This window comes from Pseudomonas sp. (assembly GCF_041601375.1).
Taxonomy (GTDB): domain Bacteria; phylum Pseudomonadota; class Gammaproteobacteria; order Pseudomonadales; family Pseudomonadaceae; genus Aquipseudomonas.
Window position 1 is genome coordinate 1 of record NZ_JBFIIG010000014.1, and the last position, 42,367, is coordinate 42,367.

The 42,367-nt window shown below is 65.4% G+C and carries 38 protein-coding genes and 1 pseudogene; 17 read left to right on the forward strand and 22 right to left on the reverse strand.

Annotation, left to right across the window (positions count from 1 at the left end; genetic code table 11):
• The first annotated feature begins 102 nt into the window (after positions 1-102).
• A complete protein-coding gene (locus ABZE94_RS03765; protein ID WP_372874188.1) occupies positions 103-1,065 on the forward strand; it encodes a GTP-binding protein in 963 nt (320 codons plus the stop codon).
• Between the two features lie 8 nt (positions 1,066-1,073).
• Here the strand turns inward: ABZE94_RS03765 and ABZE94_RS03770 are convergent, their stop codons facing one another.
• Complete coding sequence (locus ABZE94_RS03770; protein WP_372874189.1) at positions 1,074-1,931, reverse strand: plasmid partitioning protein; 858 nt, start codon at positions 1,929-1,931, stop codon at positions 1,074-1,076.
• Between the two features lie 349 nt (positions 1,932-2,280).
• Between ABZE94_RS03770 and ABZE94_RS03775 the strand changes: the two genes are divergently transcribed.
• Positions 2,281-3,162 (forward strand): alpha/beta fold hydrolase, encoded by an 882-nt coding sequence (locus tag ABZE94_RS03775; RefSeq protein WP_372874190.1) that lies wholly within the window; start codon positions 2,281-2,283, stop codon positions 3,160-3,162.
• Positions 3,163-3,172: 10 nt separating this feature from the next.
• Here the strand turns inward: ABZE94_RS03775 and ABZE94_RS03780 are convergent, their stop codons facing one another.
• The 3 genes from ABZE94_RS03780 to ABZE94_RS03790 all read right to left on the reverse strand — a co-directional run bounded on the left by ABZE94_RS03780 (position 3,173) and on the right by ABZE94_RS03790 (position 5,170).
• Positions 3,173-3,562 (reverse strand): DUF3301 domain-containing protein, encoded by a 390-nt coding sequence (locus tag ABZE94_RS03780; protein WP_372874191.1) that lies wholly within the window; start codon positions 3,560-3,562, stop codon positions 3,173-3,175.
• 95 nt (positions 3,563-3,657) lie between these two features.
• Positions 3,658-4,140, reverse strand: a complete 483-nt coding sequence (locus ABZE94_RS03785; RefSeq protein ID WP_372874192.1) for an acyl-CoA thioesterase — start codon at positions 4,138-4,140, stop codon at positions 3,658-3,660.
• A 64-nt stretch (positions 4,141-4,204) separates the two neighbouring features.
• Positions 4,205-5,170: an AraC family transcriptional regulator ligand-binding domain-containing protein gene (locus ABZE94_RS03790; protein ID WP_372874193.1), complete on the reverse strand. Its 966-nt coding sequence runs from the start codon at positions 5,168-5,170 to the stop codon at positions 4,205-4,207.
• Positions 5,171-5,242: 72 nt separating this feature from the next.
• On the opposite strand from ABZE94_RS03790, the gene ABZE94_RS03795 reads away from it, so the two are divergent.
• Both ABZE94_RS03795 and ABZE94_RS03800 read left to right on the forward strand, forming a co-directional pair.
• The gene (locus ABZE94_RS03795; protein WP_372874194.1) at positions 5,243-6,106 is read left to right on the forward strand and encodes a sterol desaturase family protein; all 864 of its coding nucleotides are present in this window, start codon (positions 5,243-5,245) and stop codon (positions 6,104-6,106) included.
• Positions 6,103-6,696 (forward strand): NADPH-dependent FMN reductase, encoded by a 594-nt coding sequence (locus ABZE94_RS03800; RefSeq protein WP_372874195.1) that lies wholly within the window; start codon positions 6,103-6,105, stop codon positions 6,694-6,696. Before ABZE94_RS03795 ends, ABZE94_RS03800 begins: the two co-directional genes overlap by 4 nt.
• Before the next feature lie 7 nt (positions 6,697-6,703).
• On the opposite strand, the gene ABZE94_RS03805 is transcribed toward ABZE94_RS03800, so the two are convergent.
• The 3 genes from ABZE94_RS03805 to ABZE94_RS03815 all read right to left on the reverse strand — a co-directional run bounded on the left by ABZE94_RS03805 (position 6,704) and on the right by ABZE94_RS03815 (position 10,405).
• Positions 6,704-7,462: an SDR family NAD(P)-dependent oxidoreductase gene (locus ABZE94_RS03805; protein ID WP_372874196.1), complete on the reverse strand. Its 759-nt coding sequence runs from the start codon at positions 7,460-7,462 to the stop codon at positions 6,704-6,706.
• Positions 7,463-7,515: 53 nt separating this feature from the next.
• Entirely contained in the window at positions 7,516-8,895 is a 1,380-nt protein-coding gene (locus ABZE94_RS03810; RefSeq protein WP_372874197.1) for a glutamine synthetase family protein, read from the reverse strand.
• A gap of 118 nt (positions 8,896-9,013) precedes the next feature.
• On the reverse strand, positions 9,014-10,405 hold the full coding sequence (locus ABZE94_RS03815; protein ID WP_372874198.1) for an aspartate aminotransferase family protein: 1,392 nt from the start codon (positions 10,403-10,405) through the stop codon (positions 9,014-9,016).
• 131 nt (positions 10,406-10,536) lie between these two features.
• Here ABZE94_RS03815 and ABZE94_RS03820 point away from each other — a divergent pair, with 131 nt between their 5' ends.
• Positions 10,537-11,298, forward strand: coding sequence for an SDR family NAD(P)-dependent oxidoreductase (locus tag ABZE94_RS03820; protein ID WP_372874226.1), 762 nt, complete (start codon positions 10,537-10,539; stop codon positions 11,296-11,298).
• A gap of 204 nt (positions 11,299-11,502) precedes the next feature.
• The gene (locus ABZE94_RS03825; protein ID WP_372874199.1) at positions 11,503-12,168 is read left to right on the forward strand and encodes a GntR family transcriptional regulator; all 666 of its coding nucleotides are present in this window, start codon (positions 11,503-11,505) and stop codon (positions 12,166-12,168) included.
• A 27-nt stretch (positions 12,169-12,195) separates the two neighbouring features.
• Here the strand turns inward: ABZE94_RS03825 and ABZE94_RS03830 are convergent, their stop codons facing one another.
• Positions 12,196-12,606 (reverse strand): SMI1/KNR4 family protein, encoded by a 411-nt coding sequence (locus tag ABZE94_RS03830; RefSeq protein ID WP_372874200.1) that lies wholly within the window; start codon positions 12,604-12,606, stop codon positions 12,196-12,198.
• A 254-nt stretch (positions 12,607-12,860) separates the two neighbouring features.
• On the opposite strand from ABZE94_RS03830, the gene ABZE94_RS03835 reads away from it, so the two are divergent.
• A complete protein-coding gene (locus ABZE94_RS03835) occupies positions 12,861-13,334 on the forward strand; it encodes an aminoacyl-tRNA deacylase (RefSeq protein ID WP_372874201.1) in 474 nt (157 codons plus the stop codon).
• Between the two features lie 232 nt (positions 13,335-13,566).
• On the opposite strand, the gene ABZE94_RS03840 is transcribed toward ABZE94_RS03835, so the two are convergent.
• The 4 genes from ABZE94_RS03840 to uvrD all read right to left on the reverse strand — a co-directional run bounded on the left by ABZE94_RS03840 (position 13,567) and on the right by uvrD (position 18,638).
• Complete coding sequence (locus tag ABZE94_RS03840; RefSeq protein WP_372874202.1) at positions 13,567-14,412, reverse strand: Tim44 domain-containing protein; 846 nt, start codon at positions 14,410-14,412, stop codon at positions 13,567-13,569.
• Between the two features lie 129 nt (positions 14,413-14,541).
• Positions 14,542-15,120, reverse strand: coding sequence for a TetR/AcrR family transcriptional regulator (locus tag ABZE94_RS03845; protein ID WP_372874203.1), 579 nt, complete (start codon positions 15,118-15,120; stop codon positions 14,542-14,544).
• A gap of 148 nt (positions 15,121-15,268) precedes the next feature.
• On the reverse strand, positions 15,269-16,363 hold the full coding sequence (locus tag ABZE94_RS03850; RefSeq protein WP_372874204.1) for a TRAP transporter substrate-binding protein: 1,095 nt from the start codon (positions 16,361-16,363) through the stop codon (positions 15,269-15,271).
• A 73-nt stretch (positions 16,364-16,436) separates the two neighbouring features.
• Positions 16,437-18,638: a DNA helicase II gene (uvrD, locus tag ABZE94_RS03855; RefSeq protein WP_372874205.1), complete on the reverse strand. Its 2,202-nt coding sequence runs from the start codon at positions 18,636-18,638 to the stop codon at positions 16,437-16,439.
• Between the two features lie 232 nt (positions 18,639-18,870).
• Here uvrD and ABZE94_RS03860 point away from each other — a divergent pair, with 232 nt between their 5' ends.
• On the forward strand, positions 18,871-21,747 hold the full coding sequence (locus ABZE94_RS03860) for a putative bifunctional diguanylate cyclase/phosphodiesterase (RefSeq protein WP_372874206.1): 2,877 nt from the start codon (positions 18,871-18,873) through the stop codon (positions 21,745-21,747).
• 207 nt (positions 21,748-21,954) lie between these two features.
• Here ABZE94_RS03860 and ABZE94_RS03865 read toward each other — a convergent pair whose 3' ends face one another.
• The 5 genes from ABZE94_RS03865 to ectA all read right to left on the reverse strand — a co-directional run bounded on the left by ABZE94_RS03865 (position 21,955) and on the right by ectA (position 26,687).
• Entirely contained in the window at positions 21,955-23,385 is a 1,431-nt protein-coding gene (locus ABZE94_RS03865) for an aspartate kinase (RefSeq protein ID WP_372874207.1), read from the reverse strand.
• Positions 23,386-23,474: 89 nt separating this feature from the next.
• Positions 23,475-24,392, reverse strand: a complete 918-nt coding sequence (gene thpD, locus ABZE94_RS03870; protein ID WP_372874208.1) for an ectoine hydroxylase — start codon at positions 24,390-24,392, stop codon at positions 23,475-23,477.
• Positions 24,393-24,419: 27 nt separating this feature from the next.
• Positions 24,420-24,815, reverse strand: a complete 396-nt coding sequence (locus tag ABZE94_RS03875; protein WP_372874209.1) for an ectoine synthase — start codon at positions 24,813-24,815, stop codon at positions 24,420-24,422.
• Between the two features lie 10 nt (positions 24,816-24,825).
• A complete protein-coding gene (gene ectB, locus ABZE94_RS03880; protein ID WP_372874210.1) occupies positions 24,826-26,112 on the reverse strand; it encodes a diaminobutyrate--2-oxoglutarate transaminase in 1,287 nt (428 codons plus the stop codon).
• Positions 26,109-26,687, reverse strand: a complete 579-nt coding sequence (ectA, locus tag ABZE94_RS03885) for a diaminobutyrate acetyltransferase (protein ID WP_372874211.1) — start codon at positions 26,685-26,687, stop codon at positions 26,109-26,111. Before ectA ends, ectB begins: the two co-directional genes overlap by 4 nt.
• 765 nt (positions 26,688-27,452) lie before the next feature.
• Between ectA and ABZE94_RS03890 the strand changes: the two genes are divergently transcribed.
• On the forward strand, positions 27,453-27,785 hold the full coding sequence (locus ABZE94_RS03890) for a cytochrome c family protein (RefSeq protein ID WP_372874212.1): 333 nt from the start codon (positions 27,453-27,455) through the stop codon (positions 27,783-27,785).
• Positions 27,786-27,830: 45 nt separating this feature from the next.
• On the opposite strand, the gene zwf is transcribed toward ABZE94_RS03890, so the two are convergent.
• A complete protein-coding gene (gene zwf, locus ABZE94_RS03895) occupies positions 27,831-29,318 on the reverse strand; it encodes a glucose-6-phosphate dehydrogenase (RefSeq protein WP_372874213.1) in 1,488 nt (495 codons plus the stop codon).
• A gap of 108 nt (positions 29,319-29,426) precedes the next feature.
• Between zwf and hexR the strand changes: the two genes are divergently transcribed.
• The 3 genes from hexR to ABZE94_RS03910 all read left to right on the forward strand — a co-directional run bounded on the left by hexR (position 29,427) and on the right by ABZE94_RS03910 (position 32,261).
• A complete protein-coding gene (gene hexR, locus ABZE94_RS03900; protein WP_372874214.1) occupies positions 29,427-30,293 on the forward strand; it encodes a transcriptional regulator HexR in 867 nt (288 codons plus the stop codon).
• Positions 30,294-30,524: 231 nt separating this feature from the next.
• Positions 30,525-30,749, forward strand: a complete 225-nt coding sequence (locus ABZE94_RS03905; protein WP_372874215.1) for a PA3496 family putative envelope integrity protein — start codon at positions 30,525-30,527, stop codon at positions 30,747-30,749.
• 582 nt (positions 30,750-31,331) lie between these two features.
• Positions 31,332-32,261, forward strand: a complete 930-nt coding sequence (locus ABZE94_RS03910) for a malate dehydrogenase (RefSeq protein WP_372874216.1) — start codon at positions 31,332-31,334, stop codon at positions 32,259-32,261.
• Positions 32,262-32,736: 475 nt separating this feature from the next.
• Here the strand turns inward: ABZE94_RS03910 and ABZE94_RS03915 are convergent, their stop codons facing one another.
• Positions 32,737-33,684: a LysR family transcriptional regulator gene (locus ABZE94_RS03915; RefSeq protein ID WP_372874217.1), complete on the reverse strand. Its 948-nt coding sequence runs from the start codon at positions 33,682-33,684 to the stop codon at positions 32,737-32,739.
• Positions 33,685-33,896: 212 nt separating this feature from the next.
• Between ABZE94_RS03915 and ABZE94_RS03920 the strand changes: the two genes are divergently transcribed.
• The 4 genes from ABZE94_RS03920 (at position 33,897) to ABZE94_RS03935 (ending at position 38,619) form a co-directional block, all read left to right on the forward strand.
• Positions 33,897-35,312, forward strand: a complete 1,416-nt coding sequence (locus ABZE94_RS03920; RefSeq protein WP_372874218.1) for an acetyl-CoA carboxylase biotin carboxylase subunit — start codon at positions 33,897-33,899, stop codon at positions 35,310-35,312.
• An 11-nt stretch (positions 35,313-35,323) separates the two neighbouring features.
• The gene (oadA, locus tag ABZE94_RS03925; RefSeq protein ID WP_372874219.1) at positions 35,324-37,129 is read left to right on the forward strand and encodes a sodium-extruding oxaloacetate decarboxylase subunit alpha; all 1,806 of its coding nucleotides are present in this window, start codon (positions 35,324-35,326) and stop codon (positions 37,127-37,129) included.
• A 244-nt stretch (positions 37,130-37,373) separates the two neighbouring features.
• Positions 37,374-38,315, forward strand: a complete 942-nt coding sequence (locus ABZE94_RS03930) for a sodium-dependent bicarbonate transport family permease (RefSeq protein WP_372874220.1) — start codon at positions 37,374-37,376, stop codon at positions 38,313-38,315.
• Between the two features lies 1 nt (position 38,316).
• The gene (locus ABZE94_RS03935; protein WP_372874221.1) at positions 38,317-38,619 is read left to right on the forward strand and encodes a P-II family nitrogen regulator; all 303 of its coding nucleotides are present in this window, start codon (positions 38,317-38,319) and stop codon (positions 38,617-38,619) included.
• 291 nt (positions 38,620-38,910) lie between these two features.
• Here the strand turns inward: ABZE94_RS03935 and ABZE94_RS03940 are convergent, their stop codons facing one another.
• The 3 genes and pseudogenes from ABZE94_RS03940 to ABZE94_RS03950 all read right to left on the reverse strand — a co-directional run bounded on the left by ABZE94_RS03940 (position 38,911) and on the right by ABZE94_RS03950 (position 40,773).
• Positions 38,911-39,591, reverse strand: coding sequence for a GNAT family N-acetyltransferase (locus tag ABZE94_RS03940; RefSeq protein ID WP_372874223.1), 681 nt, complete (start codon positions 39,589-39,591; stop codon positions 38,911-38,913).
• A 16-nt stretch (positions 39,592-39,607) separates the two neighbouring features.
• Positions 39,608-40,067, reverse strand: a pseudogene (locus ABZE94_RS03945) (N-acetyltransferase family protein).
• Positions 40,068-40,140: 73 nt separating this feature from the next.
• On the reverse strand, positions 40,141-40,773 hold the full coding sequence (locus ABZE94_RS03950; protein WP_372874224.1) for an FMN-binding negative transcriptional regulator: 633 nt from the start codon (positions 40,771-40,773) through the stop codon (positions 40,141-40,143).
• A gap of 120 nt (positions 40,774-40,893) precedes the next feature.
• Here ABZE94_RS03950 and ABZE94_RS03955 point away from each other — a divergent pair, with 120 nt between their 5' ends.
• The gene (locus tag ABZE94_RS03955) at positions 40,894-42,348 is read left to right on the forward strand and encodes a PLP-dependent aminotransferase family protein (protein WP_372874225.1); all 1,455 of its coding nucleotides are present in this window, start codon (positions 40,894-40,896) and stop codon (positions 42,346-42,348) included.
• Positions 42,349-42,367: the final 19 nt, after the last annotated feature.

Consider the following 42,367-nt stretch of genomic DNA (forward strand, 5'->3'; position numbering starts at 1 on the left):
AGCGATCGCGGACAAGCCCGCTCCCACAGATCGTTGCCCCGTTGCAGATCGCTCCGCACACAAACCCTTCCCCTTCCGCTCGAACAACCGCAGCATAGGCCCATGCTCAAGAATATCCCCACCCACCTGATCGCCGGCCCCCTGGGCGCCGGCAAGACCAGCCTGATCCGCAACCTGCTGGCTCAGCGTCCGGCCGCCGAGCGCTGGGCGGTGCTGATCAACGAGTTCGGCCTGATCGGCCTGGACGCTGCCCTGCTCGACAGCGACGCCGACGGCGTGGCCATGGGCGAGGTGGCCGGCGGCTGCCTGTGCTGCGTCAACGGCGTGCCCTTCCAGGTCGGCCTGAGCCGGCTGTTGCGCAAGGCCCGGCCGGATCGTCTGCTGATCGAGCCCTCCGGCCTGGGGCATCCGCTGCAACTATTGGCGCAACTGGGCGAGCCACCCTGGGCCGGGGTGCTGGCCGTGCAGGCGCCGGTGCTGGTGCTGGATGCCGCCGCCCTGGCTGCCGGCGTTGGCTTGCCCGACAGCCAGCAGGCCAGCTTGAGCAGCGCCGGCTTGCTGCTGCTGAACAAGGCCGAGAATCTGGACGAGGCGACCAGGGCACGGATCCAGGCGCAACTGCCGGCGCGCCCACTCCTGTGGACGAGCCAAGCGGCTTTGCCCTTGAGCCAGCTGCCCGGCTTCGCCGCCCGGGCCGAAGCGGGCACGGGGCTGGACGGCCTGCCCGGTGGTGCCGCCGCCGTGCCGCAGATCTGGCGCACGCTCGCCGAGCCGATCTGCCAGGTTCAGGCGCAAGCCGAGGCTTGGAGCATCGGCTGGCGCTGGCACCCGAGCCAGCGTTTCGAGCTGATGCGGGTGCAGCAGTGGCTGCAAGCACTGTCCTGGCGCCGCGCCAAGCTGGTGTTGCAGACCAATGCCGGCTGGCTCTCGGCCAATGCCCTGGACGGTCAGGCGTTGCACTGGCAAAACAGCGAATGGCGCAAGGACTCGCGGCTGGAACTGATCTTCGATCAGCCCCAGGAGGTCGAGACGTTGCGGCGGGGCATGGAGGCCTGCCGGATCTAGCCGCTTGCTCAGGGGTGGGCGTTGAACCAGGCGAGCACCTTGCCCGGCGAGGCGTCGAACCATTCGTGGTTCCCCAGGGGCTCGGTATAACGGCCGGTAGGGATGCCCTGATAGAGCAGGCGGTCGTAGTAGATGTCCATGCTCCACCAGGGCACTACTGTGTCGACGAAGCCATGGATGAAGAAAGTCGGCGGATGGTCGGCCGGCAGGCTGTCCGGCACCGCGCAGAGCGGCCCACTGCAGGTGGCGTAGGAGCCGGAATGCACCACCAGGGCCCTGAACTGGCCAGGGAAGGACACCGCCATGCGGCTGCTGTTGTAACCGCCGCTGGAAATCCCGGTGGCGTATTTGCGCTGGCCGTTGAGCGGGCCGAAGTGACCGTCATCGATGGCCTGGAACAGGTTGCTCAGAAAGGTGAAGTCCGTGCCGGTCGGGTACAGCTCTCCCGACAGCCCGGGGACATTGGTCTGCCAGAACAGGTCGGCCGGGGCGCTGGGGGCGATCACCGCATAGCCGTGGTCCAGCAGGGTCTTGATCGTCCGACCCTCGTTGTACAGCTTGCCCAGCCACTCGTTGCTGTAATAGACGAAGTCGTCCATGGCAAAGAACGAGCCCTGATAGAGGATGGCCACCGGCCAACCGCCGGCAGGCGGGGTGCCGGCCGGCGTCTGGTAGATCACCTGGCGGCTGCTCAGCGCGCCTGAGGCAATCCAGGTCGACTGATGACTGCAGCTGATCTTGCCGGGCAGGAACCAGGTTTTCTTGCGCTCGCTGCAGGGCGAGTCGGCCCAGCTCGGGCTCGCGAACAGGCAGGTCAGCAGGGCGATCAAGCCCAGCCGGCGGATACTCGGGTTGACAGTAGACATGGCAGTGCTCCGTCTTCTTGTTGGTTTTTTCCGTGTCGCCCTCCTGAACCTGGAGGGGTTTCCCTGGCGGGACGAACTGAAGTGAAACCCGGATTCCGATTCCGTCAAGCGCCGAACGCCCCCGCCTCGCCATGCCGAGCGGCCGGTGGTGACCGATTCGGGGCATGCCACGCCGCTGGACCAGCCCGAGCGGTTGAACGCCTTGCTGGAGCGCTTTATCCGCGCGCAGCGGTAATCAGAGAGTTGAGCGTGGAGTTGGGGGCGCCTAGGGGCGCCCTCTTTTTTGTTTGTGCGGCGCCAGGCCGCCACTGGCAGTAAACTGGCCGGCCAGCCGACAGTGAGCCGCCGCATGTACCTCGAATCCTGGTCCCACGCCTGTTCCGCCGGGTTCACCCTGCGCGGCTGGCATTCGCCGCCTTCGGGCAAGCCGTTGCTGCATTTTCTGCATGGCAACGGCTATTGCGGACGCGTCTACGAGCCGCTGCTGGCCTGTCTGGCCGCGGATTTCGACCTCTGGCTGTGCGATGCCCAGGGCCATGGCGACAGCGATCACGGCGGTCGTTTCCATGGCTGGAACCGCAGCGCCGAGTTGGCCCTGGAGGCGTTCGCCGTGGGCCGCAAGCACTTTACCGAGGTGCCGTTGTTTGCCGTCGGCCACAGTTTTGGCGGGGTCTTGACCAGCCTGATGCTGGCCCAGCAGCCGCAGCTGTTTCAGCGTGCGGTGCTGCTCGACCCGGTGCTGTTCACCCCGGCGATGATCGGGGTCATGGCGCTTTCCGACGTGGTCGGTCTGAGCCAGCGCAATACCCTGGCGAGCAAGGCGCGCAAGCGCCGCCGCGAGTGGCCGGATCGCGCGGCGGCGCATGCCGCGCTGCATGGCCGCGGGATGTTCCGTGGTTGGCACGAGGACGCCTTCTACGCCTATATCAATCACGCCTTGAAGGACACCGAAGAGGGTGTCGAGTTGAAGTGCCGGCCGAGCCGCGAGGCGGAAATCTTCGGCTCCTTCCCCAAGCGCTTGTGGCCGTCGCTGGCCAAGGTGACGACGCCGACCCAGGTGTTATACGGCCAGCACAGCTACCCCTTCGTCGCCAAGTCGGTGGCGCGCTGGTGCGCCAGCAATCCGCACATTCATGCCCAGGTGGTGGATGGCGGGCACTGCTTCATGCAGGAGCAGCCCGAGGAGGCCGCCATCCGCGTGCGCGATTTCTGCCTGCCGCAATATGCCTGAAGTCAGCCTCTCAGTCCTCGGGTGGCCGATGCTCGCGCCGCCACTTGTGCAGTTCGATCACCTGCGGATTTTCCGCCGGTGGCGTTCTGAACGGATGGGGCGCCAGTTCGATGCGGCCGACCTGCTGGCCGAACATGACGATGCTGCCGACATGACGTTGTTCGCCGGTGACGGTGAATTCGAAGCCATACACCCGCGCCAGGCGCTTGCGCCCGCGGGCATCGGCCAGCAGGGTGATCTTGCGCAGCGCGACGTTGCCGTCGAGCAGTTCGACATCGGCTTTCGCGCAGTGCTGTTTGACCTGTGCCAGTGCGCGCTCGCGCAAGCCGTGGGCATGCCACAGCCAGCCGCCGGCCGTGGCCAGCAGCATCAGGACGAAAATATTACCGAGGGTCAGCATTGCGGATTCCAGGAGGGCTTGGTCAGAGCGCAGGTTGGCGCGAGGTGGCTCAGGCCATTCTGCCAGTCCCGCTGCGGGCTGTCTTGCCCGAGCCCTCAGCCGTCGTGTTTGAGGTCGCGGTAGCGCTGTTCCAGCTCCTGGCGAATCGCCCGGCGTTGCTGGCCCTGGGTGAAGCGCCGCTGTTCTTCGGAAGTCTGCGGTTGGCGAGTCGGTACCATTGCCGGTTTGCCCTGGTCGTCGACCGCGACCATGGTGAAGAAGCAGCTGTTGGTGTGGCGCACCGAGCGCTGGCGGATGTTTTCGGTGACCACCTTGATGCCGATCTCCATCGAGCTGCGCCCGGTGTAGTTGACCGAGGCGAGGAAAGTCACCAGTTCGCCGACGTGGATCGGCTGGCGGAAGGTCACCTGATCCACCGACAGGGTCACCACGTAGCAGCCGGCGTAGCGGCTGGCACAGGCATAGGCCACCTCGTCGAGGTATTTGAGCAGGGTGCCGCCGTGGACATTTCCGGAGAAATTGGCCATATCCGGGGTCATCAACACGGTCATCGTCAGTTGGGCGTTTCCGGCTTCCATAGGGCTCTCTTGCAGTTGAGGTGAGTGGATCCGGGCATTGTGACGCCCTCTCTATCAGAACGATTCAGCTGACCGGCGGGTCACGCCAGCGTTTGCGTGCATGCAGGTAGGCGGCGCTGTCGTTGTAGCCGAGCAGCTCGCCGATCTGCGCGCGGCTGCAGCCCTGCAGCTGGTAGTGCTGCTCCAGTTCGGCGCGCAGCAGGTCGAGTACCTGGCGAAAGCTCAGGTTCTGTTCCTCCAGGCGCCGGCGCAGGGTGCGCGGGCTCTGGTGCAGGGCTTCGGCGATGCTTTCCAGGCTCGGTGTCAAACCCTGTTCCAGCGCCTGGCGCGCGCTCGTGGCGACCTTGTCGGCCCAGCCGCCGAGCTGACGGCGCCGGGCCAGACGGCGCTCCAGCTCCTGGCAAAGCAGTTCGACCATGCCGGCATGCCGATTGAGCATCGGCTGGGCCTGGGTGGCAGGGGCGAACAGCAGACGGTTGTGTTCGGCATTGAACTCGACCCGCTCGCCGAACCAGGGCCGGTAGTGCTCATGGTAGGCCGGACGGGCATGGCGAAAGCGCGCGCACACCGGCGACAGCGGCTGGCCGGTACCGCGGCGCATCTGGGTCACCGCCATCACCATGTAGTGCTCGACCAGGTAGCGGGCCAGTTGCGGCGGGGCGTCGATCTGCAGTTCAACGCCGCTGCCCTCGGCCTCCTCGACCAGCCGCAACTGGTCGCTGTCGGCGGCCAGGCTGGCATAGCGCGCCCAGCAGCGGCTGGCCTCGGCGACGTCGGCGCAGAACAGACAGAGGTGCGCCAGCACGTGCCAGTCCTGGGGGCTGAACTGGCCGAACAGATGCAGGCCGATGGCCGGATCGTGTTCGGCGGCTGCCAGCCACAGCTGTTCCAGCGCGACCAGGCTGAAATCGGCCGAAGCGCTGGCACGGCTCTGCAGAAAGCGTTCGAGGACCCGGCCGAGGGGGCCGTGGTGGAAGCGCCGGGCCGGCAACTTGGCCCGTTCTCGGGTGTTTTTGTCCAGTTCGCGCATGTCGTCTCGGGCCTGCTTGGCTTCTTATGGGGCTGTCGCCCGGTGCGTCTGCCGGGCCCAGTCGAGGTTGCCATGAATCCAACAACAATCGCCAACAATCCCGCGCTCGTGGTCGGCGCGATCTTTCTCGGCTTCATCCTGCTGGAACTGGCCTGTGGCTGTTTCCGCCAGGCCAAGGGCCAGTGGCGCGATGTCGCCATCGAGGTGATCGGTTCGAGCCTGTTGCTCGGCCTGACCTTCCCACTGGTGTTCTTCCTCTGCGATGCACTGCTCGAGCACTGGGCGCCGCAGGCGCGCGGCGCCCTGAGCGGCGTGCCCTGGTTGGCCGGTTTCGGCCTGTTGCTGCTGGGCGACGACCTGACCCAGTATTGGTGGCATCGCCTGTCGCACCGGGTGCCCTGGCTGTACGCCCTGCACCGCGCGCACCACTCGGCGCCGTACATGAGCATCCGCATCGTCTACCGCAACAACAGCTTCTACTACCTGCTGATGCCCGGTATCTGGCTGTCCGCCGTGCTGGTCTATCTGGGCCTGGCCGAAGTCTATTATGTCTATCTGATCATCAAGATGACGGTGATCTTCGGCGCCCACAGCAGCCTGCCCTGGGACGACAGGCTCTACCGCATCCGCGCCCTGCGCCCGCTGATGTGGCTGCTGGAGCGGACCATCTCGACCCCGGCGACCCATTCCGCCCACCACGGCCAGAACGCCGCCGACGGGGTAACCCATTACAAGGGCAACTTTGGCAACCTGCTGTTCTTCTGGGACGTGCTGTTCGGCACGGCCAAGATCACCCGGCGCCGGCCCCAGGCCTTCGGCGTGGAGAACCTGCGCCCGGTGAGCTGGCAGCACGAGCTGTTCTGGCCCTTGGTGCGCCGCCGCCAGCCGGCCAAGGTCGTGGCGCCCGGGGCACTGGGCGATGGAGGTGGCCAATGAGCCTGAAACTGGTGCTGCTGGCCGGTTCCAGTCAGCCGTCCAGCCAGTCGGCCAAGGTCGCCGCCTACCTGCGCCGGCGCCTGCTGGAGCTGGGTCACTGCGCGGCGGCGGACCTCGGCCTGATCGACCTCGGCACCAGCCCGCTGCCGCTGTGGCCGGCCGAAGACCCTGGCGGCGCTTGGGCCGACTGCGCGGCGCTGCTGCGCGAGGCGGACGGGCTGGTGCTGGTCAGCCCGGAATGGCACGGCATGGCCAGCCCGGCGCTGAAGAACTTCTTCGTCTATGCCGGGCGCCGCGAACTGGGGCACAAGCCGGGGCTGCTGGTCGGTGTCTCGGCTGGCCAGGGCGGCGCCTACCCGCTGAGCGAGCTGCGCGCCTCCAGCTACAAGAACTGCCGGCTGTGCTACCTGCCCGAGCAACTGATCGTGCGTCAGGTCGAAACGGTGCTCAACGGCGAGCTGCCAGCCGACGAAGACGATGCGCGGATCCGCGCCCGCGCCGATTGGGCGCTCGGGGTGCTGGTGCAGTATGCGCGGGCCATGCGCCTGCTGCGCACGACCATCGAGCCGGCCTTCGCCAACGGCATGTGAGCCGGCCTTACCTGCCGGCCGACAGGCCGAAGTCGATCGCCAGGTCGGCGCCGGTGATCGCCTCGGCCTGCGGCTGGCACAGGTACCAGACCAGTTCGGCGACCTCCTCGGGACGCAGGAAGCGTGCCTCGCGGCCCTGGGGGTAGAGGCTCAGCAGCTCGCGCTTGTAGCCGGTCGGGTTGCCCTTGCCGTAGCGTTCGGCCTGGTAGTCGAGCATCGGCGTGGCGATGTCGCCGGGCGACACCGCGTTGACCCGCACGCCGTGCCCGGCCAGCTCCAGAGCCAGGGTCTTGCTCAGCATCACCAGCGCGGCCTTGCTCGCGCAGTAGGCCGCCGAGCCGCGGTAGGCCTGGCGGCCGGCGTCGCTGGCGATATTGACGATGCAGCCGCGGCTCTCCTTGAGGTGGGGGATGGCCGCCTGGCTGATGTAGAAGGCCGCCTTCAGGTTGACGCCCATGACCAGGTCGAAGTCCTCCTCGCCGAAGCTCTCCACCGGCCCCTCGCGCCAGACCCCGGCGGCGTTGACCACGGCATCCAGGCGGCCGGTGGCGACCAGGGTCTCGGCGATCAGCTCATGGCAGTTGCTGGCGCTGCGCAGGTCGGCGGTGGCGCTGAAGTCCAGCGGCACCACGGTATTGAGCGCATGCAGACCGGCCTTGTCGACATCGCTGGCGGTGACCCGCCAGCGGCTCTGGGAGAAGCGTTTGGCGATAGCGCGGCCGAGGCCGCCGGCGGCGCCGGTGATCAGGATGACGGGCGTGCTCATGAAGTTCTCCTCGTGGCTGGTTCAATCAGTGTAGGTAAGGCTGGAGGGTTGGCTCAGGCGTGGCTCAGGTACCAGCGCCAGTCCTGCTCGCCGACTTCGCCCATGAACTGGCGGAACTCGGCCCATTTGATCGCCAGGAACACCTTGAGGAAGTCCTCGCCCAGTGCTTCCCTGGCCCAGTTGGAGTGTTCCAGCGCGCGCAGGGCGGTCAGCCAGTCGGTCGGCAGGGTCTCGCACGCCTGCTGGTAGCCGTTGCCGACGATGGCCGGGCCCGGATCGAGTTGCTGCTGGATGCCGGTGTGAATGCCGGCAAGGATCGCCGCGGCGGCGAGATAGGGGTTGGCGTCGGCGCCGCAGATGCGGTGCTCGATGTGGCGGCTGTTGGCCGGGCCGCCCGGCACGCGCAGCGACACCGTGCGGTTGTTCACCCCCCAGTTCTTGGTCAGCGGCGCGTAGCTGTTGGCCTGGAAGCGCCGGTAGGAGTTGGCGTTGGGGCAGAAGATCGCCAGGGCGTCGTTGAGCGTGGCCATCATGCCGCCGATGGCATGGCGCAGCAGCGTGCCCTGCCCGCCTTCAAGGTCGGAAAGCTCGCTGGCCATCAGGTTGTTGCCCTCGGCATCGGCCAGGCTGACGTGCAGGTGCATACCGCTGCCGGCCAGGTCGCCGAATGGTTTGGCCATGAAACAGGCCTGCAAGCCATGCTTGTTGGCCACGCCCTTGACCAGGCGCTTGTAGCGCACGCCTTCGTCGATCGCCTGCAGCGCGTCGAAGCGGTGCTCCAGGGTCAGCTCCAGCTGGCCCGGGGCGTACTCGGAGATCGCCGTGCGCACCGGCAAGCCCTGCACTTCGCAGGCGGCGTAGAGGTCATCGAGAAACGGCTGCATTTGCTCCAGCTCGTAGACGCCGTACACCTGCGGTGCCTGTGGGCGTACGCCGTTCATCTGCAGCGCCGGTTGCGGGCGGCCGTTGGCGTCGCGGGTCTTGTCCAGCAGATAGAACTCCAGTTCCACCGCCATCACCGGGTGGTAGCCGTCGGCCTTGAGCCGGTCGATGGCGCGCACCAGCACATGCCGTGGGTCGGCCGGGCTGGCGGGCAGGCCCTGGGTCGGGTGCATGCTCACCTGCAATTGGCCGGTGGGCGTGGTGCGCCAGGGTTGCAGCGTCAGGCTGCCGGGCAGTGGGTAGGTCCAGCAGTCGGCATCGGCGACTTCCCAGACCAGGCCGCTTTCTTCCACGTCCTCGCCCTGGATGGTCAGCGCCAGGATCGAGCTGGGTAGCGGCCGGCCATTGGCATAGATGGCCAAAAGTTCGTCGCGGTGCAGCAGCTTGCCGCGCGGAATACCGTTGGCGTCGATCAGCATCAGCTCGATGCTGCGTACTTCGGGGTGGCGGGCGAGGAAGTCATGGGCTTCCTGGATATCGGCGAATTGCATGGTCGGTGTCCTGGGTAGGATGGGTTAGCCGCGTGCCGGCGTAACCCATCGATGCGATCTGATGGGTATCGCGGTGCTCAACCAGCGCGGCCCGACCCATCCTACGAAATTGCCGGCGTTATTCGCGGGCGCCGGGGATGGCCAGCAGCTCGGTGAAGGCCGCATCGAGCATGGTGATCAGCTGGTCCACATCCTCTACCGTGGTGCTCGGGCAGCACAGGGTCATGTTGTGGAACGGCGTGATCAGGATGCCGCGGTTGATCAGGTACAGGTGGATGGCCATCTGCAGCTCGTCGTGGAAGGCCGCTTCGGCCTCGGCGCCGGTCTTCGGCGAGACCGGGCAGAACTGAAACTCACTGCGCGCGCCCAGCTCGGTCACCGACCACTTGAGGTCGTACTTGCCGATCAGGCGGCGGAAGCCGTCGGCCAGGCGCTTGGCCAGCGGCAGCATGTGGTCGTAGGCAGCCGGGGTCATCACCTGTTCCAGGTTGGCGCGCATGCAGTGCATGGCCAGGGCGTTGGCCGACAGGGTGGTGCCCATGCCGCTGTGACCGTGGCCGTGGCTGTTCTCGCTGGCGCGCTGGCCGGCGGCGGTCATGGCCTCGGCCATCGCCGCGCTGCAGCCGAAGATGCCACAGGGTACGCCGCCGGCGATCGGCTTGCCGACCACGAAGAAGTCCGGCTCGAGGTTCCACAGCTTGGTGCAGCCGCCGATGTCGGTGGAAATGGTGTGGGTCTCGTCGATGATCAGCAGCGCGCCGTATTTCTTGGTCAGCTCGCGGCACTGCTGCATGAAGCCCGGCTCGGGCAGGACCATGCCGATGTTGGTCATCGCCGGCTCGCAGAGCAGGGCGCAGACGTCACCCTTCGCCAGCGCGGCCTCCAGGGCGGCGACATCGTTGAACGGGATGGCGCGGCTGTACTGGGTCAGGTCATAGGCCTGGCCGACCAGGCCAGAGCGCGGCACGGTCTCGCCGTCGCGGTAGCGCACCATCACGTCGTCGACGGTGCCGTGGTAGCAGCCGTCGAATACCAGCAGGGTCTTGCGCTGGGTGATTTCGCGGGCCCAGCGCAGCACGTAGCGGTTCGAATCCGTGGCGGTGGCGGTGACCTGCCAGAACGGCAGGCCGAAGCGTGCGGCCAGCAGTTCGCCGCAGACCACCGCATCTTCGCCCGGCAGCATGGTGGTCAGGCCGTTGTTGCCCTGATCACTGATGGCCTTGGCGATCGGGTCCGGCGAGTGGCCGAACATGCAGCCGGTGTCGCCCAGGCAGAAGTCGATGTAGGCGTGGCCGTCGACGTCATAGAAGCGTGCGCCCTTGGCGCGTTCGACGAACAGCGGCACCGGGGTCGACCAGTCGGCCATCCAGTGCATCGGCACGCCGCCATATAACGAATTGCGCGCGCGTTCGGCCAGGGCCACGGACTGGGGGTTGCGCTCGATAAAGCGCTGGCGCTCGCGCTGGGCGAAGGCTTCTACGGCGGATGGGCTGATACCACTGGCAGTCATGTTGAACACCTCGTTCGAATTTCCGAACATGATCTTTTGTGATCACAAATAAGTCAATAGATGCCTTACAAGCGGTATTCAGGTAGATTAATCTTAATTTTGTGATCACAGGTTGGATGTAAATGAAAAATATGCAGCAGGTGGCCCTGGTCAGCGGGGCGGGTAGCGACAGCGGTATCGGCCTGGCCATCGCCCGCCGCCTCGGTAAGCAGGGCGTGCGCGTACTGCTCACGGCCAGCAGCGCACGGGTCGAACAGCGTGCTGCCGAGCTGTGCGCTGAAGGTATTCAAGCGCGTGCCCGCGCCGCCGACCTAACCGATGAGCAGCAGGTGGCCGAACTGGTCGAATGGGCCCTGGCGCAGTGGGGGCAGATTGACATCCTGGTGAACAACGCCGGCATGGCCATGCAGGGCAGCCCGGAGCCGTTCGCCGAGCTGGCCGAGATGGACCTGGCTACCTGGAACCTGTCGCTCAACCGTAATCTGACCACCACCTTTCTGCTTACCCGTGGCGTGTTGCCGGGTATGCGCGAGCGTGGCTACGGGCGCATCGTCAATATCAGCTCGACCACCGGCACCCGCGGCAGCAACCCCGGTGAATCCGCCTACAGCGCGGCCAAGGCCGGCATGCTCGGCCTGTCCATGGGCCTGGCGCTGGAAGTGGCCAAGCAGGGCATCACGGTCAACAGCGTGGCGCCCGGTTGGATCGCCACCGGATCGAGCACCGACGAGGAGCGCCACGCCGCGGGCTACACGCCGATGGGCCGGGCCGGCCGTCCGCAGGAGATCGCCGCTGCCGTGGCCTTTCTCGCCTCGCCCGAAGCCAGCTACATTACCGGCGAGGTGCTGGTTGTGGACGGCGGCAACTGCCTGATCGAAAACAAGGCCCCCTGAGCGTTTCTGCGTCGGTCAGGCGTTGTTGCAGGGGGGCTCGAAAATGCTCATTGACTGCAGTCAACTCCGCTTTTCAAGCACCCCTGCGCCTAGCCTGCCGCTAGCAGAAGCGCTCAGCTTTCGTTGAATACATTGGAGAACAGCATGCGCAATTGCCTACTGACCCTTTCCCAGCTCCCCGCACCGCCACAGGGGCGCTGAAGCATGGCCGACAACCTGCAGGAACAGCTCTACCAGAATATCCGTGGTGCCTTGCTGGCCGGGCGTTTCCAGCCCGGCGAGCGCCTGAAGATTCGTGACCTGGCGGCCGAGTGGGGCACCAGCCCGATGCCGGTGCGCGCCGCCTTGCAGCGGCTGGTCGCCGAGGGCGCCCTGGAGGGCGAGCCGCAACGTTCGCTGCGGGTGCCAGCGATGACCCGCGAGCGCTACCAGCAGCTGCTGCCGGTGCGCATCAGCCTAGAGGGCCTGGCGGTGGAGCTGGCCGCCGCGCGGATCGGTCCGGCCGAACTGGCGGCGCTGCAGGCGTGCATCGCGCGCATGGAAAGCGCCCTCGAGCGGCGCGACGTGCAGGCCTACCTCAGCGACAACAGCCAGTTTCACCTGAGCCTGTACCAGGCCTGCGGTAATCCGGTGCTGCTGCGCCTGATCGAGTCGCTGTGGCTGCAGGTCGGGCCCTTCTTCAATCGCCTGTTCACCGAGGCCGACCTGTCACTGCGCCTCAACGATTTCCACGAGGATGTGTTCCGGGCCCTGCGCGCCGGCGACGGCAAGGCGGCGCGGGCGGCGATGGAGCAGGACCTGAGCTTCTTCGGCCAGTTCCTGCTCAATCTGCTGGGGCTGGAGCAGGGCGAGGCCAGTCGTCAGGGTTGATACCAGCCTGGCCAGGCTCGGACGGGCTCAGCTCTCCAGCCAGACGTCGCGTACCCAGTGCCACACCGAGTCCCAGCTCTCGTCTTCACTCAGTTCGCCGCTCTCGCCGTCCCAGAGCACCACGGTGCCGTCCTGTTCGACGCAGTAGTAGTTGCCGCGATCCTCGCAGATCGGCACCAGCTCGCGTGATACCCCCAGCGACCAGGCCACCGAGGCGACTTCCGGCAGGTAGGTGTGCGACTGCGGGTCGGTGGCGGTGACCGGCTCCAGGCGGCCGTAGACCACATCGCTGACCTTGAGCAGAAACTCGCGCAGCTCGAACGGCAGGTTGATCAGAATCTGCTCTTCGATCTCCACCAGCAGTTCTTCTTCCGGCAGTTCCAGCGGCACTGGCACCGGTTCGTTCATTTCACGCAGTTGTTCGATGACTTCTTCCACGGCAGCAGGACCTCGTGCATAGGGATGGGTTTTATACAGTAGCCGGCGTGCGGAGGAAAAGCCGCCCGTCCCGCCATTGCTGTTTGCGGGTGTTGACGACCCTTGCCGTCTATCTGTGCAAGGCAGAAAAGCGCCGGCCGCTGGTGGCCTTCCATCCACTGGTGCGGCTCGGCGCCTGGGCGCGAACTAAACTTCGAACAGGAGCCTGTCACTTAATTACAGCTTGAGCGTCAGGCTCGAGCAGGAGGTGGGTCATGCATATGGCAGCAACGTTGAAACGTAGCCTGGAAAGCGCGCAGTGCCAGTTCGAGATCGTCCCTCACCCGCATTCCGCGAGCAGCCTGGAGTCGGCGCGGGTGGCCAGCATCCCGGCCGAGCGCCTGGCCAAGCCGGTGATCCTCGACGATCGCAAGGGGCACTACCTGATGGCGGTGGTGCCGGCCAACCGGCATCTGGACATGAGCATGGTCAGCAAGGGCAACGAGCACTGGGAACTGACCAGCGAATCGACCATCGCCAGCCTGTTCAAGGATTGCGAGCTGGGCGCGGTGCCGGCGGTCAGTGAGCCCTACGGGATGAGCATGCGCGTCGACCCCCTGCTGACCCGCCAGCAGGACATCTACTTCGAGGCCGGCGATCACGAGAGCCTGGTGCACATGAGCACCGAGCAGTTTCTCAAGCTGGTGCCCCATGCCGAAGTCTGTGAACTGTGCCCGCAGCCCGGCTAGGCCTCCGGTGCCGCCGATCTTCGTCTGGCGCCGTTCGATCGCCCGGCGCCAGCCGCATCGGGTCGGTCAGCCGCGGGTGAAGGGACGCCGCTGAGGAGCCCCGGGGCGAACCCGGGGCCACTGACCGGCTGTTGAAAAACTACCTACGTTGCCGATGCGTCGTTATAAACAGGCTCGGCTGCCGCGCCGACGTTTTTCAACGGCCTGCGAGGCGAGGGTTTTTCACCGCTGCTCAGTTCTGGCGGATACCGGCGACCAGCCACGGCTGGTTGTCACCGGCTACGCGCTCCATGCGCCAGCTTTCGCTGAAGGCTTCGCCTTGGTCGAAGCGCGAGGTTTTGGCCACGCCGGTGAAGGTCAGGGTGGCGACGGTCTTGTCGCTCAGGTCGTCGACGCCGTCCAGCTGCACCTCGAGGTTGTCGACATAGGTGGACTGGAAGCCCTCGCCCAGGTCGGCGCGTTCGCGCTTGAGGAATTCGAGCAGCGGCGGGGTGACGAACTCGGCGATCTTGTCCATCTCGTCGGCGTCCCAGTGCTGCTGCAGGCTGAGAAAGTGCTCGCGGCCGGCGCTGACGAAGCTTTGCTCGTTGAACCAGGCCGGCGCATTGATCACCGGCTTGATGGCGGCGGCGCCGGCACCCCCGAAGATCGAGGCGGGCGCAGCCTGGGCGGGCATGTCGCGCTGCATGGGCGCGCCATTGGCGGTTAGCGGGCCTGCCTGCTTGCGCCGGGAGGCGAGGAAGCGGAACAGCAGGAAGGCGATCAGGCCGAAGATCAGCATGTCCATGATCTGCAGGCCTTCGAAGCCGTCACCCATGAACATCGAGGCGAGCAGGCCGCCCGCGGCCAGGCCGGCCAATGGGCCAAGCCAGCGCGAGGCGCCGCTGGCCGCAGCAGGCTGACGACCGGCGGTCGGCGTGGTGGCGGTCGAGGTTGGCGAGGTGGTCTGGCGAGTCTGGTGGCTAGGCGCGGAGCCGAAGGATTTGGCGCCGCCAAAACGCTTGGCTTCGGCATCGAAACTCATGGTAAGGCCCACACTCAGGCACATGGCCAGGGCAATGCTAAGGAAACGCTGCATGTTTAGCTGTCTCTTGGTGGTTGGAACGCTGCACGGCATCTTGCCCGCCAACGCTGCGGAAGGCCAGCCATAGAATGTTTCGGGCTTTTGCTTTTCGCTCAAGGGTAGGTATGGCCTCGGCGCGGCAACCTAGCGGTGCAGCAGCATCTGCAGCGCTGCGCAGCGCAGTTGACGACGCAGGAAGGCACGGAACTCGACGGGATCCTCCTCGGGATGGCGCAACCAGTGGATGAAGCTGCGCAGGTAGACGCCGGTCAGTAGGCTTTCCTCGGCGATGCGCTGCAGGTGCCGGCTTTCCCGGCGGGCGCCCTCGCGCCACCATTGCACGGTGCGGCTGATGCGCAGCAGGCCGAGCACTTGCAGGTGCAGGTGCCCGGGTTCGAGCTTGTACAGCAGCATCTGCCCGGTCACCGAGCGGTGCGCGGCCAGGTTGTCGAGCCAGGCGACCAGCAGTTCTTCCAGGCGCTTGGCCGGCTCCAGCGGGCCGAGGTCGGCGGCGCTGCTGCGCGCCAGCATGGCGCGGTCGGCGCGGTCGAACCAGGCTTCGACCAGTTGATCCTTTTCCCGGTAATGGGCGGCGATGGCGTCCAGGCCAACGTTCAGGTGCGCGGCCACATCGAACAGGTGCAGGCGTTCCCAGCCACAGACATCGGCCAGTTGCAGGGCGGCATCGAGGATCTGGGGCGCTGTAGTTGTCGGCTTTTTCATCGGCTCACCTCGCCAAGCAGTATGGGCCGGGAGGAGCGCGAGGCGAGGCGGAGTCGACCAACGGAAGCCGAGGCCCCGGTTGGTCGTAGGGTGCGCCGTGCGCACCACCTGGCATTGCGAGGGTGCGCGCGGCGCACCCTGCAGCGGCTCAACGCCAGTTATACAGCTCCTTCTCGGACAGCTTGTGCATCTGGCTGGTTTGCGCCTGGAAGGCCTTCATCGAGGCCCAGATGCGCCCGTTCAGTTCGCTCTGCGCGGCCAGCTCGCCGAGCACCACTGCGGATTCGCGCTGCAGGGCGTCGAGCACCTCGTCGGGGAAGCGTTTGAGCAGGGTGCCCTGCTGCTGCAGTTCGTCCAGGGCCAGGGCGTTGTTGTAGACGTAGTCGTCGAGCATGTCCTGGCTGGCGGCGCGGGCCGCTTCGTTGAGGATCGCCTGCAGGTCGGCCGGCAGGCTGTCCAGGGCCTTCTGGTTGATCAGTAGTTCGAGCACCGCCTGCGGCTCCTGCCAGCCCGGGTAGTAGTAGAACTTGGCCGCCTTGTGCAGGCCGAAGGCCAGGTCGTTGTAGGGGCTGACCCAGTCGCTGGCGTCGATGGCGCCGGTCTGCAGGGCGGTGAACACCTCGCCGCCGGGCAGGTTGACGGTGGTCGCACCGAGCTTGCTCAACACCTCGCCGCCGAGGCCGGGCATGCGGATCTTCAGGCCCTTGAGGTCGTCCAGGGCGTTGATCTCCTTGTTGTACCAGCCGCCCATCTGCATGCCGGTATTGCCCACTACCAGCGGCTTGACGCCGTAGGGGGCGTAGGCCTCGTCCCACAGCGCCTGGCCGCCGCCCTTGCTCAGCCAGGCATTCATCTCCGCGGTGGACAGGCCGAAGGGCACGGCGGTGAAGAACTGCGCGGCCGGCACCTTGCCCTTCCAGTAATAGGCGGCGCCATGGCCCAGTTCGGCGGTGCCGCGCGAGACCGCGTCGAACACCTCCAGCGGCGGCACCAGTTCGCCGCCGGCATAGACCTTGATGGTCAGGCGCCCGGCGCTCATGGTCGCGACCCGCTCGGCCAGGCGCTCGGCAGCGGTGCCCAGGCCCGGGTAGTTCTTCGGCCAGGCGGTGACCATCTTCCACTGGAAACTCTGCACCGGCGCGGCCGTGGCCTGCTCGCTGGCGGCTTTTTCATCCTTGCAGCCGGCCAGGCCGATAGCGGCGAGCAGAACCACGGCGGCGCTGAAGAGGTTGCGGCGATTCATCGGTGCTTCCTTATTGTTTGTATGTAGGGCGGGTGCAACCCGCCAAAAGCCAGGCGGGTTGCACCCGCCCTAATTACAGCGCGTTCAGCTTGGCGTAGCTGAGCATCAGCCATTTGCTGCCTTCGCTTTCGAAATTCACCTGCACCCGTGCCTGGGCGCCGGAGCCCTCGAAGTTGAGGATGGTGCCCTCACCGAACAGCGCATGCTGCACCCGTTGGCCGAGGCTGAACGCGGTGTCCGGCACGGCGCTGCCGGCGAACAGGCTGCTGCCGCTCATGCCGCCGTTCGTGCTGCGGCTGTTCGTGGCGAAGGGCCGGCTGACGCTATTGGACAGGCGTACTTCCTGAACCAGCTGCGCTGGAATCTCGCGGACGAAGCGCGACACCTTGTTGTAGGTCTCGCTGCCGTAGAGGCGGCGGGTCTCGGCGTAGGTGATCACCAGTTTCTGCATGGCACGGGTGATGCCGACATAGGCCAGGCGGCGCTCTTCCTCCAGGCGGCCGGGTTCTTCCAGGCTCATCTTATGCGGGAACAGGCCTTCCTCCAGGCCGACCAGGAACACCTGGGGAAACTCCAGGCCCTTGGCGCTGTGCAGGGTCATCAGCTGGATGCTGTCCTCGTTCTCCGCGGCCTGGGTATCGCCGGCCTCCAGCGAGGCGTGGCCGAGGAAGGCTTGCAGCGGGGTCAGTTCGTCGTCTTCGGCGTTATCGAAGGTGCGCGCGGCGCTGACCAGTTCCTCGAGGTTTTCGATCCGCGACTGGGCCTTCTCGCCCTTTTCCGCCTGGTGGTAGGCGATCAGCCCGCTCTGCTCGATGACCGTTTGGGTCATCAGGTGCAGCGGCATGTCCAAGACCTTGGCGGCGAGGTTTTCGATCAACTCGACGAAGCCGGCCAGGGCGCCCGCGGCGCGGCCCGGCAGGGCCTTGTTGGCGATCATCAGGCGGATCGCCTGCCACATCGCCACATCATGTTCGCGGGCGTAGGCGCGGATCGCCTCGACGCTCTTCTCGCCGATGCCGCGCGCCGGCACATTGATTACCCGCTCCAGCGCCGCGTCGTTGCCGCGGCCGTCGAGCAGGCGCAGATAGGCCATGGCGTTCTTGATTTCGGCGCGCTCGAAGAAGCGCTGGCCGCCGTAGATGCGGTAGGGGATCTTCTCGCGCAGCAGGGCCTCTTCCAGCACCCGCGACTGGGCGTTGGAGCGATACAGGATGGCGATCTCGCTGCGCTTGAGGCCGTCCTTGCGCAGGGCGTCCTCGATCGTCTCGACCACGTAGCGCGCCTCGTCGTGCTCGTTGAACGCGGCATACAGATCGAGCAATTCGCCGTTGCCGACATCGGTCCGCAGCTCCTTGCCCAGACGCCCCTGGTTATGGGCGATCAGCGCGTTGGCGGCATTGAGAATATTGGCAGTGGAGCGGTAGTTCTGCTCCAGGCGGATGATTTCTGCATCCGGGAAATCGCTGTCGAACTGCTGGATATTCTCGATCTTGGCGCCGCGCCAGCCATAGATCGACTGGTCGTCGTCGCCCACCACCATCAGGCTGTCGCCGCCCTTGGCCAGGTGCTGCAACCAGGCGTACTGCACGGCGTTGGTGTCCTGGAACTCGTCGACCAGAATATGCCGGAAGCGCCGCTGGTAATGTGCGAGCAGGCCCGGCTTGTCGCGCCACAGGTCGAGCGCGCGCAGCAGCAGTTCGGCGAAGTCGATCACTCCGGCGCGGGCGCAGGCCGCTTCATAGGCTTCGTAGATGCCGCGCATGGTCGCGAGGAACAGGTCGCCGCCGGCCTGGGTGTGCTGCGGGCGCAGGCCTTCGTCCTTCTGCCCGTTGATGAACCATTGCGCCTGCTTGGCCGGCCAGCGCTGCTCGTCCAGGCCCAGCTCGCGGATCACCCGCTTGACCAGGCGCTGCTGGTCGTCGGAATCGAGGATCTGGAAGTTCTCGGCCAGGCCGGCTTCCTGCCAGTGCGCGCGCAACAGGCGGTGGGCCAGGCCGTGGAAGGTGCCGACCCACATGCCGGCCGGATTGACGCCGAGCATCTGTTCGATGCGTGCGCGCATCTCGGCGGCGGCCTTGTTGGTAAAGGTCACCGACAGGACGCTGTGCGGCGAGGCGTTTTCCAGCTGGATCAGCCAGGCGATACGGTGCACCAGCACCCGGGTCTTGCCGGAGCCGGCGCCGGCCAGCACCAGCTGCCGGCCCAGGCGGGCCGTGACGGCCCGGCGTTGGGCATCGTTGAGGGAGGCGATCAGGAGTTCGGGGTCATTTTGCATCGCGGCATTCTAGGCGGCGGCGGCGGCGAGGGCAAACCGGGAGCGCGGCACATCGCCGCACGGCTGCCAGTGGACGACCGGCCAGTCACCTTGCCGGGTGGATGTTGCAGGTCATTCTGACCCGGCAGGGTGGCCTGTCGGCTCGGTAAATTTGCACAGATGATTGTTGGGCGAAGCGTCTAGCTCGGGTATGCTCCGCCGACCTAGGCACTCCAATACAAGAAAATAGCCTATGACCCAGACCGCTAGCGCCACTGCCAAACCGACGCTGGACAGTACACAAGAGATTCGTCAGCAATTCGCCACGGATATCGCCATCGAACGTACCCGCCTGCTGTATCAGGGCTCGTGGGTGCCTACGCTATTCATGCTGCTCAATGGCGCGGCCTGCGCCTATTTGCTCTGGGCGCCGCCGAGCCGGGTCATGCTCTCCGGCTGGTTGATCTGGCTGGTGCTGCTGGCCGTTCTGCGCCTGCTCCAGGTCGGCGCCTTCAATCGTGCCCAGCCGAGTTGCCAGGTGCAGGCGCATTGGCGGCGCAACTTCCTGTTTGGCGCCGGCGCCTCCGGGCTGACCCTGGCCTTCGCCGCCATCGCCCTGGTGCCGGCCGATGTGTTCTACCAGCAGGCCCTGGTCTACGGCCTGATCGCCGCGGCAATTCTTTCCGCCAGCGTGGCCTATGCCGTCAGCCTGTCGGCGTTTCTGACCTTCGCCTTGCCCTGCCTGCTGCCGTCGGTGGCCTATCTGCTGTTCAGCGAGCATAGCCTGCAGCGCGGCTGGGGCATGCTTGGTGGGATCCTGTTGCTGACCCTGCTGGTGGTGACCTGGCAGGTCAACCGCCTGCTGCAGCGCAGCCTGTTGCAGCGCTTTCAGAATCAGGCGCTGATCGGCCGTCTGGAGCATGCCCGGCAGCAGGCCGAGACGCTCAATGGCGAACTGGAACGCGAGGTCGAGCAGCGCCGCTGGGCCGAAGGTGAGCTGCGCACGGCCCATGCCGAGCTGGAAATGCGCGTGGCCGAGCGCACCCTGGAGCTGGACGATGCCACCCATGCCCTGAGCAAGAGCGAGGCGCGCCTGGCCCTGGCCCTGGAGGCCAGCGAACTGGGGTTGTGGGACTGGAACCTGCAGAGCGATGAAGTGCATCACTCGCAGCTCAAGGAAATCTTCGGCCTCGAGCCCGAGGCGGTGCAGGCCATGCTGCGCGACCTCAAGCCGCGTCTGCACCCGGACGACCTGCCGTTGCTGCGCCGCACCCTGGTCGAACACATGAAGGGCCGCAGCGACGGTTATCAGATCGAATACCGGGTCAAGCACGCCGATGGCCACTGGGTCTGGGTCGAGGATCGCGGCCGCGCCGTGGAGCGCGACGCCCAGGGCCGGGTGCTGCGCATGCTCGGCACGCGGCGCACCATCACCGCACGCAAGCAGCAGGAAGAACAGCAACGCCTGGCCGCTACGGTGTTCGAGGCGGCCAGCGAAGGCATCGTCATTCTCGACCCGGACTACCGCCTGCTGGCGGTCAATCAGGCATTCAGTCAGGTCACCGGTTATCGCCAGGAAGACGTGCTCGGCAAGAGCGTCGCCAGCCTGATCAGCAGCCGCGACACCCGCCACCAGTACCAGATGATCCGCCTGGAGCTGGAACGCGGCGACCACTGGCAGGGCGAGTTGATCGAGACGCGCAAGAACGGCGAACTCTACCCGCAACTGCTGCAACTCAACGTGGTGCGCGATGCGCGCGGGCTGGTCAGCCATATCGTCGGCTTCTTCGCCGACCTGTCATCGCGGCGCGAGGCCGAGGAGCGTCTGCGCTATCTGTCGCACTACGACGACCTGACCGGCCTGGCCAACCGCAGCCTGTTCCGCGAGCGCCTGCACGAGGCCAGTCAGCGTTCGCGGCAGAGCGGGCGCGGCCTGGCCTTGCTGCACGTCGACCTGGACCGCTTCAAGTGGCTTAACGACAGCCTCGGCCATGAAGTGGCCGATCAATTGTTGCGGCAGATGAGCCGCCGCCTGAGTCAGGCAATACCCGAGGCCGACACCATTGCGCGCTTGTCCGGCGACGAATTCGCCGTGTTGCTCGATTCCTACGGCAGCCTCTCGACCCTGGCGCGCATGGCCAGCCGCCTGCTGGCCAAATTGCGCCTGCCGATGACCATCGGCGGTCAGGAACTGGTGGTCAGTGCCTCCCTGGGCATCAGCCTGCTGCCGGACAACGCGCGGGAGATCTCGACTCTGGTCAGCCAGGCCGATATGGCCATGCAGCATGCCAAGCACCTGGGCGGCAACACCTTCCAGTTCTTCACCGACAATCTGCAGGCCTGCACCCTGGAACGCCTGCAACTGGAGACCCAGTTGCGCAAGGCGATCGACGAGCACCAGCTGGAGGTGTTCTACCAGCCCAAGCTGTGCCTGGCCGACGACAGCCTCAACGCCGCCGAGGCGCTGGTGCGCTGGCGCCATCCGGAGCGCGGGCTGGTGCCGCCGGGGGATTTCATCGGCCTGGCCGAGGAGACCGGGCTGATCGCGCCTATCGGCGAATTCGTCCTGCGCCGCGCCTGTCAGCAGGCACGGGACTGGCAACTGCAGGGCCTGGCGCAGATCCGGGTGTCGGTGAACCTGTCGGTGCATCAGTTGCGCCAGGGCAAGCTGACCAGCCTGGTGCGCCAGGTGCTCGACGAAACCGGCCTGGCGCCGCAGTTCCTCGAGCTGGAATTGACCGAGAGCCAGTTGCTCGACAACGTCGAGAGCGTCATCACCACCTTCCAGCAGCTGCGCGACCTGGGGGTCAAGCTGGCGATCGACGACTTCGGCACCGGCTACTCCTCGCTCAGCTACCTCAAACGCTTCCCGGTGGACTACGTGAAGATCGACCAGACCTTTATCCGCGACCTGGCGATCGGCGGCGAGGATGCAGCGATTACCCGCGCGATCATCGTCATGGCCCACAGCCTGGAGTTGAAGGTGGTCGCCGAGGGCGTGGAAACCCAGGAGCAGATGGATTTCCTCAAGGCCCAGCAGTGCGACGAAATCCAGGGCTACCTGATCAGCAAGCCGGTGCCGGCGGAGCAATTCGCCCAGTTGCTGCGCGACCAGGCCCGTCTACTCTGAGATCAATGCGGGATGAGGGATGCGCCATCGGCTCGTTCCGCTTCAGGCCGGCCAGAACCGGCCAAAATGAGGTTGTCCGAGAACGGCAATCGAACGCAATTTGTAGGTTGGCGCTGAGGAACCAAGCCCAACAACATCAACGTGTTGGGCTTCGCGGAGTTCAGCCTGCGCGGCCCGGGCTACGCGCCCCGGGCCAGCCTACAAAAACTAGGCCGCGGCGATCACGTCGCCATGGTTTTCCGGTTCGATCAGCGCCCGGTGCAGCGTGGCCACGGCGGCGTCGTAGTCTTCCTCGTTGACCACGCACTGCATCCCCACCTGGCGGATCGATTGGTGCACCGCCTGGATGCTGATGCCCGCTTCGGCCAGCGCCGCCACCGTCTTGGCGAGGATGCCCTTGACCTTCAGGTCCGAGCCGATCGCCGAGACGATGGCGACGTTGTGCACGGTCACCTCGGCGGCCGGGTAGCGTTCCTCGATCAGCCGGGCGGCGCGGTTGATCAGCTTGCGCGAACCCGAGGCGTAATAGGTGATGCTGTTGGCGTCGGAGTCCTTGTTGACCACGTACAGGCGCAGTTGCTTGAGCAGCTTGGTGATCTCGATGTCGTAGCCGACGTCGCCGAGCATTTCCTGGTCGAAGACCTCCAGGCCGAATACGTCCTTGCGCCCGGCGATGATCTCCACGCAGGGCCGCTCGCTGCGGTAGGGCTGGCTGATCAGGGTGCCGGCATGTTCGGGCTCGAAGGCATTCTTGATGCGCAACTCGATATTGGCCCGGCGCAGGGTCTTGGCGGCCTTGGGGTGGATGGCCTCCATGCCCAGGTTGGACAGTTGGTCGGCGACGTCGTAATTGGTCCGGCCGATGGTCACCACCTTGTCGGCGCCGACCAGCTTGGGGTCGGCGCTGCTGAGGTGGAATTCCTTGTGGATGATCGCCTCGCGGGCGCCGGTGGCGGCGGCGATCTGGGCGAAGGTGATCTCGCTGTAGCCGCGGTCGAAGGTGTTCATCAGGCCTTCGCTGCAGTGGGTATAGCCGGTGGCGACGGCCAGCTCGCAGCTCAGGTCGACCTCTGCGAAGCAACTGCGGATCATCGCCTCGAAGGGCAGTGGCGCGTCCAGGTGCCAGCCGGTGAGGTCGACCAGCTTGGCGTTGACCCCGCGCTGCTTGAGCGCCAGCACGGTATTGAAGGCGCTGTGCGCTTCACCCAGCGAGGCGAGCATTTCGCGCACCTTCATCAGGTGTTCGGTGAGCTGGAAGTGGCCGTAGGCGCACAGCCGCTGCAGGCTGTGCATGCACTCGCGGACATCGTCGATGCGCGCGCCGATGAACTGGTTGGCCGCCTGGCGCTCGAATTCGCCGGCGAACAGCGCGGCGTTCTTCGCCAGCATCTGCAGGCGCACCGCTTCCAGCGCCTCGAGCCAGGCCTCTTCATTATGGGCATCGGCGAAGCGCTGGTAGACGCCGGGTTCGCCGGTTTTCTTGTGTTCCAGCAGCAGGTTGGTCATGCCGCTGAAGGCCGAGACGACGAAGACCCGCTGGTATAGGCGCTGGTCCTGGCGCTGGCCGATGAGAATGTTGTCGAGCACTTCCTCGAAGCGGCTCATGGAGGTGCCGCCGATTTTTTCTACGGTATGCATGAGAGTCCGGTCGTGGTGATTGCAGCGGGTGGCCGACAAGCGCCCACCCAGGAATAGATCAGGCCCGCTGTTGCGGGCCTGTCTGTGTGTCAGGGGTACGCTTGCGGCTGGATATCCAGTGCCGTGAAGTCCTCGCGCTCGGCGACGAAGGCCGGGCGTGGCGTCTGGGCGCAGAAGGGCGCCTGCACCGCGTTGTTCACCTGGTTGTAGACGTAGAACAGATTGCTGCGCGCGCTGGGGGTGATGTTGCTGTTGGAGCCGTGGAGGATGTTGCTGTCGAACAACACCACACTGCCGGCCGGGCCGAGGGCGGTGTCGATGCCGTAACGGCTGGCCATCTCGCTCAGGCTGTTGTCGTCCGGCACGCCGAACTGCTGCTTGCGCAGGGAATCCTGGTAGTGGTTCTCCGGCGTGGCGCCGACGCAGCGCACATAGTGCTTGTGCGAGCCGGGGATCAGCAGCAACGGGCCGTTGTGTGGCTCGTTGTCGGTGAGCAGGATCGAGCAGCTCAGCGCGCGCATGCGCGGCATGCCGTCCTCGACGTGCCAGGTCTCGAAGTCCGAATGCCAGTAGAACTCCTTGCCGGTGAAGCCCGGCTTGAAGTTCATCCGCGACTGGTGCACGTACAGTTCGCCGCCGAGAATGAAGCGGGCGATGCCGGCGATGCGTTCGTCGCGGGCCACCCGGGCGAACAACGGATTGTCCTTGTGGATGGCGAACACCGAGCGCACCGCGCCGCTTTCCGGTTCGGTGATGGTCTTGCCGGAATCCGTCAGCGCCGGGTCGCAGCGCACGCGATCGAGTTCCTGGCGCAGCACCGCCACCTCGTCGGCGCTGAACACGTCGTGCAGCACCAGGTAGCCGTCGCGCTGGTAGCGCTCGAGCTGTTGCGCGCTGAGCGGCGCGTTTTCCATATCACTGCGGTAGACCACCGGATCCAGGCGGTCCTGCCAGCTCGGTTGCTCGTGTTGGCGCGAGGGGTAGAGGTCGATTCGTTCAGGGGTCACGTGGAATTTCTCCTTTCGCCGGGCCTGTCAGGCGACGGTTTCTGCCTCCAGCGGATAGACACCGCTTTCGTCATGCACTTCCTTGCCGTTGAGCGGCGGGTTGAACACGCAGGCCATCTTCATTTCCGTGGTGCCACGCAGCAGGTGCTCGTCGTTCTTGTCGAGGATGTACAGGGTGCCGGGGGCAATCGGGTAGATCTTGCCGTCGGCAATGGTCTCGATCTCGCCTTCGCCGCTGATGCAATACACCGACTCCAGGTGGTTCTGGTACCAGATGTGCGTCTCGGTATTGGCGTAGATGGTGGTGATGTGAAAGGAGAAGCCCATGTTGTCGCCCTTGAGCAGCAGGCGCGTGCTGTCCCAGGTTTCAGTGACGATCTTGCGGTTGGACTGCTCGCAGTCGGCCAGGGTGCGTACGATCATGTTCGGTTCCTCAAGAGGCCTGGGAGGCCTGGTTGGCGGTTTGCTCGGACATCACGGCGGCGAAGGCCGCGTCGAGAATGGTCATGGCCTTGTCGATCTGCGCTTCGCTGATAATCAGCGGGCACAGGCACTTGACCACTTCGCTGTGGGCGCCGCTGGTCTCGATCACCAGGCCGTGCTCGAAGGCATGGCGGCAGATGGCGGCGGCGCTGTCGCCATCCGGGCAACTGATGCCGATCATCATGCCGCGGCCCTTGATGAACAACGAATCCGGGCCGTAGCGGCGGACGATCTTGTTCATCCCGTCGGCGATGCGCTTGCCCTTGGCCTGCACGCTCTTGGCGAACTGGTCGTCGCGCCAGAAGTGCTCGATGGCGGCGGTCGCGGTGACGAAGGCATGGTTGTTACCGCGGAAGGTGCCGTTGTGCTCGCCCGGCTTCCACTGGTCCAGCTCCTTGCGCAGCAGCACCATGGCGAACGGCAGGCCGTAGCCGCTGAGCGACTTGGACAGGGTGATCATGTCCGGCTTGATGCCCATTGCCTCGAAGCTGAAGAAGCTGCCGGTGCGCCCGCAACCGGCCTGGATGTCGTCGACGATCAGCAGCATGCCGTGTTTGCGGCAGAGCTTCTCGAGCTTGCGCACCCATTCGGCGGAGGCGGCATTCAGCCCGCCCTCGCCCTGCACCACTTCGACGATGACCGCGGCCGGCTTGTCGATGCCGCTGCTCGGGTCGCCGAGCAGCTTGTCCATCATGCCGATGGTGTTGACCTTGTCGCCGAAATAGTTGGCGTAGGGCATGCGGCTGACGTCGGTCAGCGGCACGCCGGCGGCGCCGCGATGGTGCTGGTTGCCGGTGGCGGCCAGGGCGCCGATGCTGCAGCCGTGGAAGCCGTTGGTGAAACTGATGACGTTGCTGCGCCCGGTGACCTTACGTGCCAGTTTCAGCGCGGCTTCCACCGCGTTGGTGCCGGTCGGCCCGGTGAACTGCATGACGTAATCGTGCATGCCGCGCGGCTTGAGGATCAGCCGGCTGAAGGTCTCGAGGAAACGCTCCTTGGCATCGGAATACATGTCCAGGCCGTGGGTGATGCCGTCGTTGCCGATGTAGTCGAGCAGCGCCTGCTTGAGCACCGGGTGGTTATGCCCGTAGTTGAGCGTGCCGGCGCCACCGAGGAAGTCGATGTAGTGCTTGCCGTCGCGGGTGATCAGTTCCGCGCCGCGCGCTTGGTCGAACACCACGGGAAATGAGCGGCAATAGCTCCTGACGGACGATTCATTCTGTTCGAAGAGTTTCATGCGGTCTCCTTGAGGGTTTCTTCCAAGACGGATGCGTTGAACGGGCCGGCGCGATAGAGCACCTCGTCCTCATGCTGGCCGGCGAAATGCGCGGCGCGGGAGAACAGGGTGCGGGTCTCGTAGTCGACCCCCAGGCGGGCAAAGGCCCGCTTGAACAGCGCCTGGGAGGCGCCGTTGTCCGGCGAGATGGTGGTTTCGAGAAAGCGTACGCCCTGGGTAGCGACCCGTTGGGTCAGCGCCAGCAGCATGCGCAGGGCCAAACCCTGGCCGCGTAGCGAGGCATCCACCGCGACCTGCCAGACGAATAGCGTGTCTGGGCGCGAGGGAGGACGGTAGCCGGAGATAAATCCCACCAGCTGGCCGTCAGCGTTCTCGGCGGCTATGGCGGTATCGGCGAAGTCGGCGCACTGCAGCAGATTGCAATACACCGAGTTGGTGTCCAGGGGTTGGCAGCGGGCTACCAATTGATGAAGCGGATATCCGTCGCCGTCGGTTGGGCGACGGAGCGTGACGGGGGCAACACTCAAACCAGAATCCTTGAAGTTGTGCAAATCCCTATTAGGGTAAACATACATCGGAAGTTTTCTCAACCCGCAATGCCGATGGTCAAGATGACGAGCCGGTGAAGAATCTTCTCGAGCAGGGTTAATTCAGGGTCGAGCAACTAGCGAATTGCCCGCGCTGCGGGGGCAGATAACTAGGCGCGATAATCGGCGGGTGATTGTGCGATTTGCCCAGCCTGTCCAGCGACTGGCGCAGTAGTTGCTTGATGGCGCCGAACAAGGCAGCGCAAGGGCGTCCGCGTGATCCTCTGCATGCCGCTGAATACGGGGGTTTGCGCGTAACTCAGGGTTTCCTAGATTGCCTGCGGAAGTGGCTTGGATCGTGGCCGATATGCGACGCATATTCGTGGCGATATACGGGTGAATATGGCGTGCCTGAACTTTCTGGGTCGCGCAGAGAATACTTGGATAATGAAGGCCATATATGTAGTGACGCAGAGCTTGGTTGCACGCCGCATTGGCGGCCGGATCAAGTCTAGTGACTATTGGGTATATAAACGCTATTCACCAAGCCGACCTCGGCTATATCGAACCGGCGCTCGAAGTGCCGCTAGGCCCTCTATCCCGCACATATCGCCGGGTCGGCGGAGTTGCCCGCCGCGTGCTCGTGCCAGGCGGTCCCGAGAAATGTACTTTGGTACGGGCAAAATGCTGCTTTTGTACAAGAGCCGGCGCTTAACCTTACAAAATATACTGTCTTTGCCGAGCCATTTTGAGGGAACATTTATGAAAGCGATCTTGCTAGCGTCTTTAGCGTTAAGCAGTGCATTGACGGTTGTGCCGTCCGTTCAGGCCGATGAGAAGGCCATGGAGGCCGCCGGGCGTCAGCTGTTTACCCACCACTGCACGGCGTGCCACTCACTGGATACCAGCGAGAACGCCTTCGGCCCCAGCCTGTTCGGTGTGGTGGATCGCCCGGCGGCTTCCGTGCCCAGGTTTGCCTACTCGAAAGCCATGCAGGCCTCGGGGATCACCTGGACCGAAGACAATCTGCGCAAGTGGATTGCCGACAACGAGGCGTTGGTGCCGGGCACGCGCATGCGTCACGTCTCCATTAGCGATCCGGCCGAACAGGATTACCTGATCAGCTTCCTGCGTTCATTGAAGTAAGCCACAGCCCTCCGTGCGACGTACTGCCAGGTCGTCGCCGGCGCGTCACTCCATCCATTCGTGTCCCGCCCGCTCCAGCAGCAAGTTGGCCTGTTCCGGCCCGCTGCTGCCGGCCGGGTAAGGGCGCGGGCTCTGGTGGTGCTGCCGCCAGCCATCGATGATCGGATCGATCCAGTTCCAGGCCGCTTCGACTTCATCGCGGCGCATGAACAGGGTCGAATCGCCTTCGATCACATCCAGCAGCAGGCGCTCGTAGGCTTCCCAGCGGCGCTTCTGACGAAACGCATGCGCCAGGTTGAGGTCCAGTTCCACCGGTTCCAGGCGCATGCCCTTGCCCGGGTGCTTGGCCATCAGTTGCAGGCTGATGCACTCTTCCGGCTGCAGGCGGATCAGCAGACGATTGGCCTCGCCGTCACCGAACAGCTGGTGCGGCACCGGCTTGAACTGGATCAGGATCTCGGAGGTTTTTTTCGCCAGGCGCTTGCCGGTGCGCAGGTAGAAGGGCACGCCGGCCCAGCGCCAGTTCTCGATCTCCGCCTGCACGGCGACGAAGGTCTCGGTGTCGCTGTCGTTGTCGACATTCTTTTCGAAGTAGTAGGCCGGCACCTCCTGCCCGCCGATCTTGCCGGCGCTGTACTGGCCGCGCACGGTCTTGTCGCGTACGTCGAGGCCGGCGATGGGTTTCAGCGCCTCGAGTACCTTGACCTTCTCGTTGCGCACCGCTTCGGCATCGAAGCGCACCGGCGGCTCCATGGCCACCAGGCAGAGCAGTTGCAGCAGGTGGTTCTGGAGCATGTCGCGCATGGCCCCGGCGTTGTCGTAGTAGGCGCCGCGGTTCTCCACGCCGAGGGTCTCGCACACGCTGATCTGCACGTGGTCGATGTGCGCGGCGCGCCATACCGGCTCGAACAGGGCGTTGGCGAAGCGTAGCGCCATCAGGTTCTGCACGGTTTCCTTGCCCAGGTAATGGTCGATGCGGAACACCCGCGACTCGTCGAACACCGCACCGAACGCCGCGTTGATCGCCCGCGCCGACTGCAGCGAGTGGCCGATCGGTTTTTCCAGCACGATGCGCGCATGGGGGTCGGCCAGGCCGGCGACCTGCAGGTGCAAGGGGATGTCTTCGAACAGGTCGGGCGCGGTGGCCAGGTAGTAGACCCGCACGCGCTCGCCGACGCTGCCCAGGTGCTTGGCCAGGCGGCCGAAATCGGCGCTCTGGCTGGCATCCATGGCGAAGTAGTCGAGGCGCTCGGCGAAACTCTGCCAGGTCGCGTTGTCGAAATCGGTTTGCGCCACCTGGGCGCGACAGCGGCGTTCGGCGAGGGCCTGGTAGGCGGCGCGGCTGTGCTGGCTGCGCGCCAGGGCGAGGATGCGCATATCGGCGTGCAGTCGACCGAGACGGTGCAGGTGGTAGAGCGCTGGCAGCAGCTTGTGCAGGACCAGATCGCCCGTACCGCCAAAGACCAGCATGTCGCAGGGAATGCTCAAAGCGGGAACTCCGACTCGGTTTAGCCGTGCGAGGGCGGCGCCCATGTAGTATAACTACACGATCACTACAACCCGGCATGCCCCGATCATAACCGAGTCGTCCTTGGTTGGGGGCATGACCTATTCGTCATCTTTCAGCCTGAGCCCATGCCCGTGAATTTGTTGCAGCACATCGCCCAGTCGCGTCATCTGTTACGCAAGTCGGAACTCAAGGTGGCCGACCACGTGCTGCTCGACCCGGCCGCAGTGATGCACAGCTCCATGGCCGACCTGGCGCACAGCGTCGGCATCAGCGAGCCGACCATCGTGCGCTTCTGTCGCGCCATCGGCTGCAGCGGCTTCCAGGACCTCAAGCTGAAGCTGGCGCAGAGTCTGGCCGCCGGCGCCAGTTTCGGCCAGTTCGCCATCCATGAAGACGACTCGGTTGCCGACTTCAGCCTGAAGATCTTCGACACCACCCTGCACACCCTGATCGAGGTGCGCGAGAAACTCGATCCGCAGGCCTTGCAGCGCGCCATCGCCGCCTGCGCCCAGGCCCAGCGTGTGGAGTTCTACGGCTTCGGCGCCTCCGGTGCGGTGGCCGCCGATGCCCAGCACAAGTTCTTCCGCCTGCTGCTGACCGCCGCCGCCTATTCCGACCCGCACATGCAGGCGATGTCGGCAGTGACCCTCAAGCCCACCGATGTGGCCATCTGCATCTCCCAGTCCGGGCGTTCCAAGGACCTGCTGATTACCGCCAACCTGGTGCGCGAGAGCGGCGCGACCCTGATCACCCTGTGCCCGAGCCAGACCCCGTTGGCCGAGTTGGCCACGGTCAACCTGGCCATCGACGTGCAGGAGGACACCGAGATCTACACCCCGCTGACCTCGCGCATCGCCCACCTGGTGGTGATCGACGTACTGGCCATGGGCGTGGCCATGGCCCGCGGGCCGACCCTGGTCAACCACCTGAAGAGCGTCAAGCGCAGCCTGCGCAGCCTGCGCCTGTCGCCCAAATCGGTGAAGCTGCACGAGGACTAGCGGGCGACATCTCCAGTCGCCTGTCCCGAATTGCGCCTGGGCCTGCTCCATGAGGTTAGGCGGGCTACAGGCCGCACGCCTTAGTGATTGTTCCTGCGCGACGGCGCGGCGTACCCGCGAAGCCAGGGGCGATCAGTCCAGGCTGTCAGCGTCTATTCATCCCTTCGCCGTCAAAGCGTCACATCCCGGGCCGATCCTGTAACTCCCGTTATTCAGCCTGGGAGACCTGAGATGCCTCGTTACTCGGATGAAGCGCAGTCGCACGTCAACAACGATGCAAAGAATCGGCGCAAGCTGCTCGATCAGCGGCGAATGGAATACCGCCGCGCCATCGAAAGCTACGCCGAACACCGCCAGTTGCAGCAGCAACTGGTCGATTACCCGGAGCTGATCGCCGCTAACTATCTGGCGGCCAGTCAGGCGCTGGGGCGGCAAGGCGCTCGGTCAGGACGCTGAACTGGCTGCGCCGACGGTCGGGCCTGTCCGGCCGGTGGGCGTAGGCCCGCAGCCGACCATGCCGCCGCGGACAGGGCTGTGCCGTATTCGTCATTGCCCATGCCGAAAGGAATCAAGCCGCCACTGCCCGCAGACGCCACTGTAATAGGCCGATCGGGAGAGGGAGCGGATGATGATTCGACTGACATTGGGCTGCTCACAAAAGAGCGTTGCCTACGTTGGAATCTGAACCGTACTGGAGACGGAACTGCCTTGGCTTTCGCACGGCAACGTCCAAATCGTGCGTTTTTTTGAGCTCTGGAAAGGCGGCCCCGGGCAAGACCGACGTTTCGACAGGATCGGCCAGAAGGGGGCATTAGAGTAGGAGAAATAGATTTGTCCCCTTTTCGACCGGCTTTGCGCCAGGCCATTTTCGAACTCCGACTGGCCCAGCAAGCGTCGGCAGGGGGGACGTCCCGGGGCCAGGACTGCCCATTAGCGACGGCTTCGGCCACCTTCGGGTGGCCTTTCTGCATTAACGGGTAATACTTTCCTGTATACGCGGACGTGTTGCTGGTGGCGCGCGCCGCGGGGAGGTGTGAGGTGAAAAAGCTATCAATTGTGGGTGCCGGCATGGTGGGTGAGGCGGCGGCTCAGATCATCGCCCGGGAAGAGTTCTGTCGTGAGTTGATGTTGATTGATGTGCAGGGTGAATTGGCACAGGGCAAGGCGCTGGACGTCTGGCAGGCAGCCGTTGAGTCAGGTTCTGATACCCGGGTTTACGGCGGGTCCAATGCCGAAATGCTGGAGGATTCTGACCTGGTGGTGATTACGGCGGGTGTGCCGCGCAAGCCTGGTCAGTCGCGCCAGGATGTATTGAGTATCAATCTGCCAATTCTCGATAGCATCATGCTGGATATCAATCGTCATGCTCCGGCGGCGACGGTGTTGGTGGTGTCGAACCCGGTCGACGTGCTGACCTATCGGGCTTGGAGTCTCAGTGGTCGGGGGCGCGAGAGGGTGTTCGGGCAGGCTGGGGTGCTGGATACAGCGCGCATGAAGTGTTTCATTGCCGAGGAGACTGGGTTATCTGCTCGGGATATCACGGCGCTGGTGCTGGGAGGGCATGGCGATAGCATGGTGCCGCTGATGCGCTACTGTGCGGTCGGTTCGGTGCCGCTGTCCCACTTCCTGTCCAGTCAGCAGATAGAGCGGATTGTGCAGCGCACACGTCAGGGTGGCGGCGAGATTCTGGGTTTGAAGAAGCTGGGGAGCGCCTGCGATGCGCCGGGCGTGGCAATTGCACAGATGGTGGATGCTATCGCCAATGGGCGAAACCGCATTTTGCCGGCGGTCGCGATTCTCGAGGGTGAGTACGGGCGAACAGGCATTGCCATGGGTGTGCCCTGTGTGCTGGCAGAGGAGGGGCTTGTGCGGGTGATCGAGTTGTCTCTGGATGCGCAGGAGCAGGCGATGTTCGACCACTCTGCAGATCAGGTGGTGCGTGATATTGCTGAAATGAATGCTTTGTGAGCGGGGTATATGAGGGGGTTTTGGGCGCAAGGGGATCGCGTCCCGGGAAGTGGTCGATCAGGTGGTGGGACAGCGCTGTGACCTGGGCCTGATCGCCGAACCTTATGGGTTCCCCGGCCCACGCGGCGAGCGTCTGCTGCGCCCACCCGTGGCCTGCGCGCTGCTGGCGGGCCATGGATTGCAGGCCAAGGCGCTGGTGGTGCCGGCAAACCTGGAAGGTGGGAGGCCGGCTAGATGATTCTCAGATTTATTTTCTCTACTCTAAACGTCCGCTTCTTGGCCGAAAGCGGCCGCCTACCAACGACCGCCTTTGGGTCGTTGCCAGCCACTCCGCCTCCCGCGCCAAAGGCAAGGTCGTCCGCTTGTCGTGCGCTTCCCGCTCGGCTCGGCGTCAGCCGGTTGGGCAGCTGTTCGTAGAGGGTGCGGTAGACGCCGATGATGTGCTGCTCGATCAGTTCGGCGGCCTGTGCCACGCCTACTGGCTGACGGGTTCGGCGAAGCGCTCGGCCAGGGCGTTGATCTGACTGCGCTGGTCGCGCACGAAGGCGAAAAACGCCTGGGCCACCGGCGACAGGTATTTGTCCCGTGGGTGCACCAGGCACCAGCTGCGCAGCAAGGGCAGCTCGGTCACCGGCAGTTCATGCAGTGCGCCGCAGGCCAGTTCGCGGCGCACCGCGTGGCGCGGCAGCAGGGCCAGGCCGAGGCCGGCGAGCACCCCTTCGAGCTGGCTCTCGGTCGAGCCGAGCTCCAGGGTCTGGGCGAAGTGCGCGCGTTTCTGGTGGCAATATTCCTCGCCCGCCTGACGGGTGCCCGAGCCGCGCTCACGCACCAGCAGTGGCCAGGCGGTGAGGTCCTGCAGGCTCAGTGGCCCCTGGCTGCACAGGGGGTGCGTCGGTGGCGCCACGGCGATGATCGGGTTATTGAGGAACGGCAGGAACTCCAGGTTCAGGTCGGTCGGCACCTGCGACATGATCAGCAAGTCATCGCGATTGGCGCTCAGGCGCTTGAGTGCCTGGGCGTGGTTGGTGACCACCAGCTGCAAGCTGACTTCCGGGTAGTGGCGGCGAAAAGCGGCGAACAGGTGGGGCGTGAAGTGCTTGGCACTGGACTCGACGGCCAGGCTCAGCTGTCCCTGCAGGCTGCCCCGCAGGTCGCCCAGCTGCATGTCGAGGCTTTCCAGGCGGCCGAAAATATCCGCGCTGGCCCGCTGCAGGGCTTCGGCGGCGTCGGTCAGGTAGAGCTTCTTGCCGACGTAATCGAACAGTGGCTGGCCGAGCAGCTCCTCCAGCTGGCGGACCTGCAGGCTGACCGCCGGCTGGGTCAGGGCCATGTCTTCGGCGGCGCGGCTGTAGGAGCGCTGCTGGCACACCGCACGGAACACCTGAAGTTGGCGCAGGGTGATGCGCATCAAGGATTTGCGCATGGGCTATCTCGTCCGGCGGTGGTTGGGTGGTTGTTCGGAGGTGCTGACGGCTATCCGCAACCGGACAGCAGGCCTTTCAGCTGCAGGTATAAGCCATGACTTATAACTAAGCAAATTATTACTGATTTCGGTTATTCAGCGCGCGGGCGTAGGGTAAGCGGGTGGTCGCGACTAGCGACCATCTGTCTGTCCATTGGGTCGAGGAAGCACGCGTGATCAAGAAAATCCTGATTGCCAACCGCGGCGAGATCGCCGTCCGTATCGTGCGCGCTTGCGCCGAGATGGGCATCCGCTCGGTGGCCATCTATTCCGATGCCGACCGCATGGCCCTGCACGTCAAGCGTGCCGACGAGGCCCACGGGGTCGGCGCCGATCCCCTGGCCGGTTACCTGAACCCGCGCAAGCTGGTCAATCTGGCCGTGGAAACCGGCTGCGATGCCCTGCACCCGGGCTATGGCTTTCTCTCGGAGAACGCCGAGCTGGCGGAGATCTGCGCCGAACGCGGGATCAAGTTCATCGGTCCGTCCGCCGAGGTGATCCGCCGCATGGGCGACAAGACCGAAGCGCGGCGCAGCATGATCAAGGCCGGCGTGCCGGTCACCCCGGGCACCGAGGGTAACGTCGCCGACATCACCGAGGCCCTGGCCGAAGGCGAGCGCATCGGCTACCCGGTGATGCTCAAGGCCACCAGCGGTGGCGGTGGTCGCGGCATTCGCCGCTGCAACTCGCGCGAAGAACTGGAACAGGCGTTTCCGCGGGTGATCTCCGAAGCGACCAAGGCCTTCGGCTCGGCGGAAGTCTTCCTGGAAAAGTGCATCGTCAATCCCAAGCACATCGAGGCGCAGATTCTCGGCGACAGCTTTGGCAACGTGGTGCACCTGTTCGAGCGCGACTGCTCGATCCAGCGGCGCAACCAGAAGCTCATCGAGATCGCCCCCAGTCCGCAACTGACCCCCGAGCAGCGCGCCTACATCGGCGACCTGTCGGTGCGCGCGGCCAAGGCGGTGGGTTACGAGAACGCCGGTACCGTGGAGTTCCTCCTGGCCGAGGGCGAGGTGTACTTCATGGAGATGAACACCCGGGTCCAGGTGGAACACACCATCACCGAGGAAATCACCGGCCTGGACATCGTCCGCGAGCAGATCCGCATCGCTTCCGGCCTGCCGCTGTCGGTCAAGCAGGAGGACATCATCCATCGCGGCTTCGCCCTGCAGTTCCGCATCAACGCCGAGGACCCGAAGAACAACTTCCTGCCCAGCTTCGGCAAGATCACCCGCTATTACGCCCCCGGCGGCCCCGGCGTGCGCACCGACACGGCGATCTACACCGGCTACACCATTCCGCCCTATTACGACTCCATGTGCCTGAAACTGGTGGTCTGGGCGCTGACCTGGGAAGAGGCGATGGACCGCGGCCTGCGCGCCCTGGACGACATGCGCGTGCAGGGGGTGAAGACCACCGCGGCCTATTACCAGGAAATTCTGCGCAACCCCGAGTTTCGCAGCGGCCAGTTCAACACCAGCTTCGTCGAAAGCCACCCGGAACTGACCCAGTATTCGATCAAACGCAACCCATCGCACCTGGCGCTGGCTATCGCCACCGCTATCGCCGCCCACGCCGGCCTGTGAGGATTCGAGCAATGTCCAAAAAGATTACCGTCACCGACACCATCCTGCGCGACGCTCACCAATCGCTGCTCGCCACGCGCATGCGCACCGAGGACATGCTGCCGATCTGCGACAAGCTCGACCAGGTCGGCTACTGGTCGCTGGAAGTCTGGGGCGGCGCCACCTTCGACGCCTGCATCCGCTTCCTCAAGGAAGACCCCTGGGAGCGCCTGCGCCAGCTCAAGGCGGCGCTGCCCAACACCCGTCTGCAGATGCTCCTGCGCGGGCAGAACCTGCTCGGCTACCGGCACTACAGCGACGACGTGGTCAGGGCCTTCGTGGCCAAGGCCGCGGTCAACGGCATCGACGTGTTCCGCATCTTCGACGCGATGAACGACGTGCGTAACCTGCGCGTGGCCATCGAGGCGACCAAGGCCGCCGGCAAGCACGCCCAGGGCACTCTGGCCTACACCGTCAGCCCGGTGCACACGGTCGAGGCCTTCGTCAAACAGGCCAAGGCCATGCAGGCCATGGGCATCGACTCGGTGGCGATCAAGGACATGGCCGGCCTGCTCACCCCCTATGCCGCCTTCGACCTGGTCAAGGCGCTGAAGGAAGAAGTCGATCTGCCGGTATTCGTCCACAGCCACGACACCGCGGGCCTGGGCGCGATGTGCCAGCTCAAGGCGATCGAAGCCGGCGCCGACCATATCGACACGGCCATTTCCAGCATGGCCTGGGGCACCAGCCACCCGGGCACCGAGTCGATGGTCGCCGCGCTCAAGGGCAGCGAGTTCGACACCGGCCTGGACCTGGAGCTGTTGCAGGAGATCGGCCTGTACTTCTACGCCGTGCGCAAGAAGTACCACCAGTTCGAAAGCGAGTTCACCGCGGTGGATACCCGCGTGCAGGTCAACCAGGTGCCGGGCGGGATGATGTCCAACCTGGCCAACCAGCTCAAGGAGCAGGGCGCCCTGGACCGCATCAACGAGGTGTTCGCGGAAATCCCGCGGGTGCGCGAAGACCTCGGCTTCCCGCCGCTGGTCACCCCGACCTCGCAGATCGTCGGCACCCAGGCGGTGTTCAACGTGCTCGCCGGCGAGCGCTACAAGACCATCACCAACGAGGTGAAGCTCTATCTGCAGGGCCGTTACGGCCTGGCGCCGGGCATGATCGACGAGAAGCTGCGCCGTCAGGCGATCGGCAACGAAGAAGTGATCGACGTGCGTCCGGCCGACCTGATCGCGCCGGAGATGAGCAAGCTGCGCGGCGAAATCGGCGCCCTGGCCAAGTCCGAGGAGGACGTGCTGACCTACGCCATGTTCCCCGACATCGGGCGCAAGTTCCTCGAAGCGCGCGAAGCCGGCAGCCTGACCCCGGAACCCTTGTTGCCGATCCCCGAGGCCGGCGGCGTGGCGGGGGCGACTGGCGAAGGCGTGCCTACCGAGTTCGTCATCGACGTACACGGCGAAAGCTACCGGGTCGATATCACCGGCGTCGGCGTCAAGACCGAGGGCAAGCGCCACTTCTACCTGTCCATCGACGGCATGCCGGAAGAGGTGGTGTTCGAGCCGCTCAACGACTTCGTCGCCGGGGCCGGCGGCAAGCGCAAAGAGGCCAGCGCCCCTGGCGACGTCAGCACCAGCATGCCGGGCAATATCGTCGAGGTGCTGGTCAAGGAAGGCGACCAGGTGAAAGCCGGCCAGGCGGTGCTGATCAGCGAGGCGATGAAGATGGAGACCGAGGTGCAGGCGCCGATTGCCGGCACGGTAAAGGTGGTGCACGTGGCCAAGGGCGACCGGGTCAACCCGGGCGAAGTGCTGGTCGAGATCGAGTGACCGCGGGTCAACGAACGCCTTCGAAGGATGGGTTCAAGGCTCCGCGACTGTTTACCTCTTGGGGGGCCGCAAGGCTCCCTTTTTTTAACGCTGTGCTCGTTAGCTGTTGTCGGTCCACCCTAGGGTTTGTCATCAACACATAACGGGGACAAAACCTTTTCAAGTGCAGTCTCGGTTAGTGCCGAATGCAGCAGCTCTTTCACTGGATGCATGGACCATATGGGTTTATCTGACGGAGGCAATAATGGGGCTTGACCCGGTGGTACTGTTTTTTCTCTTCGGCCTATGCGCCGGCTTGCTGAAAAGCGAACTGAAGCTACCGCCGGCGCTCTATGAAACCCTGTCGATCGTCCTGCTTCTGGCGATCGGCCTGCACGGCGGGGTGGAGCTGGCGGAACAGGCCAGCCTGCAGTTGCTCGGCCAGGCAGTGCTGGTGCTGGGCCTGGGCATCATGTTGCCCGTGCTGGCCTTCGCCGTGCTGCGCGGCCTGGGCTTCGACCGGGTCAATGCGGCGGCGGTGGCGGCGCATTATGGCTCGGTCAGCGCCGGCACCTTCGCCGTGGTGGTGGCGTTCATGCTGGCCCGCGGCATCGAGTTCGAGAGCTACATGCCGCTGTTCGTGGCGATCCTGGAGATTCCGGCGATCCTGGTCGGCATCCTCCTGGCCAAGGGCCTGGCCCGCGACACCGACTGGCGCGAGCTGGGCCGGGAGATCTTCCTCGGCAAGAGCATCATGCTGCTGCTCGGCGGCCTGATCATCGGCGCAGTGGCCGGCAAGGAGGCGATCAAGCCGCTGGAGCCGCTGTACACCAGCATGTTCAAGCCGGTGCTGGCGTTCTTCCTGCTGGAGATGGGCCTGATCGCCTCCGGCCAGCTTGGCGCGCTCAAGCAGTTCGGCTTGCGCCTGCTTGGCTTTGCCCTGTTGATGCCTTTGCTCGGCGCCCTCATCGGCGCCTTGCTGGCGCGTCTGATGGGCCTGTCGCTGGGCGGCACCGCCGTGCTCGCGACCCTGGCGGCCAGCGCCTCCTATATCGCCGTGCCGGCCGCCATGCGCCTGGCCTTGCCCGAGGCCAACCCGTCGCTGTCGCTGACCGCCTCGTTGGGGATCAGCTTCCCCTTCAATATCCTGCTCGGCATCCCGCTCTACCTGATGCTCGCCGAACAACTGATCGCCTGGGGACTCTGAAATGAACGCCCACACCCGCACCCTGCTCACCGTGATTTGCGAAGCCGCGCTGGAGAAAAAACTGCTGGTCGAGCTGGAGGCGCTCGGCGCGCCCGGCTGGACCATCTCCGACGCCCGCGGCCGCGGAGCGCACGGGGTGCGCAGCGCCGGCTGGGACACCGACGGCAATATCCGGGTGGAAATCATCTGCGCCCGGGACATCGCCGAGCGCCTCGCCGAGCACCTGCAAACGCGCTACTACGCCAACTACGCGATGGTCTGCTACCTGGCCCAAGTGGAAGTGCTCAGGCCGGAGAAGTTTTGATGGATCGCATTCCGGCGCAGGAGACGTAACCAACAAGGAGGTTGGCATGGTCAGCTACCGGTGCGTCCGCCTGGCGGGTGGCACCTATTTCATCACTCTGCCCCTGAAGGATCGCCGCAGCGACGTGCTTACGCGGTAGATCGAGCTATGCGTGGGGCTCTGCGTTCATCGGTTTGTCTGGCAGGGCCTATAGCCGCTGGATTGGGGCGCAGGTGCCGGAGTGGAAGTAGCGGGGGACGGTTAGGCCGCAGTGCCGGATGGCGCTGGGGCTTATTCGGGCTAGGCGGGCAGTCAGCGGTTGCACAGCTCGCCCAGGCTGCTGCGCTGGCGTCCCTGCTCATCGAAGTTCTCGGCTGCCAACCAGCGTTCGAACGCTTGCCGTTGCCTCGGCCATTCATGGTCGAGCAGGGAGTACCAGGCGGTATCGCGGTTGTGGCCCTTGATCACCAGATGCTGGCGGAACAGGCCTTCGAAGCTGAAGCCGAAGCGCTCGGCGGCGCGTTTGGAGCGGGCGTTCAGATCATTGCACTTCCATTCCAGGCGGCGGTTGCCGAGGGCGAAGGCCTGCTCGGCGAGCAGGAATACCGCTTCGCTGGCCCGCGGCGTGCGCTGCATGGCGCGGCCGAAGGCGATGTGGCCGATCTCGATGCTGCCGTGGGCCGGGACTATGTTCAGGTAGCTGAGCAAGCCCTGAGCCTGGCCGCTGGCGCGCTCGATGACGCTGAAAAACAGTGGGTCGCCGCTACCGGCATTGGCGGCGAGCCAGGCATCGAAGTCGCTGCGGCGTTGGAGCGGGCCGTAGGGCAGGTAGTCCCACAGCGCCGGGTCGGCGTCCGCGCCTTGCAGGCACAGCCACAGGTCGTCGCCATGGCGCGCGGGGTCGAGCGGTTCCAGGCGCACGTAACGGCCGTCGAGCGGACGCTGTGGCGGTCGGTTGGCGGGTTGCCAGTTGGGCAGGGCTTGGCTGGTCATTGTTGTCGTCCTTGGGCTACAGGGCGTGACGGTACTGCACGAAGCCGGAGCGTTCGGCGATGCGATCGTAGAGCTGCATGGCAGTGTGGTTGCTTTCCTGGGTCAGCCAGTGCACCCGTGCACTGCCGGCGCTGTGGGCCTGGACATAGACGTGTTGGATCAGTTTGCGGCCGACGCCGCCGCCGCGCGCCTCGGGGCTGACGAACAGGTCCTGCAGATAACAGCTGTGGGCGACCGACCAGTTGGAACGATGAAATATCCATTGCACCAGACCGATGGCGCGGCCGTCGCGCCAGGCCGTCGCGCCAGGCCATCGCGGCATGGGTCGGCTCGGCCGGATCGAGAAAGCGTTGCCAGGTGCTGGCGCTGGTTTCGGCCGGCAGCTCGCTTGCATAGAAGTGCAGATAGCCCTGCCACAGGGGCAGCCAGGCGGCATGGTCGGCGGCGCTAACGGGGCGGATCTCGATCTCGGGCATGGCCGTCTTCCTTCTGTGAATGAGCTGCAGGAGCCAGCTTGCTGGCGAAGAGGCCTTCAATGGCCCCAGGACTTCAGCGCAGGCTATCCATCAGTCGCGCCATTTCCTGTTCGTGCGGCGCCGGGCTTGCCGCCAGGGCATCGCGTACGCCGGCGCGGTTGTCCGCCGGCTGGTTCTGGCTCAGCTTGCGTTTGCCGGCGACGCGTTCGATCGGCAGCTCGAAACCGACGATGGCGCGCAGCATGGCGTCCAGGTAGTCGGCTGGTGCCTCGGCCAGCGACCAGGGCTGCGCCTGGCCGCTTTCGTGGTGCGCGCTGAGGCGGCCGACCAGTTCGCGCAGGCGTGCCGGCTCGTCGAACACCTCGGCGCGGCCCCAGGCATGCACGGAGACGTAGTTCCAGGTCGGCACCGCCTTGTGGTCGCGGGCCTTGCTCGGGTAGTAGCCGGGGCTGACGTAGGCCGAAGCGCCGGGAAAGATCACCAGCCCCTCGGCGCCGGCGGCCAGGTCGCGCCATTGCGGGTTGGCCCGGGCGAAATGGCCGAGCAGGCGGCCATGCGGGCCGGCATCACGCTCCAGCAGCAGTGGCAGATGGCTGGCCTGCAGGCCTTGTTCGCCCTGGGTCACCAGGATCGCCAGGGGCGTGCGCTCGATCTGTGCGTGCAGGTCGGCGAGGTCGTCGATGCGGAAGGCGGCGGGTGAGTACATGGCATTTCTCCTCGGCAATGGCAGCATGCTAGGTGGGATATTGGTCCTTTGTAAGAGCCATTTATGGCGATTTTGATAGGTCCAATCTATGCTGGGTCTCTCTCTCCCAGGTCGCCGCCCATGTCCAGCAAGCCGCCCTTGCCGCTCGACCCCGCCGGCTTCCGGCTCGACCCGCGTCAGGGCCTGGCCCGCCAGCTGTATCAGGCCCTGTGCGAACGCATTCTCGACGGCCGCATGGCCAGCCGCATGCGTTTACCGGCCAGCCGCGAACTGGCCGAGGCGCTGGGGGTGTCGCGCAATACCGTGGTGCGCGCCTACGACCAGCTGTATGCGGAGGGTTATATCGACGGGCGCATCGGCGACGGCACTTATGTCGCCGAACTGGGCGGCGGCATGCCGGCCGCCATGCCGCCGACGGCGCAGGTGCAGATTCCCCAGCCGCTGCGGGCGCGCTTGCAGGCCCATGGGCCAAGCGCGTCGCACGAGGGGCCGCCGCGGGCGTTTCGCCTCGGCTTGCCGGCCCTCGATCTGTTCCCGTTCGAGGTCTGGTCGCGTTTGCAGGCGCAGTTCTGGCGTGCACCGGCGCTGGAGTGCCTGGGCTATGGCGACGCGGCCGGCGATCCGCGTCTGCGGGAAATGATCGCCGCCTACCTGCGCAACGGTCGCGGCCTGCGCTGCACGCCCGAGCAGGTGCTGATCACCAGCGGCGCGCAGCAGGCCATCAGCCTCTGCGCCCAGTTGCTGTTGCAGGCCGGCGACGGGGTGGTGCTGGAGAATCCCTGTTACCGCTCCGCCGCCCAGACCTTCGCCGTCGCCGGGGCGCGCCTGCACGGCATCGCGGTGGATCAGGACGGCCTGGACACCAGCCAACTGGCGGGCCTGAGCGATTGCCGGCTGGCCTATGTCACGCCGTCGCACCAGTACCCGAGCGGCGTCACCTTGTCGCTGGCACGGCGCCTGGAACTGCTGGAGTGGGCCGAGCGCGAACAGGCCTGGATCGTCGAGGACGACTACGACGGCGAGTACCGTTACAGCGGCACGCCCCTGGCGCCGCTCGCCTCTCTGGATCGCCAGGGCCGGGTGCTCTATGTCGGCACCTTCTCCAAGGTGATCTTCCCGGCGCTGCGCCTGGGTTATCTGGTGGTGCCGCCGGCGCTGGTCGAGCCCCTGGCGCAGTTGCGCACCCTGAGCATGCGTCATTCGGAGATCGGCACCCAGGCGGTGCTCGCCGAGTTCATCGCCCGCGGGCATTTTCAGCGGCATATCCGCCGTATGCGCCGCGCCGCCCGATTGCGCCGCGATGCCTTGCTCGAGGGCTGGCCGGCGCAGGCGGTCGGTGCGTTGCCGCAGGTGCAGGCCGGGCTGCATGTGTGTTTGCCGCTGGCCAGCGTGGCGCGCGAACGGGAGCTGATCGAGCAGGCCGCAGCCGTCGGCGTGGAGCTCAGTGCCCTGAGCGGTTACTGCCTGGCCGACCCGGCGCAGCCAGCGCGTGCCGGCCTGGTGCTGGGTTTTGCCGGGGTCGACGAGGAGCAGATCGCCAGCGCCCTGGCCAAATTGCAGCGGGCCTGGCGCTGAGGCGGAAGCCGCCTGGAGG

What these genes read in the sequence shown, in the direction of transcription:
- ectB (WP_372874210.1), bottom strand. Translation starts at nt 26,112, where the DNA reads ATGAAACTCTTCGAACAGAATGAATCGTCCGTCAGGAGCTATTGCCGC.
- uvrD (WP_372874205.1), bottom strand. Translation starts at nt 18,638, where the DNA reads ATGCAAAATGACCCCGAACTCCTGATCGCCTCCCTCAACGATGCCCAA.
- ABZE94_RS03850 (WP_372874204.1), bottom strand. Translation starts at nt 16,363, where the DNA reads ATGAATCGCCGCAACCTCTTCAGCGCCGCCGTGGTTCTGCTCGCCGCT.
- ABZE94_RS03775 (WP_372874190.1), top strand. Translation starts at nt 2,281, where the DNA reads ATGTACCTCGAATCCTGGTCCCACGCCTGTTCCGCCGGGTTCACCCTG.
- ABZE94_RS03795 (WP_372874194.1), top strand. Translation starts at nt 5,243, where the DNA reads ATGAATCCAACAACAATCGCCAACAATCCCGCGCTCGTGGTCGGCGCG.
- ABZE94_RS03860 (WP_372874206.1), top strand. Translation starts at nt 18,871, where the DNA reads ATGACCCAGACCGCTAGCGCCACTGCCAAACCGACGCTGGACAGTACA.
- zwf (WP_372874213.1), bottom strand. Translation starts at nt 29,318, where the DNA reads ATGGGCGCCGCCCTCGCACGGCTAAACCGAGTCGGAGTTCCCGCTTTG.
- ABZE94_RS03790 (WP_372874193.1), bottom strand. Translation starts at nt 5,170, where the DNA reads ATGCGCGAACTGGACAAAAACACCCGAGAACGGGCCAAGTTGCCGGCC.
- ABZE94_RS03805 (WP_372874196.1), bottom strand. Translation starts at nt 7,462, where the DNA reads ATGAGCACGCCCGTCATCCTGATCACCGGCGCCGCCGGCGGCCTCGGC.
- ABZE94_RS03875 (WP_372874209.1), bottom strand. Translation starts at nt 24,815, where the DNA reads ATGATCGTACGCACCCTGGCCGACTGCGAGCAGTCCAACCGCAAGATC.
- ABZE94_RS03825 (WP_372874199.1), top strand. Translation starts at nt 11,503, where the DNA reads ATGGCCGACAACCTGCAGGAACAGCTCTACCAGAATATCCGTGGTGCC.
- ABZE94_RS03780 (WP_372874191.1), bottom strand. Translation starts at nt 3,562, where the DNA reads ATGCTGACCCTCGGTAATATTTTCGTCCTGATGCTGCTGGCCACGGCC.
- ABZE94_RS03765 (WP_372874188.1), top strand. Translation starts at nt 103, where the DNA reads ATGCTCAAGAATATCCCCACCCACCTGATCGCCGGCCCCCTGGGCGCC.
- ectA (WP_372874211.1), bottom strand. Translation starts at nt 26,687, where the DNA reads ATGTATGTTTACCCTAATAGGGATTTGCACAACTTCAAGGATTCTGGT.
- ABZE94_RS03915 (WP_372874217.1), bottom strand. Translation starts at nt 33,684, where the DNA reads ATGCGCAAATCCTTGATGCGCATCACCCTGCGCCAACTTCAGGTGTTC.
- ABZE94_RS03845 (WP_372874203.1), bottom strand. Translation starts at nt 15,120, where the DNA reads ATGAAAAAGCCGACAACTACAGCGCCCCAGATCCTCGATGCCGCCCTG.
- ABZE94_RS03840 (WP_372874202.1), bottom strand. Translation starts at nt 14,412, where the DNA reads ATGCAGCGTTTCCTTAGCATTGCCCTGGCCATGTGCCTGAGTGTGGGC.
- ABZE94_RS03815 (WP_372874198.1), bottom strand. Translation starts at nt 10,405, where the DNA reads ATGACTGCCAGTGGTATCAGCCCATCCGCCGTAGAAGCCTTCGCCCAG.
- ABZE94_RS03820 (WP_372874226.1), top strand. Translation starts at nt 10,537, where the DNA reads ATGCAGCAGGTGGCCCTGGTCAGCGGGGCGGGTAGCGACAGCGGTATC.
- ABZE94_RS03940 (WP_372874223.1), bottom strand. Translation starts at nt 39,591, where the DNA reads ATGACCAGCCAAGCCCTGCCCAACTGGCAACCCGCCAACCGACCGCCA.
- ABZE94_RS03955 (WP_372874225.1), top strand. Translation starts at nt 40,894, where the DNA reads ATGTCCAGCAAGCCGCCCTTGCCGCTCGACCCCGCCGGCTTCCGGCTC.
- ABZE94_RS03810 (WP_372874197.1), bottom strand. Translation starts at nt 8,895, where the DNA reads ATGCAATTCGCCGATATCCAGGAAGCCCATGACTTCCTCGCCCGCCAC.
- ABZE94_RS03835 (WP_372874201.1), top strand. Translation starts at nt 12,861, where the DNA reads ATGCATATGGCAGCAACGTTGAAACGTAGCCTGGAAAGCGCGCAGTGC.
- oadA (WP_372874219.1), top strand. Translation starts at nt 35,324, where the DNA reads ATGTCCAAAAAGATTACCGTCACCGACACCATCCTGCGCGACGCTCAC.
- ABZE94_RS03950 (WP_372874224.1), bottom strand. Translation starts at nt 40,773, where the DNA reads ATGTACTCACCCGCCGCCTTCCGCATCGACGACCTCGCCGACCTGCAC.
- ABZE94_RS03770 (WP_372874189.1), bottom strand. Translation starts at nt 1,931, where the DNA reads ATGTCTACTGTCAACCCGAGTATCCGCCGGCTGGGCTTGATCGCCCTG.
- ABZE94_RS03800 (WP_372874195.1), top strand. Translation starts at nt 6,103, where the DNA reads ATGAGCCTGAAACTGGTGCTGCTGGCCGGTTCCAGTCAGCCGTCCAGC.
- ABZE94_RS03935 (WP_372874221.1), top strand. Translation starts at nt 38,317, where the DNA reads ATGAACGCCCACACCCGCACCCTGCTCACCGTGATTTGCGAAGCCGCG.
- ABZE94_RS03785 (WP_372874192.1), bottom strand. Translation starts at nt 4,140, where the DNA reads ATGGAAGCCGGAAACGCCCAACTGACGATGACCGTGTTGATGACCCCG.
- ABZE94_RS03930 (WP_372874220.1), top strand. Translation starts at nt 37,374, where the DNA reads ATGGGGCTTGACCCGGTGGTACTGTTTTTTCTCTTCGGCCTATGCGCC.
- ABZE94_RS03865 (WP_372874207.1), bottom strand. Translation starts at nt 23,385, where the DNA reads ATGCATACCGTAGAAAAAATCGGCGGCACCTCCATGAGCCGCTTCGAG.
- ABZE94_RS03905 (WP_372874215.1), top strand. Translation starts at nt 30,525, where the DNA reads ATGCCTCGTTACTCGGATGAAGCGCAGTCGCACGTCAACAACGATGCA.